The organism is Leucobacter chromiireducens subsp. chromiireducens, assembly GCF_016758255.1.
Lineage (GTDB): Bacteria > Actinomycetota > Actinomycetes > Actinomycetales > Microbacteriaceae > Leucobacter > Leucobacter chromiireducens.
In genome coordinates, this window is sequence record NZ_QYAD01000002.1 from 458476 (window position 1) to 515171 (window position 56696).

48 protein-coding genes (2 of these 48 only partly in view) are annotated in these 56696 nt (G+C 67.7%); 19 read left to right on the forward strand and 29 right to left on the reverse strand.

Annotated features, from left to right (window positions below):
- On the forward strand, window positions 1-956 hold the 3' portion of the coding sequence (glmU, locus tag D3226_RS08125; RefSeq protein WP_202382019.1) for a bifunctional UDP-N-acetylglucosamine diphosphorylase/glucosamine-1-phosphate N-acetyltransferase GlmU. The gene continues 481 nt to the left of window position 1, outside the view; only the last 956 of its 1437 coding nucleotides appear in the window; the start codon falls outside the window, past its left edge; the stop codon is at window positions 954-956.
- A 45-nt stretch (window positions 957-1001) separates the two neighbouring features.
- Window positions 1002-1979 carry a ribose-phosphate diphosphokinase gene (locus tag D3226_RS08130; RefSeq protein WP_202382020.1) on the forward strand — a complete coding sequence of 326 codons (978 nt, stop codon included), beginning with the start codon at window positions 1002-1004 and terminating at the stop codon, window positions 1977-1979.
- 91 nt (window positions 1980-2070) lie between these two features.
- On the opposite strand, the gene D3226_RS08135 is transcribed toward D3226_RS08130, so the two are convergent.
- Both D3226_RS08135 and D3226_RS08140 read right to left on the reverse strand, forming a co-directional pair.
- Window positions 2071-3609 carry an APC family permease gene (locus D3226_RS08135; protein ID WP_237462573.1) on the reverse strand — a complete coding sequence of 513 codons (1539 nt, stop codon included), beginning with the start codon at window positions 3607-3609 and terminating at the stop codon, window positions 2071-2073.
- Between the two features lie 194 nt (window positions 3610-3803).
- Entirely contained in the window at window positions 3804-4955 is a 1152-nt protein-coding gene (locus tag D3226_RS08140) for a DmpA family aminopeptidase (protein WP_202382021.1), read from the reverse strand.
- 111 nt (window positions 4956-5066) lie between these two features.
- On the opposite strand from D3226_RS08140, the gene D3226_RS08145 reads away from it, so the two are divergent.
- Together D3226_RS08145 and D3226_RS08150 are read left to right on the forward strand one after the other, a co-directional pair.
- Window positions 5067-6563, forward strand: a complete 1497-nt coding sequence (locus D3226_RS08145) for an APC family permease (protein WP_202382022.1) — start codon at window positions 5067-5069, stop codon at window positions 6561-6563.
- A 4-nt stretch (window positions 6564-6567) separates the two neighbouring features.
- The gene (locus D3226_RS08150) at window positions 6568-7206 is read left to right on the forward strand and encodes a TetR/AcrR family transcriptional regulator (protein WP_202382023.1); all 639 of its coding nucleotides are present in this window, start codon (window positions 6568-6570) and stop codon (window positions 7204-7206) included.
- 271 nt (window positions 7207-7477) lie between these two features.
- Here the strand turns inward: D3226_RS08150 and hpaD are convergent, their stop codons facing one another.
- The 6 genes from hpaD to hpaH form a co-directional block, all read right to left on the reverse strand.
- Window positions 7478-8620 carry a 3,4-dihydroxyphenylacetate 2,3-dioxygenase gene (gene hpaD / locus D3226_RS08155; protein ID WP_202382024.1) on the reverse strand — a complete coding sequence of 381 codons (1143 nt, stop codon included), beginning with the start codon at window positions 8618-8620 and terminating at the stop codon, window positions 7478-7480.
- Between the two features lie 87 nt (window positions 8621-8707).
- Window positions 8708-10204 carry a 5-carboxymethyl-2-hydroxymuconate semialdehyde dehydrogenase gene (gene hpaE, locus D3226_RS08160; RefSeq protein ID WP_202382025.1) on the reverse strand — a complete coding sequence of 499 codons (1497 nt, stop codon included), beginning with the start codon at window positions 10202-10204 and terminating at the stop codon, window positions 8708-8710.
- A 59-nt stretch (window positions 10205-10263) separates the two neighbouring features.
- Window positions 10264-10938 carry a GntR family transcriptional regulator gene (locus D3226_RS08165; protein WP_202382026.1) on the reverse strand — a complete coding sequence of 225 codons (675 nt, stop codon included), beginning with the start codon at window positions 10936-10938 and terminating at the stop codon, window positions 10264-10266.
- Between the two features lie 2 nt (window positions 10939-10940).
- Window positions 10941-12425 carry a fumarylacetoacetate hydrolase family protein gene (locus tag D3226_RS08170; protein ID WP_202382176.1) on the reverse strand — a complete coding sequence of 495 codons (1485 nt, stop codon included), beginning with the start codon at window positions 12423-12425 and terminating at the stop codon, window positions 10941-10943.
- A 168-nt stretch (window positions 12426-12593) separates the two neighbouring features.
- On the reverse strand, window positions 12594-13415 hold the full coding sequence (locus tag D3226_RS08175) for an HpcH/HpaI aldolase family protein (protein WP_202382027.1): 822 nt from the start codon (window positions 13413-13415) through the stop codon (window positions 12594-12596).
- Window positions 13400-14185, reverse strand: a complete 786-nt coding sequence (hpaH, locus tag D3226_RS08180) for a 2-oxo-hept-4-ene-1,7-dioate hydratase (protein WP_202382028.1) — start codon at window positions 14183-14185, stop codon at window positions 13400-13402. Before hpaH ends, D3226_RS08175 begins: the two co-directional genes overlap by 16 nt.
- 301 nt (window positions 14186-14486) lie before the next feature.
- Between hpaH and D3226_RS08185 the strand changes: the two genes are divergently transcribed.
- The 5 genes from D3226_RS08185 (at window position 14487) to D3226_RS08205 (ending at window position 21949) form a co-directional block, all read left to right on the forward strand.
- Entirely contained in the window at window positions 14487-16022 is a 1536-nt protein-coding gene (locus tag D3226_RS08185) for an ABC transporter substrate-binding protein (protein ID WP_202382029.1), read from the forward strand.
- A 75-nt stretch (window positions 16023-16097) separates the two neighbouring features.
- Window positions 16098-17039 (forward strand): ABC transporter permease, encoded by a 942-nt coding sequence (locus D3226_RS08190; protein ID WP_202382030.1) that lies wholly within the window; start codon window positions 16098-16100, stop codon window positions 17037-17039.
- Entirely contained in the window at window positions 17036-18883 is a 1848-nt protein-coding gene (locus D3226_RS08195; RefSeq protein ID WP_202382031.1) for a dipeptide/oligopeptide/nickel ABC transporter permease/ATP-binding protein, read from the forward strand. Before D3226_RS08190 ends, D3226_RS08195 begins: the two co-directional genes overlap by 4 nt.
- Window positions 18880-19704, forward strand: coding sequence for an ABC transporter ATP-binding protein (locus D3226_RS08200; protein ID WP_202382032.1), 825 nt, complete (start codon window positions 18880-18882; stop codon window positions 19702-19704). Before D3226_RS08195 ends, D3226_RS08200 begins: the two co-directional genes overlap by 4 nt.
- A gap of 106 nt (window positions 19705-19810) precedes the next feature.
- Window positions 19811-21949, forward strand: a complete 2139-nt coding sequence (locus tag D3226_RS08205) for a DEAD/DEAH box helicase (protein WP_202382033.1) — start codon at window positions 19811-19813, stop codon at window positions 21947-21949.
- 835 nt (window positions 21950-22784) lie between these two features.
- Here the strand turns inward: D3226_RS08205 and D3226_RS08210 are convergent.
- The 7 genes from D3226_RS08210 to D3226_RS08240 all read right to left on the reverse strand — a co-directional run bounded on the left by D3226_RS08210 (window position 22785) and on the right by D3226_RS08240 (window position 30257).
- Entirely contained in the window at window positions 22785-23171 is a 387-nt protein-coding gene (locus tag D3226_RS08210) for a nuclear transport factor 2 family protein (RefSeq protein ID WP_202382034.1), read from the reverse strand.
- A gap of 73 nt (window positions 23172-23244) precedes the next feature.
- Window positions 23245-24657 (reverse strand): aldehyde dehydrogenase family protein, encoded by a 1413-nt coding sequence (locus D3226_RS08215; protein ID WP_202382035.1) that lies wholly within the window; start codon window positions 24655-24657, stop codon window positions 23245-23247.
- Between the two features lie 159 nt (window positions 24658-24816).
- Window positions 24817-26040: a multidrug effflux MFS transporter gene (locus D3226_RS08220; RefSeq protein WP_237462575.1), complete on the reverse strand. Its 1224-nt coding sequence runs from the start codon at window positions 26038-26040 to the stop codon at window positions 24817-24819.
- Entirely contained in the window at window positions 26037-27059 is a 1023-nt protein-coding gene (locus tag D3226_RS08225) for an alpha/beta hydrolase (RefSeq protein WP_202382036.1), read from the reverse strand. Before D3226_RS08225 ends, D3226_RS08220 begins: the two co-directional genes overlap by 4 nt.
- Window positions 27056-28132, reverse strand: a complete 1077-nt coding sequence (locus D3226_RS08230) for an alpha/beta hydrolase (RefSeq protein ID WP_202382037.1) — start codon at window positions 28130-28132, stop codon at window positions 27056-27058. The genes D3226_RS08225 and D3226_RS08230 overlap by 4 nt, the downstream gene beginning before the upstream one ends.
- Before the next feature lie 2 nt (window positions 28133-28134).
- Window positions 28135-29100 (reverse strand): aldo/keto reductase, encoded by a 966-nt coding sequence (locus D3226_RS08235; protein WP_202382038.1) that lies wholly within the window; start codon window positions 29098-29100, stop codon window positions 28135-28137.
- A 38-nt stretch (window positions 29101-29138) separates the two neighbouring features.
- Window positions 29139-30257, reverse strand: coding sequence for a zinc-binding dehydrogenase (locus tag D3226_RS08240; protein ID WP_202382039.1), 1119 nt, complete (start codon window positions 30255-30257; stop codon window positions 29139-29141).
- Between the two features lie 135 nt (window positions 30258-30392).
- Between D3226_RS08240 and D3226_RS08245 the strand changes: the two genes are divergently transcribed.
- A complete protein-coding gene (locus tag D3226_RS08245; protein ID WP_202382040.1) occupies window positions 30393-31826 on the forward strand; it encodes an amidohydrolase in 1434 nt (477 codons plus the stop codon).
- 58 nt (window positions 31827-31884) lie between these two features.
- Here the strand turns inward: D3226_RS08245 and D3226_RS08250 are convergent, their stop codons facing one another.
- Entirely contained in the window at window positions 31885-32628 is a 744-nt protein-coding gene (locus tag D3226_RS08250; protein ID WP_202382041.1) for an SDR family NAD(P)-dependent oxidoreductase, read from the reverse strand.
- Window positions 32629-32761: 133 nt separating this feature from the next.
- Here D3226_RS08250 and D3226_RS08255 point away from each other — a divergent pair, with 133 nt between their 5' ends.
- Window positions 32762-33766 (forward strand): aldo/keto reductase, encoded by a 1005-nt coding sequence (locus D3226_RS08255; RefSeq protein WP_202382042.1) that lies wholly within the window; start codon window positions 32762-32764, stop codon window positions 33764-33766.
- Between the two features lie 61 nt (window positions 33767-33827).
- Here D3226_RS08255 and D3226_RS08260 read toward each other — a convergent pair whose 3' ends face one another.
- Window positions 33828-34559 carry an alpha/beta fold hydrolase gene (locus tag D3226_RS08260; protein WP_202382043.1) on the reverse strand — a complete coding sequence of 244 codons (732 nt, stop codon included), beginning with the start codon at window positions 34557-34559 and terminating at the stop codon, window positions 33828-33830.
- 193 nt (window positions 34560-34752) lie between these two features.
- On the opposite strand from D3226_RS08260, the gene D3226_RS08265 reads away from it, so the two are divergent.
- From D3226_RS08265 to D3226_RS08275, 3 genes are read left to right on the forward strand one after another with little or no spacing between them, the layout of a single operon-like run.
- Window positions 34753-35727: a methyltransferase gene (locus tag D3226_RS08265; protein ID WP_202382044.1), complete on the forward strand. Its 975-nt coding sequence runs from the start codon at window positions 34753-34755 to the stop codon at window positions 35725-35727.
- A gap of 9 nt (window positions 35728-35736) precedes the next feature.
- Complete coding sequence (locus D3226_RS08270) at window positions 35737-36777, forward strand: amidohydrolase family protein (protein ID WP_202382045.1); 1041 nt, start codon at window positions 35737-35739, stop codon at window positions 36775-36777.
- Between the two features lie 14 nt (window positions 36778-36791).
- A complete protein-coding gene (locus D3226_RS08275; RefSeq protein WP_237462577.1) occupies window positions 36792-37880 on the forward strand; it encodes a phosphotriesterase family protein in 1089 nt (362 codons plus the stop codon).
- On the opposite strand, the gene D3226_RS08280 is transcribed toward D3226_RS08275, so the two are convergent.
- Window positions 37881-38477 carry a TetR/AcrR family transcriptional regulator gene (locus tag D3226_RS08280; RefSeq protein WP_202382047.1) on the reverse strand — a complete coding sequence of 199 codons (597 nt, stop codon included), beginning with the start codon at window positions 38475-38477 and terminating at the stop codon, window positions 37881-37883.
- Window positions 38478-38678: 201 nt separating this feature from the next.
- Here D3226_RS08280 and D3226_RS08285 point away from each other — a divergent pair, with 201 nt between their 5' ends.
- Complete coding sequence (locus D3226_RS08285; protein ID WP_202382048.1) at window positions 38679-40274, forward strand: GMC family oxidoreductase; 1596 nt, start codon at window positions 38679-38681, stop codon at window positions 40272-40274.
- A gap of 90 nt (window positions 40275-40364) precedes the next feature.
- On the opposite strand, the gene D3226_RS08290 is transcribed toward D3226_RS08285, so the two are convergent.
- A complete protein-coding gene (locus tag D3226_RS08290) occupies window positions 40365-40682 on the reverse strand; it encodes an EthD family reductase (RefSeq protein ID WP_337248937.1) in 318 nt (105 codons plus the stop codon).
- Window positions 40679-42340: an amidohydrolase gene (locus D3226_RS08295; protein ID WP_202382049.1), complete on the reverse strand. Its 1662-nt coding sequence runs from the start codon at window positions 42338-42340 to the stop codon at window positions 40679-40681. The genes D3226_RS08290 and D3226_RS08295 overlap by 4 nt, the downstream gene beginning before the upstream one ends.
- Window positions 42341-42551: 211 nt before the next feature.
- Here D3226_RS08295 and D3226_RS08300 point away from each other — a divergent pair, with 211 nt between their 5' ends.
- Window positions 42552-43379 carry an SDR family NAD(P)-dependent oxidoreductase gene (locus D3226_RS08300; RefSeq protein WP_202382050.1) on the forward strand — a complete coding sequence of 276 codons (828 nt, stop codon included), beginning with the start codon at window positions 42552-42554 and terminating at the stop codon, window positions 43377-43379.
- A 136-nt stretch (window positions 43380-43515) separates the two neighbouring features.
- On the forward strand, window positions 43516-44325 hold the full coding sequence (locus D3226_RS08305) for a glucose 1-dehydrogenase (protein ID WP_202382051.1): 810 nt from the start codon (window positions 43516-43518) through the stop codon (window positions 44323-44325).
- An 80-nt stretch (window positions 44326-44405) separates the two neighbouring features.
- Here the strand turns inward: D3226_RS08305 and D3226_RS08310 are convergent, their stop codons facing one another.
- The 8 genes from D3226_RS08310 to D3226_RS08345 all read right to left on the reverse strand — a co-directional run bounded on the left by D3226_RS08310 (window position 44406) and on the right by D3226_RS08345 (window position 53592).
- Complete coding sequence (locus tag D3226_RS08310) at window positions 44406-45101, reverse strand: ABC transporter ATP-binding protein (RefSeq protein ID WP_202382052.1); 696 nt, start codon at window positions 45099-45101, stop codon at window positions 44406-44408.
- Window positions 45098-46861, reverse strand: coding sequence for a branched-chain amino acid ABC transporter ATP-binding protein/permease (locus D3226_RS08315; protein ID WP_202382053.1), 1764 nt, complete (start codon window positions 46859-46861; stop codon window positions 45098-45100). Before D3226_RS08315 ends, D3226_RS08310 begins: the two co-directional genes overlap by 4 nt.
- The gene (locus D3226_RS08320) at window positions 46848-47855 is read right to left on the reverse strand and encodes a branched-chain amino acid ABC transporter permease (RefSeq protein ID WP_337248938.1); all 1008 of its coding nucleotides are present in this window, start codon (window positions 47853-47855) and stop codon (window positions 46848-46850) included. The genes D3226_RS08315 and D3226_RS08320 overlap by 14 nt, the downstream gene beginning before the upstream one ends.
- Before the next feature lie 30 nt (window positions 47856-47885).
- A complete protein-coding gene (locus D3226_RS08325; RefSeq protein ID WP_202382054.1) occupies window positions 47886-49070 on the reverse strand; it encodes an ABC transporter substrate-binding protein in 1185 nt (394 codons plus the stop codon).
- 49 nt (window positions 49071-49119) lie between these two features.
- Window positions 49120-49947 carry a MoaF C-terminal domain-containing protein gene (locus tag D3226_RS08330; protein ID WP_202382055.1) on the reverse strand — a complete coding sequence of 276 codons (828 nt, stop codon included), beginning with the start codon at window positions 49945-49947 and terminating at the stop codon, window positions 49120-49122.
- Between the two features lie 253 nt (window positions 49948-50200).
- Window positions 50201-51163 carry an AraC-like ligand-binding domain-containing protein gene (locus D3226_RS08335; RefSeq protein WP_202382056.1) on the reverse strand — a complete coding sequence of 321 codons (963 nt, stop codon included), beginning with the start codon at window positions 51161-51163 and terminating at the stop codon, window positions 50201-50203.
- A 90-nt stretch (window positions 51164-51253) separates the two neighbouring features.
- Entirely contained in the window at window positions 51254-52534 is a 1281-nt protein-coding gene (locus D3226_RS08340; RefSeq protein ID WP_202382057.1) for an aspartate aminotransferase family protein, read from the reverse strand.
- Window positions 52531-53592: a phosphotransferase enzyme family protein gene (locus D3226_RS08345; protein WP_202382058.1), complete on the reverse strand. Its 1062-nt coding sequence runs from the start codon at window positions 53590-53592 to the stop codon at window positions 52531-52533. Before D3226_RS08345 ends, D3226_RS08340 begins: the two co-directional genes overlap by 4 nt.
- 107 nt (window positions 53593-53699) lie before the next feature.
- On the opposite strand from D3226_RS08345, the gene D3226_RS08350 reads away from it, so the two are divergent.
- Entirely contained in the window at window positions 53700-54314 is a 615-nt protein-coding gene (locus D3226_RS08350; protein WP_202382059.1) for a TetR family transcriptional regulator, read from the forward strand.
- A 24-nt stretch (window positions 54315-54338) separates the two neighbouring features.
- On the opposite strand, the gene D3226_RS08355 is transcribed toward D3226_RS08350, so the two are convergent.
- Window positions 54339-55049, reverse strand: coding sequence for a TetR/AcrR family transcriptional regulator (locus D3226_RS08355; protein ID WP_237462580.1), 711 nt, complete (start codon window positions 55047-55049; stop codon window positions 54339-54341).
- A 170-nt stretch (window positions 55050-55219) separates the two neighbouring features.
- Between D3226_RS08355 and D3226_RS08360 the strand changes: the two genes are divergently transcribed.
- Window positions 55220-56696: the 5' portion of an amidohydrolase gene (locus D3226_RS08360; protein WP_202382060.1), read on the forward strand. 179 nt of this gene lie beyond the right edge of the window; the window shows 1477 of its 1656 coding nt (coding positions 1-1477); it begins with the start codon at window positions 55220-55222; the stop codon falls past the right edge of the window.

The following is a 56696-nucleotide window of genomic DNA, read 5'->3' on the forward strand; positions in this document are numbered from 1 at the left end:
AGGAGAAGGACGCGAGCGACGCCGAGCGCCGCATCACCGAGATCAATGGCGGCATCTACGTGTTTGCCCGCCGGGCGGTCGCCGACGCACTCGCGCAGATCGACACGAACAACGCCCAGGGCGAGAAGTACCTCACCGACGCCGCCGCGCGCATCCTCGCCACGGGCGGTGCGGTCGAGGCCGTCGCCACCGACGATCCCTGGCTGATCGCCGGGGTGAACGATCGCGTGCAGCTTGCGCAGGCGGGGCGCGAGCTCAACGCCCGCATCGTGCAGGCGCACCAGCGTGCCGGCGTGACGATCCAGGATCCCGCGACCACGTGGATCGACGCCGACGTGTCGATCGGGGCCGACGCCGAGATTCTGCCCGGCACCTTCCTGCACGGCGCGACCTCGATTGCCGCCGGCGCGATCATTGGGCCGGACACGACGCTGACCGACTGCGAGGTCGGCGAGGGAGCACGCATCCGCCGGAGCGAGGCGACCCTTGCCGTGTTCGCCTCCCGCGTCGAGGTCGGTCCCTTCGCCTACATTCGCCCGGGCACCGAGCTCGGCGAATCCGGCAAGATCGGCGCGTTCGTTGAGACCAAGAACGCGAAGATCGGCGATGGCAGCAAGGTGCCGCACCTGAGCTACGTCGGCGACGCGACGATCGGCACCGGTACGAACATCGGGGCGGGAACCATTTTCGCGAACTATGACGGCGTGCAGAAGCACCAGGCCACGGTCGGCGACGGTGTTCGCGTCGGATCGAAGAATGTGCTCATCGCTCCGGTTACCATTGAAGATGGCACGTACACGGCAGCGGGTACGGTCGTGCGGAAGAACGTTCCCTCGGGTTCGCTGGCGCTGAACGTGGCGCCCCAGCGAAACATCGAGGGATGGGTGGCCGAGAATCGACCGGGCACGAGCACCGCGGAAGCGGCGCAGCGCGCGAGCGACACGTCAGCCGAGTGAGCGCGGAACAGCGGGAAAACACAGAGTGAGGAAGAACCAGCACTGATGAGCAAGATCGAGATGGCGGGGCAGAAAAAGCTCGTCCTGATTACGGGCCGGGCATACCCCGAGCTCGCCGAGCAGGTGGCTGCCGAGCTCGGCGCCGAACTCGTTCCCACCGATGCGCGTACCTTCGCGAACGGTGAGCTGTATGCGCGTTTCGACGAGAGCGTCCGTGGTTCGGACGCCTTCGTGATCCAGTCGCACACCAACCCGATCAACGAGTGGCTCATGGAGCAGCTCATCATGGTTGACGCGCTCAAGCGCGCGTCGGCAAAGCGAATCACCGTGGTTGCCCCGTTCTACCCGTACTCCCGCCAGGACAAGAAGGGCCGCGGCCGCGAGCCCATCTCTGCTCGCCTGATCGCTGATCTCTTCAAGACCGCGGGTGCGGATCGCATCATGTCGGTCGACCTGCACGCCCCCCAGATCCAGGGCTTCTTCGACGGCCCGCTCGATCACCTGTTCGCGATGCCCGTGCTGCTCGAACACTTCGAGAAGCACCTGAACCGCGACGACCTCACCGTCGTCTCGCCGGACATGGGCCGCGTGCGCGTGGCTGACGTGTGGAGTGACCGCCTCGGCGCACCGCTCGCGATCATCCACAAGCGCCGCGACCCCTCGGTTGCGAACCAGGCATCGGTGCACGGCATTGTCGGCGATGTGAAGGATCGCTGGTGCCTGATGGTTGACGACATGATCGACACCGGCGGCACAATTTCGAAGGCGGCCGAGGCGCTTAAGGAAGCCGGCGCGCGCGGTGTGACAATCGCGGCGACGCACGCGATCTTCTCCGGCAAGGCCGTTGAGTACCTGTCCCAGGACTTCATCGACCAGGTCGTCGTCACCGACACGCTCCCCGTTCCCGAGGAGAAGCAGTTCGAGAAGCTCACCGTGCTCTCGATCGCGCCCCTGCTTGCGAAGGCGATCCACGAGGTGTTTGAGGACGGCTCCGTGACGAGCATGTTCGAGGGCGCAGCCTAGGCGCCCAGACCCTCGGCCTCGCCGACAAAGCCTGAGCCCCGCCCCTTCAGCTGAAGGGGCGGGGCTCAGGCATTGAGTGCGTGTGTGGTGGCTAGAGCTCCTCACCCACCACATCGACGAGCTCGGTCCCGTACGCACCGGGCTCCGTGCCATGCCCAATCTGGCGGTAGATCTCGGGCTTCCGTGCACGGATGACGAGCGCCCAGAGGATGCCGATGATTCCGGCGGCGAAGATCATCCCGGGGAGGACGAACGTGGACGCATCCGGCTGCTCCTGCCCGAGCATCAGCTGGAAGTTCTGCAGGATCATGACGAACACCCACAGTAGCGCGATGCCCGAGATGATGGGGGCGACGAGTGTGGTCCACACGCTCAGCCCGCGCCGGTTGCGGCGGAAGAAGCCGATCACCGCCGCTGCGATCACAGCCATCAGCAGCACGAGGCCCATGGCGCCCGTGTTGGTGAGCCACGTGAACATCGTGAGCACGGGGTAGAGGAAGGCGGACTCGCCGAGCGCTGCAGCGCCGCCGAAGGCCTCACCGGCAAGCGCGAAGCCGACGACCACGACGATGGCGATCACGGTCTGCGCGACCGATCCCGCCCAGGGGGCGCCGGCTCGGCTGGTGCGCGCGAACCACGCGGGGAGCACGCCCTCGCGCCCGAGCGAGAAGAAGTAGCGCGCAACGGCGTTGTGGAAGGACTGCTGCGCGGCGAAGAGGCTCGTCAGGAAGAGCAACGTCATGACGTCCGCAAAGAGCACGCCCACCTGGTCGGTCATGAAGACAAACATGAGGTCGGGGCCAAACTCCTGCGATGCAGGTACGATCTGGGCGGGGCCGATGCCCACCGAGAATGCCCAGGCGCTGAACGCGTAGAAGACACCAATGATCGCGACGGCGGCGTAGGTAGCCCGCGGCACGGTGCGCTTCGGATCCTTCGCTTCCTCACCGTAGATGGCGGCACCCTCGAAGCCCATGAACGCGGCCACGCCGAACACGAGAATGATGCCGAGGGCAGGGCCGAACAGCGCGCCGGGGTTGAGCGTGGCGGTGGACACACCCTCGGGTGCTGCGCCGATCGCCACGATGTCGAAGATGATCACAACGAGGAACTCGAGGCCGACCAGCACGCCGAGTACCTTCGCTGAGAGGTCCACCCGGTTCACGCCGAGAATGCCAACGAGCACGATGCACAGCAGAATCCAGAGCCACCAGGGTGATGCGAAGCCGAACTTCGCCTCGAGGAACATCGACAGCTGGAATCCGAAGAGTCCGTAGATCCCGATCTGCATGGCGTTGTAGGAGACGAGCGCAATGAGTGAGGCGCCCACGCCGAGCGGGCGGCCGAGCCCCTGCGCAATGTACGCGTAGAACGCACCGGCGTTTGTGATGTTGCGCCCCATCGCGGTGTACCCGACCGCGAACACGGTGAGGATCACTGCGATGAGCAGGAAGCCGAGCGGCACCCCGAGCGACTCGGTGACGGCGAACGAGGTGGTCACGCCGCCCGCGACCACGGTGAGCGGCGCGGATGCCGCGATGATCATGAGCGTGATCGCGGGCACACCGAGCGTGCGGCGGCTCAGCCCCGGATCGTGCGCCGTTTCGGGCGTCGGTGCGGTGGTGGTCATGTGGGTTTCCTCCCCGGTCTCGCGTCTTTGCCGACCAAGCCAGCTTCGGCGCTGGCGGCACATGTGAGTGAGTCTAGGTTCGAGAAACCGTGATCAGAAGCCGAAAGCTGTGCCGTGCGCGCACGGGACATGACCGCGCGCGCACGGCTTTCCAAATGGATAGTCTGCGAGCCGGGGATCCCGCCTCGCGTCCGTCAGCTGAAGGCCGCGCGCACCTCGTCGTGGGGGAGCGCATAGCTCACGTGTCCGGCGCGACCAACGGTGTCGCGTGCCGCCACGAGGGCGTTCACCACGGCCTCCTCCGTGGCCTGCACCACCGCTTCGAAGAATGGGTCGATGCTGCCCCAGGCGACGTGCTCGAGTGTTTCCGTGCTCACGGTCTTGCCGGCCATGGCTGAGCTCAGTCCGCCGGGATTCGCTGTGGAGAACGCGAGGAAGATGTCGCCCGAGAAGTGGCTGCCCGTGGTGCCCGTGCGCGCGAGGCCGAGCGGCACGCGCCGCGCGAGGGCGCGGCACTGATCGGGGAGTAACGGGGCATCGGTTGCGACGATGACGATCACGCTCCCGGCGCCCGGGGTAGCGCTCCGCGGGGCGGTGCTGGAGTCGGCGAGGTCGGCCTCGAACCAGGGCTCGGTCTCCATCGGGTTCGGCGCCTGCGAATCCTGGCCGAGCGGCTGCCCCTGAATGCGGAGCTCTTTGCGGCCGCCAAAGTTTGCCTGGAGGAGCACGCCCACAGTCCAGCTTTCCTCGCCTGAACGCACCACGCGGGAGGCGGTGCCCGTACCGCCCTTGAAGCCGTAGCAGTTCATGCCGGTGCCGCCACCGGTGTTTCCCTCTGCGACAGGCCCGGAGGCTGCGGCGTTCAGGGCTTCGGCCGCGTGCTCGGGGCGCACGGTGTCGGCGTTGATCGAGTTGAGGTACCCATCCCAGGTCTCGCCGACCGCGGGGAGTATCCATGCGGCTGCGGTTGCGGGGTGGTGCTCCGCCATCCATGCGTCGACCCCGCGGTGCACCGCGCCAACTGCGTGTGAGTTGGTGAGCGCGATGGGGGCCTGGAGTTGGCCGGACTCCTCGATCCAGCTGCGCCCCGTGAGCTCGCCGTTGCCGTTGAGTACTGCGATACCCGCCGCGCACGGGAGCCCGGCGTGCTCGCGGCCGCGCGGCAGGATCGCGGTGACGCCCGTTCGGGCAACAACCGGGGAGTCGAAGGAGAGCGTGACCTGCCCGACGGTCACTCCTGGAACATCCGTGATTGCGTTCCAGGTTCCGGTCTCGCCGTCGAACGGTACGCCCAGTTCGCGCGCCCGTGGCGTCGTCCCATTCTTGGGCCGCTCAACATTGAACATTGTTTAATCCCCTCGTCTATGCATAAACTGCAGAACACTAGGTGTATCCCGCCGAGACTGATTCGTGTTCGAATCCTAGCTGGTTTTCACGCCGAGACAAAGGAGTCCGAAATGTCCACCACCCCCGTTCCCCACTCCCCAGTGGATGCCGCCGCCCCCGCGGCTGGGCCGCCGAGCGGCGCGCTCGCCAAGGGCCGGCTCGGCACGTGGGACATCATCTTCTTCGTGGTGTCGGCCGCCGCGCCACTCACCGTCGTCGTGAGCGGAGCCATGACCTCATTCCGCATGGGCGGCGTCGGTGCGCCGGGCGCGATCCTGTTCTGCGCGGTGGTGTTGGTCTTCTTCGCACTCGGCTTCACCGCGATGTCGAAGAGCGTCCGTAACGCCGGTGCTTTCTACGCGTACGTGTCCCGCGGGCTCGGGAAGCCGCTCGGCATCGGTGCCTCTTCGGTCACCGTTTTCGCCTACATCTCTCTCGTGATCTCCTTCTACGGTTTCATTGGCTTCTTCGCGCAGTTCACGTTTGCAGAGCTCCTCGGTATCGACCTTCCGTGGGGCGTGTGGTCGCTCATCGCGGTCGCAATCGTTGCGCTCCTCGGCTACCGTTCGATCGACGTGGGGGCGCGCGTGCTCGCGGTGCTCCTCACGCTTGAGGTTGCAATCCTCTTGGTCCTCGCGGTCGCCGCACTCGCCGATGGCGGTCCCGAGCCCTGGAGTCTCGCGGGATTCGACCCCCAGAACGTCTTCTTCGCGCCAGCAGCCGGTGCCCTCTTTGTCATGGGCTTTGGCGCCTACCTCGGTTTCGAGAGCACCGCGATCTACGCGGAGGAAGCGAAGCGCCCCGAGCGCACGATTCCACGCGCCACCATCATCGCGGTGGTGTTCCTCGGCGTGTTCTACGCCTTCACGTTCTGGATCCTCACCGTGGCGTTTGGTGCGGAAGGCGTCGTCGCACTCGCACGTACCGACGCGTTCGAGACCGTGGTGATCGAGGGCACGGGGGAACTCGCTGGTGCCTGGGCAGCGTTCGTGATGAAGATCCTCATTGTGACGAGCTTCTTCGCGTGCGTGCTGTCGTTCCACAACGCGTGCACACGGTATCTCTTTTCCCTGGGTCGGGAGGGGCTCCTCCCGAAGGTGCTTGCGCGCACAAGCCCGAAGACGCACGCGCCCGCGACCGCGAGCCTCACACTTTCGGTGTTCGCGGCAGTCGGTGTTGTGATCGCGATCCTGGTCGGAGCTGATCCGTTCCTGGGGCTCGCGCTCTGGACGTACGCAACCGGAGTGCAGGGGCTCGTCTTCGCGCAGGCGCTCGCAGCGGTGGCCGTGGTCTGGTACTTCGCACGTGACCGGCGCGGTCACAGCGTGTTCCGCGTTGTCATCGCGCCGATTCTGGGGGCGCTGGGCCTAATTGTGGGCTACGCGCTCATTGTCACGAACTTCGAGGTGGTCACCGGACTCGAGGGCCCGATCAACCAAGTGCTCTTGCTACCCACCCCGATCCTGCTCACCGCCGGAGTGATCGTTGGCCTGGTGCTGCGCGCGCGGCGCCCGAAGTACTACGCGGGGCTCACGGAAACGGTGCGTGTGCCGGATGCCCTAGGCTGAGCGCATGAACGCGACCGAGCGGCGCCGTGGAGAACGGCGCGAAGAGATCATTCGTGCCTTCTGGCGCGTCGCTCGGACGCGGCCCCGCGGCGGGGTGAACGTGCGTGCGGTCGCCGCTGAAGCGGCGATGAGCCCGGCGAATGTGCTGCATTACTTCTCGAGTCTCAACGAGCTGCAGATCACTGCGCTTGCGGGCGCCATGGAGCAGTTCGCCGAGCGGCGCCAGGATATCCTCGACCGTTCCGCGTCTGCCGCGGCCCGTGTGGCTGCCATGATCGAGGCAGGGGTTCCCGACGAAATCAGTGATGAGTTGCGTCAAGTGTACGAAAGCGTGCCTATCCTGGCGGAGCACCCCGAGTACCTGCCGGCGCACCGGGCGCTTGTCGAGCGGCAGGTCATGCTTTACCGCACGCTCGTGGAGATTGGTGCTGGCACAGGGGAGTTCACGCTCGCGTCGCCGCCCGGCATCATCGCACGCAACCTGGTTGCGCTCGAAGATGCCTACGATCTGTACCCGCTCGTGGGGGATCGGACCCCGCGCGAGGAATGCCGCGCAGCGGTGCGCTCGTATGCCGAACTGGCGCTCGGCCTCTCCGCGGGCTCACTCGTGGGCGCACTGACTGGTGCCCCGCAGCCCCGCTAGCCGCCTGCCCACCTGCCGAGCGCTCCCCACGCGCCGCGCCTGCCCGCCTGCTCACCTGCCCGCCCATCTCCACCCCACCCCGCCCGCAGGGTAGATCGCCTGCGCGGGGGCAGGCTGCTTCGCGCCGCAACCTACCTTTCGGTGAACGATCTGCCCGGGGCGGACGGAGCCGGAGTCGTGGCCGACAGTGCGGCTCGCGGGCGAGGGCTCCAACGCACGAAAGGAGGGGTGGGGCGCGTGAACGCCCCACCCCTCCTTTCAGAGTGCCGAATTAGAGAGTGTTGCCGAGCTTGAAGCCCTTCTCGCCCTCTTCGTCACGGGTGTAGGAGAAGCCGTCGGCGCCGATCGTCACGGCCATCTCCGACGCATCGGTGCGCGCAACGACGGGCTGCGGGTTCCCATCGAGGTCGAGCACGAGGGAGGCCTCCGTGTACCAGGACGGAACAACCGGGTTGCCCCACCAGTCGCGGCGCTGGTTGTCGTGCACGTCCCAGGTAACAACCGGGTTGTCGGGGTCGCCCGTGTAGTAGTCCTGCGTGTAGATCTCGACGCGGTGCCCATCCGGATCGAGGATGTAGAGGTAGAACGCGTTCGAGACACCGTGGCGGCCCGGGCCGCGCTCGATGCGATCAGACATGCGCAGCGCGCCCAGCTTGTCGCAAATCGCGAGGATGTTGTGCTTCTCGTGGGTCGAGAACGCGACGTGGTGCATGCGCGGGCCGTCGCCTCCGGTTGCCGCCGTGTCGTGGACGGTGGGCTTGCGGCGCAGCCACGCTGCGTACACGGTGCCCTCTTCGTCCTGAATGTCCTCAGTGACGCGGAAGCCGAGATCCTGGTAGTGCCGCACGGCGCGGGGCACGTCGGGGGTGACCTGGTTGAAGTGGTCGAGACGCACGAGCGCGCCCGGCGTGTACAGGTCGTAGCGCCACGCGAGGCGCTCCACGTGCTCGACGTCGTAGAAGAACTCGTAGGGGAAGCCCAGCGGATCCTCGACGCGCACCGAGTCACCGATGCCCTTGGTGAACCCCTCTGCGCGTCGCTCCACCCGGCAGCCGAGCTCGGTGTAGAACGCAACAGCCTTGTCCAGATCCTCAGGCGTGCGCACGCGGTAGGAGAACGCGGCGACTGCAGCGATGGGGCCCTGGCGCAGCACGAGGTTGTGGTGGATGAATTCCTCGAGCGAGCGCAGGTAGACGGTGTTCTCGTCTTCCTCGGTCACCGTGAGGCCGAGGACGTCAACGTAGAACGCGCGCGACGCGGCAAGGTCGGTGACCACGAGTTCCATGTACGCGCAGCGCAGGATGTCCGGCGCGGGCGACGCGGGCGTCTTGATCGCGTTGTCGGTCTTGATCGGAGCTTCCTTCGTTACGTAGAAGCCGGACGAGGTCTTTTCACGACCTTTGAGTTCAGACATTTCGTTGTCCTTAATCTTGTGAATCTTGAATTCGGTGGGTGCCCGGGCGACGGTGGCGCGAGCGGGGATGAAAGGGTGCGTGCGGCCTTACTTGCCCGCGCCGAACTTCGGCGAGTGCGCCTCGTTCAGCGTGATGTGCACGGCCTGCTGATCGGTGTAGAAATCGATCGAGCGGTAGCCGCCCTCGTGGCCGAGTCCCGAAGCCTTCACGCCGCCGAAGGGCGTGCGCAGGTCGCGGACGTTGTTCGAGTTCAGCCAGACCATGCCGGCCTCGACCGACTGCGCGAAGTTGTGCGCGCGCTTGAGGTTTGAGGTCCAGATGTACGCGGCGAGACCGTACTTCGTGTTGTTCGCCAACTCGAGCGCTTCCTCGTCGGTATCGAACGGGGTGATCGCCACGACGGGGCCGAAGATTTCCTCCTGGAAGATGCGCGCGTCGGGCTTCACATCAGCGAAGACGGTCGGCGCAACGAAGTTGCCTACGGGGAAGCCCTCGGGGCGGCCGCCACCGGCGACGAGGCGGCCCTCGCCCTTGCCGATCTCGACGTAGCTCATGACCTTTTCGTAGTGCTCGGGGTGCACGAGCGCGCCCACCTCGGTGGCGGGATCGTTCGGCAGGCCCACGACCACGTTCTTCGCCCGCTCAGCGTAGCGCTCAACAAACTCGTCGTAGATGTCGCGCTGCACGAGGATGCGGCTGCCCGCGGTGCAGCGCTCGCCGTTCAGGCTGAAGACACCGAACACGGTGGCGTCAAGCGCGGCCTCGAGGTCAGCATCCGCGAAGACCACGGCGGGGCTCTTGCCGCCGAGCTCCATCGAGAGGCCCTTCAGGAACGGCGCTGCGTTGCCGAAGATCAACGATCCGGTGCTGCTCTCACCCGTGAAGGAGATGAGGGGAACGTCGGGGTGCTTCACGAGCGCATCGCCCGCGTCCTCGCCCATACCGTTGACCAGGTTGAAGACACCGTCCGGCACACCCGCCTCGCGGAAGATCTCGCCCCACAGCGAAGCGGAGAGCGGGGTGAACTCGGCCGGCTTCAGCACCACGGTGTTGCCCGTGGCGAGCGCGGGGCCCAGCTTCCACGACTCGAGCATGAAGGGCGTGTTCCAGGGGGTGATCAGGCCAGCAACGCCGATGGGCTTGCGGTTCACGTAGTTGACCTGGCGGCCGGGCACCTTGAAGGTGTCGTCGTGCTGCGCGACGATGAGGTCCGCGAAGAAACGGAAGTTCTCGGCCGCGCGACGCGCCTGGCCCTTCGCCTGCGTGATGGGAAGCCCCGAGTCGAAGCTCTCAAGCTCGGCGAGCTGCGCGTCACGCGACTCAACGATGTCGGCGACCTTGTGCAGGATGCGCGAGCGCTCGCGGGGGAGCATCTTCGGCCACGGGCCCTCGGTGAAGGCACGACGCGCGGCCGCAACCGCGAGGTCGATGTCCGCCTTCTGGCCGGCGGAGGCCTGGATGTACGTCTCGTTCGAAACGGGATCGAGCACATCGAACTCTTCGCCGCCAATCGAGTCGACGAACTTGCCGTCGATGAAGTGGCGGATCTTGTCGGGGAGCCCTGCGGGCTTCTGCTGTGTCATGCTGTCGCCTCCGGTGGTGATTGCTGTGGTGTGTGGTGGTCTTGTGGGGGTGTGCGGCGCTATGCCGCGGGCGCTGCGTGCTTGTGCTGCTCCTCGGAGTGCGCGAGCACTGCGTCGAGCGTTGCCGTGCGGTGTGCGCGGGCGGCGAGCTCGATGTCGAGCGGAGATGCCCCCTGCTCGATGAGCTCGAGCAGGCGCTCGTGCTCGGCAACCGATTCACGCGCGCGGCCGGGCACGAAGCTGAACGAGGAATTTCGCAGCACCTTCATGCGATTCCAGCCGCGATGCACGAGATCGAGGATGTGCGGGTTGGGGCACGTTTCGAACAGGACGCTGTGGAACTCGAGGTTGAGCTCCGTGAAGCGCTGCGGATCGAATGCGCTCAGCGACTCACGCATGGTCTCGTTGATCGCGCGGGCTCGAACGACCTGATCGGGCGTAATGAACGGCGCTGCCAATCCCGTGGCTGAGCCCTCGACGAGCGCGAGCGTCTGCATGGTGTGCAGGTACTCGGTCTCCTTCACGAGGGAGACCTGCGCACCGACGTTGCGCTCGAAGGTGACGAGCTGTTCGGCCTCGAGGCGACGAATCGCCTCGCGCACGGGCACCACCGACATGTCGAGCTCGGCCGCGATGGGCGCGAGCACGAGGCGGTACCCCGGCACGTACTGCCCGCTGTCAATCCGTTCCCGGATGAGGCGGTACGCGCGCTCGGACTTCGACTCGGCGGTCATGGCTATTCCGCACCCGTCTCGGCTTCGTACCGCGCGCGCCACTCGGCGTTCATCGGGAAGAGCCCGTCCACTGCGTGCCCCTCGGCGACGCGGTCGGCGACCCAGGCATCAGCGCGCTCCTGCGCAGCCGCCTCGGCAGCGACCTCGGCGAGCAGGAAAGGCGGGATCACGAGCACGCCGTCACGGTCGCCCATGATGATGTCGCCGGGCTGCACTGCGGCTCCGCCGCACGCAATGGTGACGTCGGTCTCCCACGGCACGTGGCGCCGGCCCAGCACGCTCGGGTGGGCGCCCTGCGAAAAGACCGAAATGTCGAACTCTTGCACGGCGGCAAAGTCTCGCACGCCGCCGTCGGTGACGATGCCGGCGGCCCCGCGGACCTGCGCCCGCAGTGCGAGCACGTCGCCGACAGTGCCGGTGGAGGGGATGCCGCGTGCCTCGACGACGAGCACCTCGCCCTCGTTCACGGTGTCGAACGCGCGCTTCTGCGCGTTGAAGCCGCCTCCGTGCGCCTTGAACAGGTCGGGGCGGAAGGGGATGAAGCGAAGGGTCTTCGCCGTGCCGAGGATGGTGTCGCCCTCGTGGTTCGGGTACACGCCATCGATAAAGATGTCGACGTAGCCGCGCTTGCGCAGCGCGGCCGACACGGTTGCGACGGCGACGCCCTCAAGCTGCGCGCGAATCTCGGGGGTAAGCACCTGAGCGGGGGTGCCCTCGAGCGGGGTCGCGCGGCCTGCGGCGACCGCTGCGGCGTGCTCCTCCTCGCTGCCCCACGCCTCGACGCGCTGCAGATCGTCGGTCTTCGGGGTGTTTCCGAAGTCGCCGAAGGCGGTGGTGCCCTGCGTGACCGTGGTGACGAGTCGCCCGGTGGTGGGGGCGCCCGGCGCATTCGGGGCGTCCACCTCAACCTCGACAACATCGCCGGGTAGCACAACGGAGGATCCCGCGGGGGTGCCGGTGAGGATCACGTCGCCGGGCTCGAGCGTCATGTGCTGCGAGAGATCTGCAACGAGCTGACCGAAGGGGAACTTGAGGGTGTCGCTCGTGTCGTCCTGAACGAGTGCGCCGTTTACCCAGGTGCGCACGCGCCAGGCGTCCTGAGTAATGCCGTCGGTCGCGATCGCCGCGGGGCCGATCGGCGTGAAGCCGTCGCCGCCCTTGTTGCGCACGTTCGACCCCTTGTCTGCGGCGCGCAGATCGTACAGGCCGAAATCGTTGGCTGCCGTGACCTGCGACACGTAGTCCCAGCCGTCCTCGGGGGATACCCAGCGGGCCGTCTTGCCGATCACGAGTGCGATCTCGCCCTCGAAAGCGAGAAGCTCAGTTCCAGCCGGGCGCTCGATGGTGCCACCGGTGGGGGCGAGCGACGAGGCGGGCTTGAAGAAGTAGGAAGGGAATGCAGGCGTGCGGCCGCGCTGTGCGATCCGCGACGGGTAGTTGAGGTGCACGGCAATGATCTTGCCGGGGGTCTCGATTCCGTACGTCATGGCTACCTCGCTCATCTCGTTGTATTTCTTATCGTATACGATCCGCTGGGGTTTGTGAAGACCCGTCGGAAGTGTGTGAATTTCGGTGATTGGGATCGGGGCTGTGCCCAGACCGGCCCTTGCCCGCGGCGGGCGGGGCTGACGGAACGGGCATCAGCGTGCGGGGTGCTAGTAGCTTGCCCGGGCCGCGCCCGCGTTGCCGCCGGTAAAGCGTTCAACGAGTGCCTCGGTTTGGCGGGCCAGGATGGCCACGTCCGCGCCAACCGCGACGAAAGAGGCGCCGGCCTCGATGTATCGCTCGGCGTCCGCGGGGACAAACGCGTTGACTCCCACCGGCTTGCCCACTGCGACTCCCGCGCGGATGGCGCGCAGCACATTCTCCACGACATCCGGGTGCGCCTGCTGTCCCAGCAGCCCCATCGATGCCGCCAGATCCGACGGGCCGACAAAGATCGCGTCCACGCCGTCGACCGCAACGATTCGTTCGACGTCCGCTACGGCCACCGCCGACTCGATCTGCACGGTGAGGCTGATCGTCTCGTCCGCGCGACCGAGATACCCCTCAACCCGGTTCCAGCGGGCCGAGCGGGCGAGCGCCGAGCCCACGCCGCGCACCCCGCCGGTGGCGGTGCCGTCGGGATACCGTACCGCGCGCACAATCTGCTCGGCTTGCTCCGCGGAATCCACCATAGGGATCAGGAGGTTCTGTGCACCGAGGTCGAGGTACTGCTTAATCGTGACTGTGTCGCCGAAGGGTGGCCGCACGAGCGGCGCGACCGGGTAGGCCGACATTGCGTACAGCTGGGCGAGCACCGACTCGAGGCCGTTGGGGGAGTGCTCGGCGTCGAGCAGTACCCAATCGCAACCGCTGCCCGCAACGATTTCCGCGGTGACGGGGCTGCCTGCGCAGGCCCAGAGGCCGATGAGCGGCCGCTCGGAGGCGTCGAGTCGCGTGCGGAGGGTGGCCGGAAGCTCTACACGAATCGGCATGTCACCGACCCCAGCTCGTTGTAGTCCGCGTGCACCGTGTCGCCGCGCTCCACCCACATGGGCTTCGTGAACGAGCCCGCGAGGATGATTTCGCCGGCCTCAAGGGACTGGCCGTGCTGTGCAAGCTTGTTGGCGAGCCAGGCAACGCCCATCGCCGGGTGGCCGAGCACCGCTCCGGCAACGCCCGAATCCTCGATCGTCTCGTTGCGGTAGAGCAGTGCGGGTACCCAGCTGAGATCCACCTCGTCGACCTTCACGGGACGGCCGCCGATCACCATTGCACCCATCGCGGCGTTGTCGCTGATCGTGTCGACGATCGTGCGGCCCTCGAGCTCGAGGTGCGAGTTCAGTACCTCGAGTGCGGGGACGACATACGCGGTCGCGTCGAGCACGTCGAAGATCGTCGTGCCGGGGCCGGAGAGCGGCTTGCTGAGCACGAATGCGAGCTCAACCTCGATGCGCACATTGGAGTAGCGGTCGAACTCGAGCACGGAGCCTGACTCGAAGACCATGTCGTCGTGGATGACACCGTAGTCGGGCTCCGAGATGCCCGTTGCCACCTGCATCACCTTCGAGGTGAGGCCGATCTTGTGCCCGACAAGCTTCGCGCCCTGCGCGATGCGACGATCCGACCACACCTTCTGGATGGCGTACGAGTCTTCGATCACCATGTCGGGGTAGCGACTGGTGAGCTTCGGCAGTACCGCGCGGTCGCGATCTGCCTGCACGAGCTCCTCGGCGATGGCGTCAATCTGGGTCTGGTCGAGCACGGGGCCTCCTTTGGTCGTACTTCGAATCGTATACGATCCCGATCCGGGTGCCAATGGGTCACGCGGCTGTCGCGAAAAAACTCCCGGTGCGCCGGGTGTGTGCGCCGTCGCAAAATCGTTATTCTCGGACCGTAGACGAAAGTTTGCTTTTTTAGTCAACGTTCGTAGAATGAAAGCGACGGCACGCCGAAGTGACGTCCATCACAACGCGGGGGACACCTGTTCGCGGCGGAAATGCGATGGCAACGCAACGGAGCCTCATCCCATCAGCACAAGTCCGAAACCGAGAGAAGTAGACACGATGAAGAGAACACTCACGGGAATCGCCGCGCTCGCCGCTGCGACGCTCGCGCTCACGGCCTGCTCGGGCGGGGGCGGGGCGGCCACCGGCGGCGGCGATGATGCCGCAGCCAAGCCGCTCAGCATTGGCAACTTCCTGGACCTCACGTCCTGGGATCCGTCACTCGCCGACGTGGGCTTTGACGGCCCCTATCTGTCGGCCATCTACGACCCGCTCGTCGCGATCGACGGTTCCGGCGAACCTCAGCCCGCGCTCGCTACCGGCTGGGAGATCTCCGACGACTTCAAGACCATCACGATGGACCTCCGCAGCGACGCGAAGTTCTCGGATGGCGAGGCGTTCGACGCCGCCGCCGCAGTGAAGAGCCTCGAGTACCTCCAGCAGGGCGCACGCTCACAGGAGGCCTACCAGAAGGTGGAGAGCTTCGAGGCAGTCGACGAGGATACGATCGCGATCCACCTCACGCAGCGCGACGACACCATCCTCTACTTCATGGGCCTCGGCCGCAGCTACATGATGGCGCCGGACGCGATCGACGCCGGGACGCTCGCGGAGACTCCAGTGGGATCGGGGCCGTACACGCTCTCGGCCGACTCGGTGCCGGGTGCCGAGTACCGGTTCGACAAGGTGGCCGATCACTGGGCAGCAGCCGACTTCCCGTTCGATCCGCTCTCGGTGAGCCCACTGTCTGATGCGACGGCAATGCTCAACGGCATGGAGAGCGGCCAGTTCAACGTGATCTACGGCGACAAGACCGCCATGGATATGGCGCCCGATCGCGGGTGGAACGTGGCCACGGGGCTCTCCATGTGGGTCGGCCTGCAGTTCAGCGATCGCGCCGGCGCCACCGAGATGGGCAAGCCGCTCGGTGAGCTCAAGGTGCGCCAGGCGCTCAACGTCGCGTTCAACGGGCCCGAAATGGTGGAGACCATCGCACAGGGCGTTGGTGAGGCAACCAACCAGGTGTTCCCGGTGGGCACGCCGGGCTACGTCCCCGCGCTCACGGGCAAGACGAAGCCGAGCATCGAGACAGCGAAGCAACTGCTCGCCGAGGCGGGCTACGCCGACGGTTTCGACGTCACTATGCCGATGGCGCCGCCCTTCCAGCCCTGGCAGGCCATCGTCGAGCAGACATTTGGCGAACTCGGCATCGGTGTGACTTGGAAGGAGACCGATTTCATGCAGTACATGTCGGTCGCTCCCGAGTACCCGATGTTCGTCGGCGTGATCGCGATGGATTCGAACCCGATCGCCACGGTTGAGCGCCAGATCGCGAAGCCCCAGTGGTACAACCCGACCCCGGGCCTCGACGCATTCCCCGAGGTCAAGGCGCAGGTCGACACCGTGTTCACCGCGGCTCCGGGTGAGGAGCAGACCGCGGCGGTGGAGAAGCTCAACGAGCTGGTCACCGACAACGCGTTCTTCTCGGTGTGGGCGCAGTCCACGAACACCTACATCTCGGCCGGTGAATTCACCGTCACGCCGGTCACCGGCATGATGTTCCCCACCCTTCGACAGATCGCTCTCTCGAAGTAAGTGTTCGGGGTGGGGCCGCACGCCGGCCCCACCCCGAACGCCCCATCGACCCGTCATCCCACTCCCGGAGACCCGATGCTCACCTTCACTCTCAAACGGCTCCTGTCCGGCGTGATCCTCTTGGTCGCCGTCGCGACGGGCACCTTCTTCCTCGCGCACGCCGCGATCCCGGACCCGACGCTGGGCCTGCTTGGCAGCGCCGCCACCCCCGAAGCTCAGGCCACGCTCGCGCAGCGCATCGGCACTGACCGTCCACTGCTCGTTCAGTTCGGCGAGTGGTTCGGCGGCCTCTTCCGCGGCGACCTCGGCGTCTCCTGGAAAAACTTCCAGTCGGTCGGCTCCCAGCTCGCGCTGAAGCTTCCCGTGACGCTCTCGGTGGTCTCTGTCGCAATCCTGCTGTCCGCGCTCCTCGGCGCAGTCCTCGGCGTGGCCGCCGGGCTCCGCCCAAACACCTGGCTCGACAAGATCGTGAAGGCTGCCGCGGTCATCCTCTTCGCGCTCCCCGGCTTCTGGGTGGCGCTCGTGCTCGTCATGACCTTCGCCGTGAACCTGCGCTGGTTCCCCGCGGTCGGCTACGTCGCGCCCACGCAATCGGTGGGCGGCTGGGTGCAGTCGATCACGCTGCCGGCCATTGCGCTCGCGCTGGGCGCCATCGTCATGATCGCCGAGCAGCTGCGCAACGCGATCATCCAGGCGGACACACAGGACTACGTGCGCACCCTTCGCAGTCGGGGCCTGCCGCCCTGGCGGGTGGTGCTGCACCTGCTGCGCAACGCGGCCCCTGCGTCGCTCACCGTGCTCGCGCTCATGTTCGTCGGCCTGCTCTCCGGGGCGATCATCGTCGAGCAAATCTTCGCACTGCCCGGCATCGGGCCGCTCACGCAGGCCTCCTCGCAAAACGGCGATATTCCCATGCTGCTCGGGATCACGGTGATCACTGTCGTGTTCGTCGTCATCGTCAACTTCCTGCTCGATATCCTGCTCGGCTGGATTAACCCGAAGGCGCGTGCGAAATGACCACTCCGCTCTCAGACACGATCGATACGCGTGGGGGACGCCGCGAGGCGCTCTTCCTGCGCCTGGTGAAGCGCCCGGCCGGCGCGATCGCACTCGGTGTGCTTGCGCTCGTGGTGCTCGTCGGCGTACTCGCGCCCTGGCTCGCCCCCTATGACCCGAACCTCGTCGACCTCTCAATCACGCGCGCGCACCCGAGCGCCGCGCACTGGCTCGGCGGCGATACGACCGGCCGCGACGTTGCAAGCCGCCTGATCTGGGGCACGCAGATCACCCTGTGGGGTGCCCTCGTGGCGATCTGCACCGCGCTCGTGATCGGTGTGCCCGCGGGGCTCGCCGCCGGCTACTACGGCGGACGGATGGATCGCATCGGCACGTGGATCAGTGACGGTCTTCAGTCGATCCCCGGCATGGTGATTCTGCTGATCGTCGGCGCGAACACGGGCAACAACTTCAACCTCCTCATGATCACCGTCGGCGTGTTCATGGCGCCGGGCTACTTCCGCTTGACGCGCTCCACCGTTCTTGCGGTGCGTGGCGAGGCCTACGTCGACGCCGCGCGGGTAGCGGGGCTCTCGGACCTCCGCATCATGGGCCGCCACATCATCACGCAGGTCACCGCGCCGATCGTCATTCAGTCTGCGCTCACCGCCGGCATGGCGATGGGCATGCAGGCCGGTCTCCAATTCCTTGGCATTGGCGGCGGCACCACCCCCGGGTGGGGCGCCGCGATGAACGAGGGCTTCAAGGTGATGCGCACGGATCCGCTCCTGCTACTGTGGCCCTCGATCGCGCTGGGAATCACGATCGCGGCGCTCGCGGTGCTCGGCTCGACACTCGCCGATGTGATCAGCGTGAAGACGCCGACGCTCTCTCGTCGTGAACGCCGCCGCATCGCCGCGGAGAACGCCGCGAAGCTCCCCGCTGGGGCATCGACCACCACCACAGGCTCGATCTCGGTGGCCGCGGTCGACTCCGCGGTGCGGCTTGAGAACCTGCGCGTGAGCTACGAGACGCCCGCGGGGGAGGTCGAAGTGGTGCACGGCATCACGCTCGACGTCTCGCCCGGCGAGGTGGTGGGCATTGTCGGCGAGTCCGGCTCCGGGAAGTCGCAGACCGTGTTCTCGATGCTGGATCTCCTGCCGAAGTCCGGCTACTACACCGCGGATGCGATCTGGATCGGCGGCGAGGACGTGACCACGCTGTCGCGCCGTGACCGCGCCCAACTGCTCGGGCACGAGATCGGGTACATCCCGCAGGAACCGATGACCAATCTGGATCCGTCGTACACGATCGGGTATCAGCTGGTCGAGCCACTGCGTGCCGTCCACGGCATGAGCAAGGGCGAAGCGCGAGCGCGCGCACTCGAGGTGCTCGGCCGGGTCGGCATCGTCGATCCCGATCGAGTGATGAAGTGCTATCCCCACGAGCTCTCGGGCGGAATGGCGCAGCGCGTGCTCATCGCCGGTGCGATCGCCGGCCGCCCCTCCGTGCTGGTTGCAGACGAGCCGACCACCGCGCTCGATGTGACAGTGCAGGCTGAAGTCCTCGAACTGCTCCGCGAGCTGCAGCGCGAGGGGGACATGGCGCTCGTCATCGTCACCCATAACTTTGGTGTGGTCGCGGATATCTGTGATCGAGTGGTGGTGATGCGCGACGGCAGCATCGTCGAGATTGACGATGTCGGGCCCATCTTCGAGCACGCCGAGCAGCCATACACGCGCGAGCTGATTGCCGCCTCGCTCGACACCGCCGCGAGCCGCGCAGAACTCGACGCGGCCCACGCCACCATCAGTTCATCCGGAGCGACGGCCGACGCCGCTTCCCACGAGGGGGTTTCCCGATGACCGAGTTTGCTCCGCTCCTCTCCGCCCGCGATGTCGTCGTGGAGTACGGGAGCAAACGCAAGCCCAACCGTGTGCTGCACGAGGTGTCCTTGGACGTTGGCGCGGGGGAATGCGTCGGCCTCGTTGGCGAGTCCGGTTCGGGCAAGTCCACGCTGGGGAAGGCGATCCTGGGGCTGGTGCCCGTGGCAAGCGGCTCGATCACCTTTGCGGGGCGAGACATCACGCACGCCACACGCGCCGAGCGGCGTGAGCTCGCCGCCGACATCCAGGTCGTGTTTCAGGATCCCTACGGCTCGCTGAACCCCCAGCTCACCATCGGGGAGATTCTTGCCGAGCCGCTGACCGCGGGCGGCGTGGATCGCGCCGCGGCTCGACGCACAGTCGCCGAGATGCTCGATCGCGTGCGGCTCCCCGCTGGGGTGATCGACCGGCTGCCGCGAGAGTTCTCGGGCGGCCAACGGCAGCGCATCGCGATCGCGCGTGCGCTGGTGCGCGAGCCGAAGCTGATCATCTGCGACGAACCGGTGAGCGCGCTCGACCTCACGACCCAGGCCACGGTGCTCGAGTTGCTCATCGAACTCCAGCGCGACACTGGCGTGGCGTATCTCTTTGTGTCGCACGACCTCGGCGTGGTGCGTCGCATTTGCCATCGTGTCGCCGTGATGACGCGCGGCGAACTCGTTGAGGTGGGGGACGGAGAGCAGGTGACGCGCGCGCCGCAGCATCCGTACAGCCAGCGTCTGCTCGCCGCGTCCCCCGTGGCCGACCCGGTGCGCCAGGCCGAGCGGCGCGCGGCGTGGCTGGAACTGCGCGCCGGGTGAACCGTGCGCCAGGCCGCGCGTACGCCTCGAAGCCCCGGCGATCCGCCCCGTCTCAGGTCACTGCGGCGGGGCGGTACGCTACCACCTTTTCCCGGGGTAGACTAGTATGATGACCTCTTCTGAGAATGCCGCGCCCGAAGCTGGCGCGACGGCAACCCCCGACACCACTGAGGGCGAGCGCATCACCTTCGCCGAGCTGGGCCTCGCACCCGAGGTGCTCCGCGCCGTGACCGAGGTTGGCTACGAAACGCCGTCGGCCATTCAGGCCGCCACCATTCCGGTTCTGCTTGAGGGGCGCGACGTTGTCGGCCTCGCGCAGACCGGTACCGGCAAGACCGCAGCCTTCGCGCTTCCCGTCCTTTCCCGTATTGAGCCCGGCCAGGGTGTGCCCCAGGCCATCGTTCTGGCCCCCACCCGCGAGCTCGCGCTCCAGGTGTGCGAGGCCTTTGAGAGCTACGCCACGCACCTTCCCGAGGTGCACCTGCTGCCCGTGTACGGCGGCCAGGCCTATGGCCAGCAGCTGTCCGCACTGCGCCGCGGCGTGGACATCGTGGTCGGCACCCCCGGCCGCATCATGGACCACCTGAAGCGTGGTTCGCTCGACCTGAGCCAGATCAAGTACCTCGTGCTCGACGAGGCCGATGAGATGCTCAAGATGGGCTTCGCCGAGGACGTTGAGACGATCCTTGCCGAGACGCCCGAGGAGAAGCAGGTCGCTCTGTTCTCCGCGACGATGCCGGCGCAGATTCGCCGCATCTCCCAGCAGCACCTGCGCGACCCGCAGGAGATCAAGATCGCTGGGAAGACGCAGACGAGCTCGAACATCACGCAGCGCTACAACGTCGTCTCCTACACGCAGAAGCTCGATGCGCTCACGCGAATCCTCGAGGTCGAAGACTTCGACGGCCTCATCGTCTTTACCCGTACGCGTGGTGACTCAGAGCAGGTGGCTGAGAAGCTGCGCGCCCGTGGCTACTCCGCGGCCGCGATCAACGGTGACATCGCGCAGAACGTGCGCGAGCGCACGGTGCAGTCACTGAAGGACGGTCGACTCGACATCCTGGTGGCCACCGACGTTGCCGCCCGCGGGCTCGACGTTGAGCGCATCAGCCACGTCATCAACTACGATCTGCCGATCGACACCGAGTCGTACGTGCACCGCATTGGCCGCACCGGCCGCGCCGGCCGCACGGGCGACGCGATCAGCTTTGTGACCCCGCGCGAGCGCCGTCTCCTCAGCGCGATCGAGAAGGCCACGAAGCAGCCGCTCACGCAGATGCCGCTGCCCGGCGTCGACGAGGTGAACGCTACGCGCCTGTCGCGCTTCGACGACGCGATCACCACGGCGCTCGGCGAGACCGCGCGCATCGATCGCTTCCGCGACATCATCGCGCACTACGTGCGGAACCACGACGTGCCGGAGCCCGACGTCGCCGCCGCCCTGGCTGTTGTCGCGCAGGGTGACACTCCGCTGCTCCTCACCGAGGACGATGATCGTAAGTTCGAGCGCGACCGCAAGCAGGCCGCACGCTTCCTCGAGGAGGGTGTGAGCGGTGGCCGTGGCGACCGTCCCGCGCGCGAGGATCGGGGCCCGCGCGAGCGTCGCACTGACCTCAAGATGTACCGTATCGAGGTGGGCCACCGGCAGAAGATCAACCCCGGTCAGATTATCGGCGCGATCGCGAACGAGGGTGGCCTCACCCGCGACGACTTCGGTCGCATCCAGGTGCGCGACGACTTCTCGCTCGTCGAGCTGCCGGCCGACCTGTCCGGTGAGGCGCTCGGGAAGCTCTCGGAGACCCGCATCAGCGGCAAGCTCATCGAGCTCAAGGAAGATCGCGGCCCGCGCGGTGGCGGCGATCGCGGCGGAGACCGCGGTGGCTACGGCCGCTCGGACCGCGGCGGCGACCGTGGTGGCCGTGGCGGGTACGATCGCGGCGGTGACCGCGGCGGTCGTGGTGGCTACGACCGCGGAGACCGTGGCGGCTATGGTCGCTCGGATCGCGGCGACCGCGGTGACCGCGGTGGATACGGCGGCGACCGTGGGGGCCGCGGCGGGTACGACCGTGGCGATCGCGGCGGAGATCGTGGGGGCTACGGCCGCTCCGATCGTGGCGACCGCGGTGGTTACTCGGACCGGAACGATCGTGGCGGTGACCGCTACGGGAACGATCGCGGCTATGGCTCCGATCGCCGCGACGAGGGTGGCAACCGCGCTGATGGCAAGCGCAAGCCACGCTGGTAACATCACGCAGTAGTGCAGCGCCCGGTGGGGGATCCCGCCGGGCGCTGCGTCGTCTCCGGGGGCGCACTTTCTGTGCACGGCCGAGCGCGCTGGTGATTCGCGAGCGGGCGTCAATCTGAAGAATTTCGAAAAGATCAGATGAAGATGAGGGTAACCTAAATAAATCGGGTACAGTGGCCTGTGTGAACCCGCGTTCCCTGACGCGGCTGCACCAGACGTCCGCCGAAAGTGAGCCCCGATGAACCTCAGCCCGAAGCCGGACCGCACGCTGACTGTGTGGGACGGAGACGAACAGCTGCGTTACAGCTTCGCCGACTGCATGCGCTACCACGGCCCTGAGTTCCCCGGAGGAGTCGCGCACGCTTTTGCCGCCTTGGCCCGCGCCCTCCCAGAGCTCGCAGCGCGCACACCGGGCGGCAAGGTTGATCGGCGGAGCGTTCACGTGCGCACCCCCTTCGCCGGGCCCGGCGCCCGAGATACTTTCGAGCTCGTCACCCGAGCAGCTTCGAGCGGGCGCTACAAGGTGGTGCCAGAGCTCGCGCGCCCCGAACGTGGTGCCACCCTCGCGCGATACCTGTTTGAGGTCAGCGCGGGGGAAGCGCACGTCACCTGTGTGCTCCGCGAGGACGGGGTCATTGATCCCGAGTACCTGGAGCTCAGCGAGCGCGCCGAGAAGACCCTTGCCGAGCTTGAGCAGCTCGAGGCACTCGAGGCTGAGATGCGCGAACGGGTTCTTGCGGGCGCGCCAGCCGAGATTTACCGACTCGAGTACTCGGTGAGCGCACCCGGGCGAGCGGCCACAGCGATCGAGCCGCAACCGGAGCCCGCCGGTGGGCTAGTCGACGGTTGTGAACACCTTGCTCGCAATACGCCACTCGCCATCGCGCAGAACCAGTCCGAAGTGATTGCGGAAGTTGGCGCCGAGGAACTGGCGCTCATCGAGCACCGCGTGCGCGATACTGCCCGTCACGACAATCCCGTGGATCTCCGCACGGTACTCCGCTCCCGCGGGCGCGGCCGTCGCGATCACGTTCGCGGCGAAGTCGGCACCGCTCATCGTGACGTAGTCGGGGCCTAGGTAACCCCACATCACGGCGTCCGCGCTGAACGCATCGCGCACCGCCGCGGGGTCTGCGGCAACGCACCCGTCGACGTAGCGCTGCACTGCTGCGCGAACTGCGGCCTCCGCGGCATTCTGGGGGGACGATGATTCCTGCGACATGTTGCGCTCCTCGTGTGTCGATACAGCTGTGCGGGCGCGACCTCCTGGCCGCGCCCGCACCTGGGAAAAGAAACTAGCCGCTGATCACGTGCGGCTCGGCGACGGCCTTCAGGCCCTCGACACCGAACTCGCGGCCGTATCCCGACTGCTTCGCCCCGCCGAAGGGGATCATCGGGTGCAGCCCGCCATGCGAGTTGATCCAGGTGGTGCCGGCCTGGAGGCGCGCAGCCACCGCGAGCGCCCGCTGGCGGTCGCTGGACCAGACGGAGGAGCCCAGGCCCACCTCGAGCTCGTTCGCGAGGCGCACGGCCTCGTCAACGTCGGAGTACCGAATGATGGGCAGCGCCGGGCCGAACTGCTCCTCGAGTACCAGCTCCTGGTGCGGATCGATGTCGGCGATGAGTGTCGTGGGGTAGAAGTTCCCAACGGCCTCGCGATCGGGATCGCCGCCGAGCACCACGCGAGCGCCAGACGCCTTTGCGGATTCGACGAGCTGATCGACCACGTCGAACTGCGCCCGGTTTTGCAGCGGGCCGAGCACGTTCTGCTCGTCAAGCCCCACACCCATCGGCACCGCGGCCGCGACCTTCGCGAGCTCGTCGACAACGGCGTCGTAGATCGAGTCGTGCACGTAGAGACGCTTGAGTGCCGCACAGGTCTGCCCGGTGTTGATGAACGCACCCCAGAACAGATCCTCCGCGATAGCCTTCGGATCGGCATCGGGCAGCACGATGCCCGCGTCGTTTCCGCCCAGCTCAAGGGTGAGGCGTGTGACATTCGCCGCGGAGGCCTCGATGATCCGCTTGCCAACAGGCGTCGAACCCGTGAACATGATCTTGCCGATCTTCGGGCTGCGGGTCAGCGCATCGCCGACGGTGCGGCCGGGGCCGGGCACGATGTTGAGTACGCCCTCCGGCAGCACCTGATTCATCACGGCGACGAGCGCGACCACGGAAAGCGTGGTGGTCTCGGCCGGCTTGATCACCACAGTGTTGCCCATGCGCAGCGCGGGCACAATCTGCCAGATCGAAATCATCATGGGCCAGTTCCACGGTGAGATCGCGCCGACCACGCCGAGGGGGCGGTAGTGCATTTCGGCATACCCGGACTCGTCGTCGACGAGCACCTCAACGGGCAGCGGGGTGTCAGCCGGGGTGCGCGTCCACGCGACGCAACCGCCCACCTCGAACCGCGCGTTGGGGCCGTTGAGTGGCTTGCCCTGCTCGCGCGAGAGCAGCTCGGCGAGCGGTTCGGCCGACGCCTCGATCGCATCGGCGACGCGGTGCAGGATGGCGCTGCGCTCGGCATCGGGAAGCGCCGCCCATGCCGGCTGCGCAGCCTCGGCTCGGTCGATGGCCGCTTCGAGCGCCGCGACGTCCTGCACGGGTGCGGTGCCGATCAGCTCGCCGGTCGCGGGGTCAAAGACCTCGCGGGTCTCGCCCGAGCTCGGGGTGATGGCCGCAAGCAGGCTGTCGTAGGTTTCCATGGATCCTCCACTTCGAGTCCGGTAGGTAGTCTCAGGCTACGCGCGCCGCGCGCCCCTGTGCTTGACTCGGACGGTACTGCGGTTGTCTGTGCGTGACCACTCGGACCGCATGCTGGCCCAGATCGCGCCAGAGATTGGGATCGCGGAGCGCGCGGACACTCATCCCACATCGCGGGGAGCGAGTCGGCGCACCACGCAGACCGCAACAAGCGCGGCGCCCGTTGCACCCGCGGCGATGCTGACGACCATCGTGAGCGCGGAGGTGCCGGCGAGCGCCGACACGACCGGCGCGGCCACCGCCCCCGCGGTAAACGTCGCCATCCCGAGGAGCGCGGACGCGGTGCCAGCGCGCGAGCCGTGTCCACCGAGCGCCAGCGTGGTCCCGTTGGGGCCGCCCAGCCCGGCCGCCCCTAGGAAGAGGGCGAGGAGCACGATCACCGTGAGGGCGGGTGCCCCTGAGATCGTTGCGATCGCGAGCGCGAGCGCCGCGAGCGCCCCCGCGACCTGGCCGATCAGATACATGCGTGCGGTGCCGAAACGCTGCACGAAGACTCGGCTGAGCTGCGCGCCGCCGAGCTGCGCGAGCGCGTTGACGGCGAACACGACGCTGAACAGCTGCGGGGTGAGCCCGAACTGGCCCTGCAGCACGAAGCTCGACATCGACAGGTACGAGAAGAATGCCGCGCCCCCGAGGCAGGCGGCGACCATGAGCGCCACGAACAGGGGGTCGCGCAGCACCGCACCCGCGTGGCTCACGGTAGTGCGCAGCACGCCGCCGGAGTGCCGACCCGTCGTGAGCGTCTCCCGGAGTCCAAACTGTGCGACGAATACGAGCACCACACCCACACCGGCGAGCACGAGGAAGATCCCGCGCCAGTCCATGAAGCGGGCGAGCTGCCCGCCGATGACCGGCGCGATGATGGGCGTGAGCGACGTGACGAGCGCGAGCAGCGAGAGCATGCGTGAGAGTTCGACGCCGTGGAAGAGGTCGCGCGCCACCGCCATCGAAATGACGACGCCCGCGGAACCCGCGACCCCCTGCAGGAGCCGTGCGGCGAGCAACACCTCAATTGAGGGCGCGAACGCGCACACTGCGGACAGTACCGCGAACAGCACCACGCCGACCACGAGCGGCCGCTTCCTGCCGAAGCGGTCGGAGAGCGGGCCGGCGAGGAGCTGCCCGAGCCCCAGGCCGATCATGCACACCGACATCGTGGCCTGCGCCAGCGCATCGCTCGTGCCGAGGGAGTGGGCAAGCTGGGGGAGCTGCGGCAGGTAGAGATCCATGGAGAGCGGACCGAATGCCTCGAGCGCCCCGAGTACGAGGGTGATGCGCAGGAGGCTCATGGGGCGCCCCGCCGCGGCGGATCCTGCCCCGCTCATCGCGTGAGGATCCGGCGCCACCAGCTCGCGCGCGCAGCGTTCGCGGCGCGTGAGACTTCAGCGTCGGGGGAGAATCCGGTGAAGCCGTGGTAGGCGCCCGCCCACACGTGGAGCTCAGCCTCGCCGCCGGCCGCCCAGATGCGCGTGGCGTATGCGACGGTTTCGTCACGGAACACCTCCGCAGACCCGACCTCCAGAAACGCTGGCGGGAGCCCCGACAGGTCGGCCGCCCGCGCGGGGGCGCGGTACGCGGAGACCTCGGCGGCGCCACGATCGGTTCCGAGCGCCGCAGTCCACCCGGTGTGGTTGTTGTTTCGATCCCACGCACCGAAGCCGTCGTATTGCCGCGCGGAGACCGTGTCATTGCGGTCGTCGATCATGGGGGTGTTGACGAGCTGTCCCGCGATCCCCGGCCCGCCGCGATCGCGCGCGAGGAGCGCGACGGCTGCAGTCAACCCGCCGCCGGCTGAGGTGCCAGAAACCACGATGCGATCGGGATCGACGCCGAGCTCCGCTGCGTGCTCCGCGAGCCACACGAGCGCCGCGTAGCAGTCCTCGGCCGCGGCTGGCGCGGGATGCTCGGGGGCGAGCCGATACTCGACCGCGATCCCGATCACGCCGTATTGCTCGGCGAGCTCGATGAGTTCGCCCGTGCCGAAGAAGCGAGTGCCGAGCACATACCCGCCGCCGTGAATGCCAAGCACCGCGGGGCGCGGGCCGAGCGCGTGCGGCGCGGCCGGGCGCACAATCGTGATCTCGACATCGGGCGCCCCGAGCGGGCCGGGGATGAGGCGATCCTCGAACGTGACGTCGCGCCCGGCAACCTGCTCGGCCATCGGCTGAATGATCGTGGCGAAGTGGGCCCGGTTTGCGAGGATGGTGTCTGCGCGGAGCGGAATTCGTTCGACCAGGTCAAGGAAGAACGCGAGCCCGGCTTCGAGCTCGGGGTCGTGGGGGGCGGGAGCCGGTGGTGTCGCCCCTGCGGGGTCCGGCTCAGCTGCAGACGAGTGCTCGGTCATGATGCCTCCGCTCGGCCAAGGATGCGGCGCAGCCACGAGTCCCGGCTCGCGAGCGCCGCGCGCGTGATCTCAGCCTCCGGCGCGTACACGTCGAAGCCGTGGCAGCCGCCCGACCAGACGTGCAGCTCTGCGTCGCCGCCCGTCTCCCAGATGCGTCGCGTGTAGCTCACGTCCTCGTCGCGGAACATCTCGGCGGCCCCCACCTCGACGAACGCGGGCGGGAGCCCTGAGAGGTCATCCGCGCGGGCAGGGGCGGCGTACGCCGGTGCAGTCTCGGAAAACGCGAGCGCGTCGCCCAGCACGCACTGCCACGCGAGCAGATTGGCGTCGCGCTGCCAGGTGCCGATGCCGTCGTACTGCATGCTCGACACACTCGTGTTCATGTTGTCGAGCATGGGGCACAGGAGGAGCTGCCCAGCAATCGCGGGGCCGCCACGATCCCTCGCCATGAGCGAGACTGCCGCTGCGAAGCCGCCACCTGCGCTCCCGCCCATCACGATGAGCCGGGCAGCGTCGCCGCCGAGTTCGGCCGCGTGCGCGGAGACCCAGCTCGTCGCCGCGTAGTTGTCCTCGACCCCCGCGGGGAAGGGGTCCTCGGGGGCAAGGCGATACTCGACGTTCACCGCAATGACGCCGTGCCGCGCAACGAGGTCTGCCACGCGCTCGTGCTCCCAGGAACGGTGCCCCACGATCATTCCGCCGCCGTGGAAGTTCACGAGGAGTGGCAGCGCGGCGCGGTTGGCCCCGGCCTCGGCCCCGTTCTCGTCCTCGCGCGGCGAGAACACCGTGAGCTCGATCTCGGGGGCGCCGGTGGGCCCGGGGATGCGCAGCTCGCGCACGGCGATGCCATGGGCTTTCGCGACGGAGGCGCCGTCGGGAAACGCTGGCCCGGTGCCGCGGAGCGAAGCGAGCGATTCGCGGGTGAGGGGCGGGGCACCGCTCGTGGCGAGGGCCTCAAGCGCGGGGACGACTTCGGGGTCGAACGGTACCGGTGGGATGCTCGGGGATCCGTGGGCGAAGGGACCCGCGGTGCTCGAGCTCCGTGCCTCGCACGGTGTCTGCTGCTGGGTCATGTTCACGGCCCTTCGGGGTCGACGAGGCCGCGGTCGGCCCAGAATGGTTCCACGCTCGCCCGGATGTCCGCGGCGCCGACGCGCTCGAGCAGTTCGAGGCTGCCGAGGTTTGCCTCGAGTTGCGCAACGCTCGAGGCCCCGAACAGTGTGGTGGCGGTGGCGGGGTGAGTGAGTGTGAACGCGATGGCGAGCTGGGCGGGGGTCGCGCCGAGCTGTTCCGCGAGCGCGACGAAACCGGGAACGTCGTCGATGATGCGCTGTCGGATTCCGCCGGGATCGCGCCCCACTTCGCGCTCGGTCGACACCTTCCCTGCGAGGTAGCCGCCCTCCATCACGTCGGAGGCCTGCATCGAGAGCCCACGTGCGAATACGCGCCCGAACGGCTCGCCGTCCGGGATCGAACGTCGCGACACGCTGTATTTCAGCTGCGCGATCTCAGGGCCTGGGACGCCCTCGGCATCGGCAATGTCGAGCAGCGCGGTTACGTTCGACGCCGACCAGTTGTTCACACCCCAGGCGCGGATGAGCCCGTCGGCGGTGAGTTCTGCGAGGTTCAGCACGATGTCTCGGAGCGCGAGGTCGTCGCGGCGGAGGTCCCCGAGAATGACGAGATCGGCGTGCTCGGCACCCACGCGGAAGAGCGCCCCGTCGAGCTGGCTGCGGAAGCCGGTCTGCTCATCCCAGCCCTCGACCCAGAGCTTCTCTGAGAGGAGGTAGTCGTCGCGTGCCACTCCGGCGGCGCGGGTGATGGCCGAGAAGAGCACATCAGTGAACGCGGGCGGGCCGCCGGGGGCGGCGTAGACGCCGACATCGAACAGAGTGATGCCGTGGTCGATCGCCGTGCGAACGAGCTGCACGGCATCCTCGAAGTGCATACGGTCATAGATATGCCACGATCCGAGCGCGAAGACTGAGGTCTCGAGCGCGCTCGTGCCGATCCGGCGGTGGGGAACCAGCGGGTGCGTCATTGCGTGTCCTTTCATGAACTGGGGGCGCGAGGGGCGGGCTAGGCGCGGCGGGGGAGGCGCGGGTCGATGACCGCCTTGACCTCGCGCAACTCGTGCATGTTGGCGATGCGGTCGGATGCGTCATCGAGGCCGCACGGCTCAGAGAACAGCTCGTCCCACGGGAATCGGTCGGCGAAGATGCGGAAGAACTCGATCGAGCGGTAGTAGTCGGAGACATCACCGTTCAGCGAGCCGACGACGGTGAGCTCCTTGCCCATGATCGCCGAGAGGGGAAACGCGTCACCCGTGGGACCCGTGGACCCGACGATGGCAATCGTGCCGCGCTGCGCGGCCATCCCGACCGCCTCGGGGCCGATGCTTGGCGCTCCCGCGAAGTCGAGCACGAGGTCGGCTCCCTGGCCATTCGTGAGCTCGTGCACGCGCGCGACCGTGGCCTCCGAACCGCCCGCAATGTCGACCGTGTGGCTCGCGCCGAAGCGCTGCGCGAGCTCGAGTCGGGCAGCGGGGGCGCCGGCGGTGATGACGGTGCCGGCGCCGGAGATGCTCGCGACCGCGGTGGCAAACAGGCCGAGTGCGCCGGATCCCTGCACCACGACGCGAGATCCGGGCCGCACGCCTCCCGCGCGATCGAACGCACGGAGAACGGTCTTCGCCGCGCAGCCTGCGGCGGCGGCCCACGTGTCCTTCACCTCGGCGGGAAGCCGGAGCTTCTGGGCGCCCGGGGTGACGTAGGCGTACTCGGAGAGTCCCGCGGTGGCGTAGGGCGGCACGTCGGTGCGCTGCATGAAGCCGTAGCCGCGCTTCGCGCACGCCACGGGCTCACGGAGCACCGTGCAGCCAAAACACTCGCCGCAGACCGATTCAGACCAGCCGATGCGATCGCCTACCCCGAGTGGGGCGCCGAGTGCGTCAACGGTGCCCTCGCCGACGGCGACGATCTCGCCCACCATTTCGTGGCCGAGCATCATGGGCAGCATGCCGGGGAAGCTCATCTTGCCCGCCCAGATCTCGATGTCGGTGCCGCAGAGCGTGGTGCAGGTGATCCGCACGAGCGCGGCGCCCGGCTCGATCTCCCGGGGAAGGGGAAGGTCCTGCAGTTCGAGCGGGGCTCCATGCGTGGTCAGCACCGCAGCACGGGTGGACGTGGGAATCGTCATTGAGGTCTCCAATCCGGGATTCGGCGCGGCCTCGTTGCCTGAGGCGCCGATCGTGTAGGTTTTATTCTACACACGTTGACCATAAGCGCGAGGGCTGTCTTGACCCCGCCGGTCCGTCCCAACGAAGGGGGAACGATGTTGAATCCTGCGCTGCGCCCACCGCGCGACACTGCTGAGCTCGTGCTGCGCGGTGGGGTGGTCCATGTCATGGACGCCGACGCGCGATGCGAAACGGCGGTGGCGATTGTGGGCGACCGCATCGCCGCGGTGGGCAGTGATGCCGAGATCTCGACGTGGATCGGACCGCACACTCGCGTGGTTGAGCTTGGGGGCCGCGCAGTGCTCCCGGGAATCAATGACTCGCACCTACACGGCTCCTGGCTGGGTGCGCGGTGGCCGCACACTCTGTTTGGGGATCCGGGCGCCGCGGCCGATGCGGAGGGTGATGCGCTCGCTGCCCCGGCGGCCGGCCCACTCGTGCGCACTCGCGCGGAGCGCCGCGCCGCCATTCTCCGGGCGGGCGAACTGCTCTCGGAGCTCGGGGTGACGAGCTACACCGAGCCCGGCATCGGTCCGGGGGAGGACGCGGGGGAGACCGGCAGCTTCCACACAGAGGTGATCGACATCTATCGTGAGCTCGCGGCGGCAGGCGAGTTGCGCCAACGCGTCACGCTCCTCGCGCTCCACGGGGTGCTCGATGGGCCGAGCGAGGTGGCTACGGTGTGCGCGGGGATTGCGCGGCACGGCGAGCTTGCGGGCGAGAGCGACCCCGAGTGGTTCGCGGTTCCCGGCGTCAAGATTTTCGGCGACCTCATTCCGCTCACCCGTCAGGCCTGGACGACGCACAGCTACGACGACGGGACCCACGGAGACCTCTTGGTGGTGGGCGAGGGAATCGACGCGAAGGCTGCGGGGCTCGGCGAGATGCTCCAGGCGGCGCACCGCGCGGGCCTGCAGGTCGGCCTCCATGCCACCGGCGATCGCGCGATCGAGCTTGCGCTCGATGCGTTCGAGGCTGCGGCAGCGGAGTCGGGGGCGCCGAGCGTGCGCGAGCTCGGACATGTCATCATTCACGGTGACCTGGTCTCGGCGGAGCAGGTGGCGCGAATGTCCCGGCTCGGTGTATGGCTGAACACGCAGGCGGGCATCGCTGCGCGCACGGGGGAGTGGCTCGCTGGTGCGCTCGGCGCGGAGGTGGCGAATTTGGCCTGGCCGCTCGAGGTGGCACGTCGCGCTGGGGTGCTGGTGCTCTCCTCAGATGCTCCCGTGCTGGACTTTGATTGGCGGCGCGGAATCGCCGACGCGGAGGCGCGGGTGCTCGCGACGGGCGGCTCGGCTGATGCGGCGGCGAAGCACGAACGTCTTGCGGGGTGGCTGCGCTGCTACACCTCCATTCCCGCGGCGCAGGATCGCGCGGCGCAGTGGAAGGGCGCGCTGGAGGCGGGAATGGTCGCTGACCTTGTGGTGCTCGAGCGTGATCCCTTCGTGGTTGGCGCGGAGGGCTTGCCCGGTGTGGCAGTGGATGCCACGGTGCTCGCCGGGCGCGTGGTGTTCGAGCGCGGTGCCTAGCTTGCGTGCGGCCCGGACCGGCGAGCCGGTCTCGGGCCGCACGCATTGCTTCGGGGCCTTAGGTGAGCAGCTGCCCGCCATCGACGGGCAGGCTCACCCCGGTGATGTGGGCGGCCTTTTCGCTGGCGAGATAGCTCACCGCATCGGCGACCTGCTCAACGCGTGCAAGGTCGCCGAGCGGGATCCGGCTGGCCCATGCGGCGCGCGCGGGTGAGCCCTCGGGCATACCTTGCTCGAGCATGGGAGTGAGCACGGGGCCCGGGGCCACGGCGTTGACGCGAATGCCGTGGCCGGCAAGCTCGATCGCGGCCCAGCGGGTGAGGGAGTCGACGGCCGCCTTGCTGGACTCGTAGGCCCCCATTCCCGGCGTGGGTTGGCGGCCGCCGATTGATGAGATGTTCACAATGCTGCCACCGCCACCCAGCGCGATGCGGTGGCGGGCGAAGGCCTGGGTCATCGCAAACGTGCCGAGCACATTGACCTCCAGGATGGAGCGGTACGCCTCGGGCGCGAGGTCGGTGACGGCGCCGTGGACGGACAGGATGCCGGCGTTGTTCACGAGCGTGTCGACACCTCCGCGCTCGGCGAGCGAAGCGAAGCCTGCCTCGATTGCGGTCGGGTCGGTGATGTCGAGCGAGATGGCGCGCGCAGTGCCGCCGAGCTCTGCGGCCGCCACCTGGGCCGCATCAATGTCGCGATCGGCAAGGATGGCGTGATCGCCGTGAGCGGTGACCGCTCGGGCGATTGCCTGGCCGATTCCGCCGGCGCCGCCGGTAATGAGAACGGTGCGTGCTGTAGTCATGTGCAGACTCCTGTGTCTTGTGGTCAGCCCAGGCCAGGGCTGGAGGGAACGCGCCTTATATTATACGATTGTAGAAAATAAACGAGCGAACCGCGAGGTGTACCCGCGGTGGCGCGGCTGCGAGGAGGCAGATATGACATTCACTGGCACGGTTCCGCGGCGAGCGCTGGGCCCGAACGGCCCCGAGGTGCCGGTCTTTGCGCTCGGATCCTGGAACATCTGGGATCGCATGGCTGCCCCAGCTCGTCGTGCGCTCGTGACGAGGGCGGTGGAGGTTGGGGCCGCGTTCTTCGACGTGGCGTACTACAACATGGGACCTCATGCCGAGGCTTCGCGCACGGATCTCCTCTTCGGCGAGACCCTGCGTGAGCTGGCGCTCGACCGTTCGGCGTATCAGCTCTGCGGAAAACTGTGGCTCTGGGAGTATCCCGTGACGGGGTTTGCGGAGCAGATGGATGTTTCGCTGGAGCGGATTGGGGCGGGGCGCGGGGGTCCCGAGTCGTTCGACACCGTGGTGGTGGGGGACTTTTTCGGTGATATCGATATCGCGCAGGTGGTTCGCGACGTGCACGCTGAGATCCTCCGCGGCAGCTTTGCGAGTTGGGGGGTTAACAACTGGCCAGCAGGTGCGCTGCAGCTCGCCCTCGACACGGCCGCTGCAGAGGGGCTCACGCCGCCGAGCTTCGCGCAGCTCAAGTATGGCCTCGTGCGCCGCAGTATGGCGGAGGGAGGGTGCTACGGCGGCTGGTTTGCGGATGGCACGCTCGCGCTGCAGGCCTCTGACGCCTTCGAGGGGGGAATCCTGGTTGGCAAGTTGGCGCCCGCACGAAAGATCGGTGCGGATGTCGGCGAGATTCGAGACCGAATTGTGGCGATCTACCCTGAGGTGGAGCGCATCTCGACGGCGCTTGGGGCGACCCCCGCGCAGCTGGGTCTCGCGTTCTGTCTTGCGAACCCGGCAACCGCGAACGTGCTGTTTGGTGCCTCGCGTGTCTCTCAGCTGGAGGATAATCTCGGGGCGATTGCGCTCTTGGAGCGCGAAGGGGCCGCGCGGCTCCGTGAGCTCACGGCCGAGCTCTGGCTGGATCGCGAGGTACGCGCCGATGGTGTGTGGGCGCCGGCCGGCGCTGGCGACTAGTCTCTGGGTGACGCCGTGTGGCCCCGTGGTGAGTGCCGCGGGGCCACACGCGATCGCACGCTTAGCTCGCGAGGAACTCGACCGCGGCCGAGCGGAACTCGGGGCTGTCAAGCGCGCCTCGATGGTCGCCGGGTACGGTGGTGAAAGATCCCGCCGCGAGCTCCGCGAGAAGTGCGTCACTCCCCGCGGTCATCGGGTCGTCTCCGCCCGTGACGAGCAGGGTGGGGATCCGCGGCGCCGCTGCCGCGGGAGTGAACGGTTCTGTCGCGAGGCCGGGAATGAGGCGAGCGAGCGAAGCGGTGTCGCGGCCCGGGGCCGAGATCATTCCGGCCATCATTCCCACCAGCGGGTTCGCGGGAGTCTCGCCGCCGAGCGCTGCAGCGAGCTCTGCGGCATCCACCGCGGCGAAGGGTTCGCTGGGGCTGACCCCACCGAGTACGAGCCGGCGAATCTGTGGGGTGCGGGCCGGTAGGTCCCACGCAAGCCTCCCGCCGAGCGAATAGCCGAGAACGTCGATCGTGCCGGCACCCGCCGCTGCGGAGAGCGCGGTGCTCAGTGCGTCGAGCACCGCCCCTGTGGTCGCCGCAGAGGGGGCCGAGATGGCGGGGCTCTCACCGTGACCGGGGAGGTCGATCGCTACGACTGAGCGGCCGGCCGCGTGTAGTGCGGCGACCCAGCCGGTCGCGAGAAAGTCGTCCTCTGATGAGGAGGCAAAGCCGTGGAGCAGGGCCACGGGTGGCACGGCTGCGGGGGCAGCGTGGTCGAGCGGAAAGTGGTGTACGGCAAGCGTCATTGCGGAACCTTTCGTGGGCGAAGCCTGGGGACGGAGTGCGGAGGTACCGCGTCATCGCGTTTTTCTATGCTAGTAGAAAATAAACCCGACGTGCACTGGACTTTGTGTGTCTACGTTCGTAGACTTTCGGCAGCAAGACTCGGACACCGCCGTCCCGTGCACGCGGGCGGCCACGACAGTGAAGGACCCCGTCATGACCGCTACTCCCACCCGCATCGTCGATATCGCGATCGGCTTCATGGGCGCGAAGCAGCTCGCTGCCGCGACCCGTATCGGCCTGTTTCGCGCACTCGCGGACGGACCCCAGGATCTCGCGGGGCTCGCTTCCGCTACGCAGCACTCGGAGCGCCAGGTGCGCACGCTCGCTCACGCGATGAACGGCCTTGGGCTCCTCGATCGTGCCGCCGGGCGCTACAGCCTTGCTGAAGACGCGAAACAGTATCTCGCCGGCGGCGGTGAGATCGATCTGTCTCCCTTCGTCGCGTTTCTGAACGACATCAGCTACCCGCAGTGGCTCGGCTACGATCGCACCGTCGACACCGACGCTGCGGGCACGCTGGAGCTCGACGAGGCGGGCTGGGGCGACTTCATGGCGGGCGTAATGACGTACAACGCCCTGCACGCTGAGCAGTTCGGCGCCGCGTTTGACTTCACGAGTTTCCGAAACGCGCTCGACTTCGGCGGGCTTGCCGCAGGCTTCTCGTTCGCCGCCATGGCGCAGAACCCGGAACTCACCACCCGCTTCGTGTACGCGCCGGGCTTCACCGAGTCGATCGCGGCTGAGGCCGAGCGTGCGGGCTACACGTCGCGCGTGACGGTTGAAGAGGGGGAGACGGAGAGCACCGAGCCCGGCGGGGAGCATGATCTCGTGCTGCTCACCCACGTGCTTCACCGCTTCGATGCGACGCAGAATCAGGCCATCCTTGCCGCCGCGCGAGGCGCTGCAGTCGCCGGTGCGAAGCTGATGCTCCTGGACTTCTTCCTCGACGAAGACGCGACGCAGCGCAGCATCGATGCGCTACACGCGGGAGAGTACTTCAACATCGATGGCACGGTTGTGTACCCCATCGCCGAGGTTGAGGGCTGGCTTGCCGAGACCGGCTGGGCCGTCGAGCGACTCGTGTCGCTCCCCGGGAGCCCGCGCGTGCTCGTCGCGACCGCGGTCTAGGGGCGCGCCATGGGGAGTGATCCCGCCGCGGAGGCGCAGCGCGCGCGACTCATTCGCACGCTCGAGGGTCCGATCGACGCCGCATCGATCGGACCCGCGCTCGCGGCCGAGGTGCTCCTTCACGTCCCGGCGCCCCGCCACGGCAACACCGGCACGCCCGCAAGCGATGCCGCATTCGACCGCGCGCCCGTCACCATGCACCGCCTCGGCGCACTGCAGCTCGGCGCGATGAACCGCGACGACGAGACGCTGGGTGAGGCGGAAGCGGGGGAGGCGCTCCGGCGCTGGGTGCGCGCGCTGGCTGATCCCAACGGGGCAGTGATACCGGGAACGCCCCTGGTGGTTGCGCTGGCACCAGAGGTAGGCCGCGAAGCTCGGGTGCCCGGCGCGCTCGGCCGGTTGGGTGGTGAGAGCGGCGTTGCGATCGTCCGCGGCGCCTCGCCCACGGATCCCGATCTCTCGGACGCGGGCCTCGTGGGGGCGGTGTCGGCCGAGAGCCCGGCGCTGCTCGAACAAGCGGCGGCACGGGCCGCCGCCGCGGACCTGCCGCTCGCGCTCGCACCAGTGGGCGGGCTGCCGGAACTCAGGCGCGTCCTGGCGCGGGTCGCCGGCGCCGGGCTTTTCGGCTCGCGTGTGCTGATTACGGGCGTCGCCGGACTCATTGCAGCGGTGCATGCGCCCGGTGTGCCCGGTGTGGGCGCCGATCCCGATCTGCTTGACCAGCTCATCGAGTTGCTTGGCGAGCATGGTGCCGGGGCGGTATTCGACGACCTTGGCCGTGTGCCCAGCGTGGCGACGGTGGTCTCGGATCACGACGTCGCGTGCGCCATACTTCGCGCTGCTGAGCAGGGGGTGGGGCACCTCCTCATGGTGAGCGCCGGGGTACGCGCCAAACATCGCCTGAGCCAGTTCGGCGGGGGCGGGCTTGAATTCGTGCACACCCAGTTTCTGCCCTACCTCGGCGTGTTGGGCGCCTCGCCCGAACTGCTCCATGGGGTTGGCGGCGCACACCTCGCGCGCTTCTTGCGTGTTGACCGAGAGGACCACTGATGTTTCCGCGGCGCATGGCGACCCCACTTGAAGACTTCGCGATCCCGGATCGACGGGGTCTCGTGCAGACGGTGCTTGGGGAGGTGCAGCCAGATGCTCTGGGGCCCACGCTCATGCACGAGCACGTGTTCCTCGACATCCGGCGGCCCGCGCACTCGCAGAACCCTCGCCCGGGTGAGTGGGCGGAAGCCGCGCAGCAGCCGCTGACGCTCGACAATCTGGCAGCCGTGCGGCGCGGGCAAGTGAACTCCGACAACGACGTGCTCGGCGACTTCGAGATGATGCGCGAGGAGGTCTCGGTGTTTGCAACGCAGGGCGGTGGCACGCTCGTTGAGGTCACCCCCGCCGGTGTGGGGCGCGACCCGCGTGCGCTCGCTCGGCTCAGCCGCGCGACGGGCCTGCACGTGGTGATGGGGTCTGGGTGGTACCAGCAAGATCTCCACCCGCGAGGCTTCGCCGAGCGCTCGGACGATGAGCTCGTTGCGGAGCTCGTTGCTGACATCGTGGGTGGCGCGAGTGGCTCGGGCGTCCGAGCCGGGGTGATTGGCGAGGCGGGCGCCGAGGGTGCCCCCGTGCCGCCCGCGGAGATGCGTAGCGTCCGTGCGGCGGGGCGCGCCGCTGCGCTCACCGGCGCGCCCATCACGCTGCACATGGGCGGGTTTGGTGAGGAGAAACTCCGGGTGCTCGACGCGCTCGAGGACGCGGGCGCGGATCCGAGTGGGGTGGTCTTCGGCCACGCGGGCACGATCGCCGATGACATGTCGCTCGCGCGCCGGCTCCTCGCGCGTGGGGTGACAGTCGAGGCGGACTTCTTGGGCACGACGGGGAGCCCCTGGGGCACGCTCTTCCCGTTCACCGACCGCGGGGTCGCCCGCGGGTTCGCGGAGCTCGTTGCCGATGGTTGGGGCGCGCAGCTCGTGCTCGGGGGCGACGTGTGTCAGAGTGTGCAGTTGCGGCGGTACGGGGGCCACGGCTACGGCTACATTGTCGACCACTTCCTCCCGACCCTCGCGGAGTTCGGGGTGTCTGAACGCGCGCTCCAGCACATCATGGTTGACAATCCGGCCCGGGTGCTCGCGTTCCGCGCGCCGCGAGGCGCGTAGCTACGGCGTGCGCCGCAGCCGCGCGATGAACTCGGTCACCTGCGCGTTAAGGGACTCCGCGCTCAGGCGATCGGGGCTCACCACGCGAATGACGGTCGCCCCAATGTTCATCATGACGATCTCATCGGCGAGCTGCGCGTCGGAGAGCGGGGAGTGGATGTCGCCATCGGCGCGTCCCTCGGCAAGGTAGCGCAGGCACCCCTCGCGCCAGCTGTCGAGGTGGGCGTCGTAGCCGCCAGCGAGCTCCGTGCTGAACGCGCAGCGCTCCCAGAACGAGAGCAGCACGCGCGCGGCGGTCGCATCCTCTTGTTCGACGGGCAGTGTGTACCGCATGAACATCTCGAGCGCCGCGATTCCGCGTGCGTCGCCCACGTGGGCGACGAGTCGTTCGCCAAGGCTCGTGAGGGAGCGCTCGTAGGCGCCCTGGATGATTTGGTCTTTGCCGGTGAAATAGTGCTTGAGTGCACCGTTCGCGAATCCCGCGCGGCCAGCGATCTCGCGCATCGTTGCGGCCTCGATGCCGCCCTCCACGATCAACTGCCAGGTCACGTCGACAATCTCTGCGCGGCGCTGATCGTGATCGATGATTTTGGGCATGCCCTGTCCTCTCGCCGGCGTTGGTTATCCTCCATTGTAGACGGAAAAATCCCAGATCACCTGAGTGCGGCGGCTTGTCGCAAACCGCAGAGGTCTTGACTGAGCGGGCACGCCTCTCCGCCCGCCCTCGTGCACGGCGCAACCGCGTGCCAGCCTCAGAAAGGAAACGCGTGCGATGGTGCCGCGTCGGAGAGGATTCCTATGTCGGCTCAGTCACCCGCTTCCCCTGTTCCCCGGAGCGTCATCGTTGTGGGGGCCGGCTCCGCCGGTTCCGTGGTGGCCCGCCGCCTCGCCGACGCGGGGGTCTCGGTCACCGTGCTTGAGGCTGGCGGCGAGGACACGAACCCTGCGATCCATGACCTGAGCCGCATGGGGGAGCTGTGGCACAGCGCGGACGACTGGGACTACTACACGACCCCGCAGCCCGGCGCAGCTGGGCGCCGGATGCACCTGCCGCGCGGAAAAGTGCTCGGGGGCTCGCACGCGCTCAACGCGATGATCTGGGTGCGCTGCGCCCCGCAAGACTTCGACCACTGGGCGGAACTCGGCAACGAGGGCTGGGCCTGGCGAGATGTGCTGCCCGTGTACCGCGAGATCGAGAACTTCTCGGGCGGCGCGTCTGAGCTTCGCGGGGCCGGCGGGCTGCTCGACGTCACGGATGACTATGCGCTCGCTCCGATCCAGCAGTCGATCATCGAAGCGGGAGTGCAAGAGGGCCTTGAGCACAACCCGGACTACAACGGTACCTCGCTCGAGGGGATCTCGCAGCAACAGATCACCGTGCGCGATGGGGAGCGCCTAGACACCTACATGGCGTACCTGAAACCAGTGCGGGATCGCGTGACCGTTGAGGTCGGCGTGCGCGTGGATGAGCTGATCTTTGCGCCGCGGGAGTCGGGCGACGCTGGCGATGCTGCCGGCGAAGGGCCCCGCGTCGTGGGGGTCCGCGTCACGCAGAACGGCGCGGTGCGAGAGCTGTTCGCGGACGAGGTGATCCTTGCCGCCGGCGCGATCGACTCGCCGCGGGTGCTGCTTCGCTCAGGGATTGGCCCGGCTGCAGAACTGCGAGAGATTGGGATCGAACCGCGCGCCGATCTGCCCGGCGTCGGGAAGAACCTGCACGACCACCTGCTTTCGCCGGTCATCTTCGAGACGGACACGCCAGTGGGCCCACCGCAGTCGGGGGTCTCCGTGACGCAGACGCACCTGTTCTGGCAGAGCCGGCCCGAGCTCGATCGTCCCGACACGCAGCCCATCAACTTCTCCGTGCCCATGTACGGTGAGACGCTCGAGCCCCGCAGTGGCGACGGCTTCTCGCTCATGGCGGGGCTCGTCACACCGCAGGCGCGCGGATCGGTCACGCTCTCGGGTGCGGGCAGCGACGACCCCCTCAACATTGATCTCGATGCGCTCGGGCACGAGGATGACGTGGCCTCGCTCGTCGCGTCGGTGCGGCAGTGTCGCTCGATCGGGCGGCAGCCCGCGCTCGCCGATTCTGCGGCCGACGGCGGCTGGGGCGCGACCGAGGTATACCCGGGACCCGAGGTGGGCGACGGCGACGATCTCGTCGAGTACGTGCGGCGGACCGTCGCGACTTACCACCATCAGGTGGGCACTTGCAAAATGGGGGTCGACGAGTTTGCCGTCGTTTCGCCGCGGCTCGCGGTGCACGGCGTCGCAGGCCTCCGGGTGATTGACGCGTCGATCATGCCGCGCGTCACCACGGGCAACACGAACGCCCCTGCCGTCTTGATCGGTGAGCTGGGTGCCCGCTTCATCCTTGCGGGGGAGCGCTAGCCGGACCCTGCGCCCAGCCCAGCGCTGCGCGCGCCGCGGAAGACGCGGTGAGCGAAGAGCTGGGCTGATCGACCCCGCTATAAGAACGCTTTACTCAGGCGTGAGCGACTCAACCGCGTAGCTCAAGACGGTGGCCCCGCCGGTCGCATAGTTCGGCACGTCCGCCTCGACGGCCTGGCCCGCGGGGGACTGGAGCGCGGCAGCGAGGTCTGTCGCCGAGTCGAACACCGCCTCAAACACCGCGAAGAACGGTCCGGCGCCCGGCTCCGTGATCCCAATCGAGAAGGTGATCTGTTGAACCCCGGGCAGCTGCGCGCAGAGCGGGAGATGGGTCTCGCGGTAGTAGGCCTCGAAAGCGGCGCGATCGGTTGGCTCCGGGTAGAGCACGACGAGCTTGTGCACGATCACACCTCCGTCTCGGGAGCCGCCGCGTAGACGCGCCTGCCGGCGAACCACGTTTCGCTCACCGTGGTCTGCACGAGCTCAGCCGCCGGATGCGCGAACGGATCTCGATTGAGCAGCACGAAGTCTGCCGACTTTCCGACCTCAAGGGACCCGGTCTCGTCCGCGAGCCCCATCGCTTCGGCGCCGCGGATTGTGAACGCGGAGATTGCTTCGTCAAGCGTGATCGCCTGCTCAGGCCACAGCGTCCCCGGGTAGGCGCCGCTCGGATCCTCTCGGGTGACGAGGCCGTGGATGCCCTCCCATGCGTTGGGGGACGGGGACACCGGCCAGTCCGAGCCGCCCGCCACGATGGCGCCCGCGTCGAGGAGCGCTCGGTTGGGCTGCATCTGATCGGCGCGCTCGCGGGGCAAGACCTCGCGGATCGCTTCAACGATCGGGCCGGGCACCCAGATGAAGGGCGAGATATCTGCTGCGACGCCGAGCGTCGCAAAGCGGGGGATATCGTCCGGATGTACGAACTGCCCGTGGGCCACCTGGTAGCGCGCTTCGGTGTAGCCAGCCGCACGCACCGCCTCAACCGCGTTCAGGACCGCGTGTACGGAGGCGTCGCCGGTGCAGTGAATCTTCGCGGAGAGGCCCACATCGGCGACTCGGCGTAGCCAGAGTTCAAGCTCCTCGGGCTGCAAGAGCGTCTCGCCATGGAAGTGCGCGCCGTGCGCGTCATCGGGCAAGTACGGCTCGAGAAACGCGCCCGTGCGGGTGGGCGGCACGCCGTCGAGGAAGATCTTCACGAAGTCGGGGCGATGATGCTCGGTGCGGAAACGCTCGCCGTCGAACACGAGCTCTTCGCCGATCGCCGAGTACCCGAAGATCTCATCGTTGATGAGCAGGGAGGTGACCACCCAGGCGTCGAGATCCCCGGCCGTGTCGAGAGCGTGCAGCGCCTCGAGAATGTGCGTGGAGACGCCCGCATCCTGGAACGCGGTGACACCGAATGAATTGAGGATCTCGACGCCCCGTTGGGCGGCCGCGCGCTCCTGCTCGGGGGTGAGGCCACCCGCGGCTTCCTGGGCGCGCGCAACGGGGAGCCCCGCTGCTTCAAGTAGCACACCCGTTGCGCGGCCCCCGGCGAGTGCGTCGGTGAGTACGCCGGGCTGGCCAGCCGCGATTCCGGCGAGTGCCATCGCGCGCGAGCTCACCCAGCGATTGTGGTGCGAGTCGTCGGCAAGCATGACGGGTCGGCCGCCGGCAGCCTCGTCGAGCCGGTCAAGCGCAGCGGCGGAGTTCACATCGCCCAGCCGGTCGCTCGCCCAGGGGCCGCCGACCACCCACGCATCGGCAGGGAGGCCCTTGGCGTACGCGCGCACTGCGTCGATGATCCCGTCGAAAGTTGCGCCGATCGGCACACGCAGCTCGAACAGCTCTTCCTTCCCCGCGAGGAAGTGATGATTGTGCACGTCGACGAGGCCAGGCATCACGAACGCTCCACCGAGGTCCCGCACCTCCGTCTCCGGCCCGGCAAGCGCCGAAACTTCCGCGTGCGAGCCCACGGCAACGATGCGTCCATCCGAGACTGCGAGCGCTTCCGCCCACGGTGCGTCCGGGGAAACCGTGTAGATGCGTCCTCCGGTGAGCAGAAGTTCAGGGGCGGGGTGGGTCATCGGTGACTCCGTTCGATCGTGAAGGAGCGGCCCAGCGCCGGACAACTCCATCCCCAGTATCGCGGGGGGAAGATCCACAAGCGTTGACTGTGTGTGCTGGGGTGTTGACCAGGCGGGCCGAGTTCTGCCCGGACAGGGAGTTCGCCCTCAGGATGGAAGCATCCCAAAGCAGGGGATCAGTGAACGTCAATGAAGACGAAGGGAGCGCGGCATGGCGACTCAGGAATCGGTGCAGGAACGCGTTGTCGTGGTGACGGGCGGCGGAACCGGGATCGGTGCAGCAATAGCGGCGCGGTACGCAGCGGACGGTGCGCGAGTTGCGATCGTCGGGCGGCGCAGGGAGCCGCTTGACGCGGTGGCCGCGGAGACCGGCGCATTCCCCGTTGTGGCGGATGCGGCCGACGGTGCATCGGCTGCGGCGGCGGTCGCCGAGATTCTCGCGCGTTGGGGTCGCATCGACGTGCTCGTGGCCAACGCCGGTGGCCACGGCTTTGCGCCGGTGGCTGAGACGAGTGATGAGAACTGGGCGGCCGCGATGTCAGCAAACCTCACCACCGCGTTCGTGATGGCCCGCGAGACGCTGCCGGCCCTGCTCGCGAGCGCGGAACGCAGTGGCAGCGCTGAGATTGTGATCGTGTCCTCCCTCGCCGGCCTCTTCGCTGGGCCCTCCGTCGCGGGATACACCGTTGGAAAGCACGCGCTCATCGGACTCACGAAGACGCTCGCGCGGGACTACAGTCGGCGCGGCGTGCGGGTGAACGCGGTGTGCCCGGGCTGGGTACGCACGCCCATGGCCGACGCGGAGATGGACGAGTTTGCCTCGCACGCACCGGAGATCGTTGATCGTGCCGCGGGCTACGCGGCGGTGACGCGTGATGTGCCGCTTGGCCGCCCCGCCGAGGCTGCAGAGATTGCCTCCATCGTGCGATTCCTTGGCTCGAGCGAGTCGTCGTACATGACGGGTTCGGTGCTGGTCGCGGATGGTGGAGCGCACATCGTCGACCTGCCGACAGTGGCGTTCGAGCACGCCGGGATGTGACGCGCGCCGGCAGGTGAGGTCCAGTGAGATGTGTAGCAGAGTGTGCTGAGAAAGTGCATCCTGATCAGGGATTCAAGCGCTGATAAAGTGGACCTGAGGTCCAGGCGACCGACGGCTGGGCCGGAAGGGATATGCCATGACTCAGCAGAACAGTGCCCCTCTTCACGACAACGTTGCCATCATCACGGGTGGTGCCGGCGGGCAGGGTGCGGCGGAGGCCGAGCTCTTTCTTGCGCGCGGCGCGTCCGTCGTCATCACAGACTTCGCCGTGGAAGCCGGCGAGGCACTCGCGGCGCGCCTCGGCGAGCGCGCAAGCTTTGTGCCGCATGACGTGACGAAGCCCGAGGATTGGGCGCGCGTCATCGACCACACGCTCGAGCGCCACGGGCGCATCGACACCCTCGTCAACAACGCCGGCATTCTTCGGATGCTGCCGCTCTCTGAGGAGACGGTCGACGCGCTCGATCGTATCCTTGCGGTGAACGTCCGCGGTGTCTTCCTCGGAATGCAGGCGGTCACGCCAAGCATGCGCGAGCAGGGATCCGGCTCCATCATCAACATCTCCTCGCTCGCGGGCATCCAAGGCCAAGCGAACGCGACAGCCTACTCGGCGAGCAAGTTCGCCGTGCGCGGTCTGACCCGCTCCGCCGCGCTCGAGCTCGGGCCGCACGGCATTCGCGTGAACTCGGTGCACCCGGGTACGATCCTCACCCCCATGATCGGTGACCTCGGCGCAGCCGCCGACCACTTCCCATTTGCTGCGCTGGGCCGCGCCGGAAAGCCTGAGGAGGTCGCAACCCTCGTCGCGTTCTTGGCGTCGGCGGACGCGAGCTACCTTACGGGCGGCGAGTACCTCGTCGACGGCGGTTCGGCCGCGGGTGATCCGGTGCAACTGAACGAGGCGCTCGCGCTCGGTGTGCGCACGCCGGATGCCGACGTGGCGTAGCCGTTCGCGCCGCGTGACCTCGCGTACACGTTGGAGGCCCGCACCCGATGGGGTGCGGGCCTCCGCTCGTTCTCCCGGAGCTACCCGCCGAGGTACGCGGTGCGGAGCAACTCGGGATCTGCCGCAAGCGCATCTGCCGCCCCCTGCGGGTGGCTCACGCGCCCGCTTGCGAGCACCATCGCCTCGTCGGCGATGCCGAGCGCGAGGTGCGTGAACTGTTCGACGAGCAGCACGCCCACGCCAGAGTGCGCGATGCTCTGAATGACGGGAAGCAGTCGCATAAACACCACCGGTGCGAGGCCGAGCGACATCTCGTCGATGAGCAGGAAACGCGGTTTCGAAGCGAACGCGCGCGCGAGGACCACCATCTGCTGTTCACCGCCGGAGAGCAGCACCGCCGCAGAGTCGATGCGTTTCTCGAGTTCGGTGAACGAAGCGAGCACCTCGGTGAGCACCGCCTCGCTCTTGGCCGTGAGCATGATGTTCTCGCGCACCGTGAGCGACGGAAAGATCGCTCGCCCCTGCTCGATGTGCGCAATTCCGGCGCGTGCCCGCTGGACGCGTGTGCGTCGCGCAACCGAATCGCCGTCGACGCTAATCTCGCCCGCGGTGTGCGGGATCACTCCCGACACCGACTCGAGCAGGCTCGTCTTGCCCGCGCCGTTCGGTCCCACGAGTGCGAGCACTTCGCCGGCGCGCAGCGTGAGATCGACATCAGAAACGACCGGGCCTGCGCCGCGTGCGACCGTGACTCCGGTGAGCTGGAGTTCGCTCATGAGTTGACCTCCGCATCTCCCATGTACGCCGCGATGACGGCGGGGGTATCGAGTACTTCGGCGGTGGGGCCCTGAGCGAGCACCTTGCCAAAATCGAGGACGGTGAGCTCGCCGCACACCGTGCGCACGAGATCGAGATCGTGCTCGATCAACACAATCGCGGTATCGAAGCGTGATGGAATCCGTGTGAGTCGGTGACCAAATTGCACATGCTCCTCGTGCGAGAGCCCGGCGGCCGGCTCGTCGAGGATGAGCAGGCGAGGGCCTGCGAGTACTGCAGCGGCAACTTCGATGAGGCGGCGCGTTCCCACATCCACGACGGTCAGCGGGGTTTCCGGCGGCGGACAGCCCAGGAACGCGAGCGCATCGGCGAGCTCATCGTGATCGAGACGACGGCGCGCCACAAAGCGCACGTAGGCCTCGACGGTGAGCTGCGGCGGTACCCGATCTTGCTGGAACGTGCGCCGCAGGCCGCGCCGTGCGCGCTGCACGGGGGAGAGCGTGCTGATGTCCGCGCCGTCCAGCAGCGTGCGGCCGGTGTGCTGCGGAAGGAACCCGCTCACCGCGTCGACGAAGGTGGACTTGCCCGCACCGTTGGGGCCGATGAGGCCCATGATGCTGCGCGGTCGCACCGCAAGCGTCACGTGGTCGAGTGCCGTGAGCGCGCCGAACTGAACGGTGAGCTCGGAGACCTCAAGGACGGGGGGAGCGTCGGCCGGGACAGGGTCGGCGGCCTCGGGCACAGCGAACACGTCGAGCACGCTCGTTGCCACCTCCGGGGGTGCTGCTGCCGCGGCTGCGGCAGCGCGCCGAGTTGCCCGCCTGCGGAGCACGCTGCGGATGCCCTCGCCGAGGTTCGACCCGCTCGTGAGCGCTTGAATGCCCAGCAGACCGAAGACGACGAACCCCCAGTCTTGTGGCACCCCCCACTTCTTGAGGAGCTCGGGAACGACGACCCAGAGGATGCCACCGAAGATCGCCATGTCAATGAGATACGCGCCGCTCATCACCGCGAGGATGTAGAGCGCGAGCGACTGCAGCGGCGCGAAGCTCGAGGCGAAGGGGAGCTGCACTTGCCCGGCGAGGAGCCCGCCCGAGATTCCGCCGAGCGCCGCGCTCACCGCGAACGCCGAGAGCTTTGCGGCAGACACACTTTGCCCCACCGCGGCGGTGCCGCGCTCGGAGAATGCGACCGCCTTCCACCCGCTCCCCATGCGGCTGCCCTGCAGCCACGAGACGATCAGGGCGCACAGGATCATCACGATCGCCGCGAAGAAGAAGTACTCGCGGTCGCTGGAGAAGGCGCCCGGGCGCGTCACGGCAATGCCGTCAACCGAGCCGGGGAACTGAATCTGTACAAGCATCACATCGAAAGCTGCAGCGAAGCCAAGGGTGACCACTGCGAGGTTCACCCCGCGCAGACGGAGCGCGGGGAGCCCGATGAGCACACCCGCGAGGCCGCCGGCGAGGCCGCCGAGGAGGAGCCAGACGATGAAGCCGCCCGGCGCCTCGTTCGTGCTGAGCCAGGCCACCACCCACGCACCGATCGCGGCAAACGTGAGCTGAGACAGCGCAATGATCCCGGCTGAGCCGGTGACCACGCCGAGTCCGAGCACGGCGATGATCGCGGTCAGCGCGCTGATGCCGAGGAAGACGTAATAGCCAGACAAGCCGACGCTGAGCGCCCAGGCGAGGGCGACCCCCGCGACGGCGATAGCGATGGGCAGGACTGTGCGAAGACGGCGATTAGCGAGCAGCATCCCACACCTCCTTCCGCTGCGACCAGAGCAGCAACACGACAATGAAGAGGAACGGGATGAAGTTGCGGACGAAGGAGACCGCTGGGATCTGCGCGACGACTCCCGAGATCACCCCGAGCAGTAGTCCGCCAACCACCGCGAGGTCGAGACGTCGGAAGCCGCCGAGCAGCGCCGCAGCAGAAGCCGGGATGATGAGCATCGACAGGCTGATCGCATCGTTTGACTGCGAGGGGGCGATCACCATCACAGTGATCGCCGAGATTGCGCCGGTGACCGCCCAGACGCCTATCGACAGCGGCTTGGCCGCGATCCCGATCAGCTCAGCGGTCGTGGGGCGCTCGGAGAGCGCGCGCAGCTGCGTGCCCACGGTCGTGCGCCGGAGCAAGATCGCGCAGCCCGCAGCGACGACCACCGCGAGGAGCACCATGACGACGGTGACCCAGCTCACCACCACGCCCGCAATAGTGAATGCGGGCCCCTGGAGAATCGGCGCGAACGGCTGCGGCTTGTTGCCGAACAGGATGAACGACAGCGAGATGAGCATGAGGAGTGGGGCGACAGTCATCGCGGATCGGAGCGTCACGGATGCCTCCGAGAGCCACGTCGCGGCGATCCAGCCAATCGCGCCGTTGAGCGCGGCGCCGATGACGACGCCCAGGATCGTGGCCGCCCACACGGGAAGCCCGAGCGAGCTCGCGCACCACACGGCCGCGAACGCCGCGAACATGCCCGTGGCGGCCTGCGCGAAGTTCACGACTCGGACGAGGCGGCTCATGAGCGTGAGTGTGACCGCGAGGACCGCGTAGAGACCGCCGGAGGCAAGGCCCGCGAGGGCGCCCTGCAGAAGCGCGCCACCGTTCATGCGGAGGCTCCGCGGCGCTGCGAGAAAGGGGACAAAAAGCGCATGAGACTCCTCTGCGTGGAAGACGATGGGTGTGGCGCCCGGCGCGGCAACTGCCGCGCCGGGCGCTGCGGGGAGTGAGTTCGCGGGCACCTCACCCGAGGAGAACTCGCTCGCGGGGAGTTAGCTGGCGGGGAGCAGCCAGTCTTCCGCGGCCTTCTCCCAGGCCTTCGTGCCCGACTTCAGGACGACCGGCCAGCCGCCGGGGGTGTAGTCCTGCGCGGCGATCTTGTCGAACTGGTACGGGAACGCCACCATCGGGCTCTCGATCGGGGCCATGTCATGGAGGGCCTTCGAAACGGACTCGCGCGTGTAGTCGCCGTCCATGCCCGTGAGCACCTCAACGAAGTTCATCGCTGCGAGGTAGCCCCCCTGGCTGAACGAAGTGAGCGCGATGTCGTTCTCCTCCATCAGCGACTTCCAGTCGGCGTTGATCTCGTTGTCATCGGTGAACGGGTAGAACTCGGCGGGAACGTGGACGCCCGCGCCCGTCCAATCGAGCGCGGAGGCGAAGTTCTCGCTGTACACGGCGGTGAGCAGCAGGAAGGAGACGTCGTCCCACCCCTGCGACTGAGCAGCCTTGACCTGGCCGATGCCGTCGGGCTCAATCGAGTTCACCGCAATGGCCTTGCAGCCCGCGTTTTTCGCCTTCACGATGTAGGGCGTGTAGTCCGAGCCACCGTAGGGCAGGCTGTCGTCGACAAGCAGCGGCTTCTTGCCCGTGATCTCGGTCCACTTCTCAACGCCGGCCAGGTACGCGGGCTTCGTGGATCCCGCAATCTCGAGCAGCACGCAGATGTCGTCGAGCCCGAGGTTCTCGGAACCATTGAGCAGGGTGAGGGTCATGTCGTTGAACGGGCCCAGATTCACCGGGGCGATGTTCGGGGAGTTGAAGCAGCCCGTGTCCACGCCAATGCCGGGCATCGAGAGCACGCTCTCCTGCGTGTAGTAATCCTGGTTGATCTCGCACTCGATGAGCGAGGCGCCGCCCACGAGAGCGACGACCTCGTCGCTGCCGACAAGCTCGCGCGCTGCGGCCGTCGCCGACGCGGGGTCCCCCTTGTCGTCGACGGTCTTGTACTCGATCTGGTGGCCGTTCACACCGCCGTCGGCGTTGACGCGATCAAACACGGCCTGCGCAGCAGCGCTCGCTTCGGGGAAGGTGGCTGCGCCGCTCAGGGTATTGACGGAGCCAATCTTGATGGGGGCGCCGTCGCCGCCACCGGTTCCGCCGCTGCCGGCGCAGCCGCTGAGGGCCAGGGCGGCGACCGCGGTGAGTGCCGCGGCGCCGAGAATGCGTGATTTCATGAGGGGTCCTTTCGAAAGGGAACGAAATGTTTGGGAGGGGCGTGCCGAGCTACACCGGCTGAACGTCGGGGTAGTCGACCGAGCCGATCGGATAGATGTAGCCGCCCGCACGAGAGTGCTCGGCTTCTCCTGCGCCGTTGATGCCCAGGAACGCGCCCGTGGTGCGGAGCGCATAGCCGAGATCGTGCAGCCACACACTCGCCACTGCGATGCGGAATTCGCGGAAGCAGAACAGGTAGAGCCCGTCCTCGAACTTCCACACCGTCGACATGTCCATGTCACAGTGGCCGCGCTGCACGCCCTGCACGCACTGCCAGGCGTACCGCTCGCTCGAGATGTAGACGTGCTCGTAGAGGTGGAAGGGGCTGTAGCGGTAGAGGTTGCGCTTGCCGATCAGATCGCGTGACGGGCCGGGAATCTCACCGCTGGGCACGCCGCCGCCCGTCACGGCCGACCAGAACGTCTGCGAGACGCGCGGCTCATCCCCATCGACGCCCACGCTGTCCGCCGGTCCGATCTCAGAGCGTGTGACGAGCGCGCGGTGCGAGGTGTCGGAGTACACGATCGTGAGGGCCTCGTGCTCACGGGAGCTGAGCGGGAGGTGCACGAACACGACGTCGTCGCGCACACGCACCGCCTCGTACGGGTCGTGATGTTCGGAAGCGGTCGCAAGCGCTCCGGTGCCGCTCCACGCCACCTCGTCCGCGCCGAATTCGAAGGCAAGCTCGCTGCCGTCCTCCAAGGTGAGCGTGAGCGCCACACCCGCGAGCGAGGTGTCGGGCAGACGGAACGTGTCAATCCCCGCGGCGAACTCGTCGTAGCTGCGCCACTCGCTCGGATCGGCCGCGGTGAGGTCGTCGCTGCGTGTCTGGGTCATCGGGTCCACTCCTTTGTGTCGCACGAAACTGCAGACAGCGGTGGCCCAGCCCATCCTCGAGCCTGCCGGGCAACGCTGCCCGTCCTTCGCTCAGAACTGTACGCAGCGTATAGATTTCCCGCACCACATCGAGGGCGGCCTTGCCGTCAGAATCAATGCCCGTGCTCTGCGAGTCAACTCGCATCACGGAATGATTGCGGCCACGCCAGAAAGCGCCCGGCGCTCCGAAGGTGGTGCGGGAGCGTGCGCCGGCCTAGCTGAGGCGCAGCTCGCTCGGGGAGACGCCGTACGCGGACTTGAACACGCGGCTGAAGTGCGCGGCGTCCGCGAAGCCCCACCGGCTCGCGATCGCGGCAACGGTGCGGTCTGCGAGCACGGGGTCGAGCAGGTCGGTGCGGCAGCGCTCCAGTCGGCGCTCGCGGATCCACGTCGAAACAGTTGTTTCGGCCTGCCGGAACAACGCGTGCAGGTGCCGCGTCGAAATATAGTGCGCCGCAGCAATCGTGCCGGGGGAGAGCTCCGGCGAAGCAAGGTGAAGCTCGATGTATGTTGTGATTTTCTGGAGCAGCATCTGGTGGGGATCACGCTGGGCAGGATCCGCATCGAGAATGCTCGAGAACAGCGTGCCCATCAGATCGAGGCTGGTGTGCGCAAGCTTGGTGCGCACCCGGTCGTCGAGCGGGGTGAGCTGCGCGGGGAACTGCGCGAGGAAGGCGGAGACCACCGAGGCGAGGCCCTGGTGCGCCTGACTCAGCGACACCGCGGTGAGCTGTTCTGTGAAGGGGATGGGCAGTTCCAGCCGATCCTTCGGGAACATCATGATGAGGTTGCGGAAATCCTCACCAAAGAGGAGTGAGTAGGGGCGCGAGGTGTCGTACACCGAGAGGTCGCCCGCCCGCATAATGACCTCGCGGCCATCCTGCACGAGGATGCTGGAGCCCGCGAGCAGCAAACTCACCTTGTAGTAGCCACTGCCACCATCCGCGATGTTCTCGGGGGTGCGCTCAACGAGGTGCGGGCGCGCGGCGATCTCCGTGAACACGACGTCGTCGGCCTGCGCTGAAGCGGAGCGAGCTGCGAAGGGTTCGTCGCGCTCGGTGGTGATCTTGAGTGGCACAAAGGCCGAGCTGACGAGCGTGCGGAAGTCTGCAAGCCCGTCAACGTGTGTGGGGCGCTGTCCCGGATCGGACGCGCGCTGCGGCTGGGCCGTCTGCATGCCTCATCACCTCACTGCGTCGCTGCGGTGGCGTGTGTGTAGGGCCCACATCTGGAGCCGCGCTGCCACCCTGTGCCCAGAGACTACACCCTAGAGCGTCGAACTTGCCTCGTCGAGTGCCTCGCCCAGTGCGCCGAGGAGTGCGGGAAGTTCGGCGTGGCCGAACGCGAGCGGCGGGCGAACCTTCAGCACGCTCTCGTGGCGCCCGATGCGCGAAATGAGCACGCCCCGGCGCTTCACGCCCTCGACCACCTGCTTCGCGAGCTCGGGCGCGGGGTGGCCGTCGAGCGCAAACTCGAGCCCGAGGAACATGCCGACGCCCTTCGCCGCGCTCACGAAGTCGTGGCGCGTCGCGAGCGAGTCGAACGCACTCCGGGCCTCCGTGCCGAGGCGCTCGGCGCGGGCCATCAGCTGTTCCGCAGCCATCTCGTCGAGCACAGCCTGGCCCACGGCGGCCGACACCGGGTTTCCCGCGAACGTGTTGAAGAACTCGTTCCGCGAACCGAACTCGTCGAGCACGCGCTCGCTGGTCACGACGGCGGACATGGGGTGGCCGTTGCCCATCGGCTTTCCCAGGGTCACCAGATCGGGATCCATGCCAGCCCATGCGTGCCCCCACATGTGGCTGCCCGTGCGGCCGAAACCGCTCTGCACTTCGTCCGCGATCACGAGTCCGCCGGCGTGGCGCACGCGGTCAACGAGGCCCGCGACGTAGCCCTCCGGCACACGCGCCATGCCCTCGGTCGAGAAGAGTGGGTCGAACAGGCTCGCGGCAAGGCCGAAGCCCGCCTCCTGGAGTTCGGCGATCGCGTCGTCGACGTCCTGCAGCGCGGCGGCGAGTACGAGTTCCGCGGGGCGCGGGTCGGAGTCGAGGTCGGGTACGCGGATCGCGCGCACGTGCGGGGCGAGTGGTTCGCGGGTGCGGAGGCCGGTGGTCAGCTGAGCGAGGGTAATCGTTGTGCCGTGATAGCTATAGTCGGAGACCAGCATGCCGGTCGCACCAGTGAGCTGGCGCGCAATGCGGATGGCGAGCTCGTTCGCCTCCGATCCCGAGTTGCCGTAGAGCACCCGGTCGAGGCCCGGGGCGAAGGTGGCGAGGAGCTGTTCCGAGTAGTCGAGCACGCGCTCATTGAGGTAGCGCGTGTGGATGTTGAGGCACGCCGCTTGCTCGGTGAGCGCCTGCACCACGCGGGGGTTCGCGTGGCCAACATGCGGCACGTTGTTGTATCCGTCGAGAAAGCGCGCGCCTGATGCCTCAGTGAGCCAGACTCCCTGGCCGGACACGAAGTGGAGGGGCTCGTCGTAAAAGAGCGGTGAGTACGGGCCGATGGTGCGGGCGCGGCGGGCGATGAGTGCGTCGTTCGTGGTCATGGCTTCTCCGTGGCGGGTGGTGCGTCGTGTTTCAGGGGCGAGGTGGTGCGGGGAGCGGTGTCCGCGAGAAGCTCCCGTGCGAGGCGGACCACGTGGGGGAGTACCTCGGTCGCATGCCACTCGGCGGTTGGTTCCCCGCGCCGATCGGCTGCCCAGCCGAGGTAGGTGAGTCCGCGGGCCAGGAGCATCGCGGGGAAGGCCGCGTGATCGGCCTTGTCGAGTGGGCGCACGGACTCGTAGCCTGCGAAGAGCTCCGCGCGGTACTCGGTCGCCCGCGGGTGTGGGGTGAAGAAATAGATCGCTGTGGCGAGGTCGAAGAGGTGCCACCCTGCCGCGAAGTCGTCGAAGTCGATGAGCACGAGCCCTGCCGGTGTGCGCAGCACGTTTTCTGGTGTGAGGTCGGCGTGGATCGGACCAAAGCGGTGCTGTGGCGTGCCGTAGGCGGTGAGTACCTCGCGAATACGGACGATCGCGCGGCGCACCGTGTCGAGATCGTCGCCGTCGAGCTCAGCGAGTCGAAGCGGGTCGCCCCACGCGGGGTCGTCGCCGACCAGGCCCTCGATGTCCCAGTCGTCGCGCGGCACCGCCATCGTGTAGCCCGAGCGGACGCTCGCGGCGTGGACTTCGGCGGTCAGGCGACCGAGCTCCCGAAAGTCCTCCGGGGAGAGTTCCGCGGTTCCCGCGACGGCGGTGCGCTCGTCGCCAAAGTTGCCCGAGTTCTGGATGCGCAGCTGGAGATCCACCTGGTGCGGGCCCGCGGGGTGATCGTCGCCGACCACGCAGAACCCCAGACCGTCGCGGGCTGGGATGAAGTGCGGCACGGCGACGCCCTCAGTGGACAGCGCGCGCACGAAGTCGAGCTCGCACGCGAGCTCCGCGTCCGAGTGGTACCCGCGGCGGTGCACCCGCAAGACGTACTCGCGACCTCCCGAGCTGAGCGCGAAAACAACGTTTTCCCGCTGTTTCAGCAGGGTGAGTGGGATGTCTGTGGGCAGCTCGTACAGGGGCAAGGCGGCGCGGGCCAGTTCGATCGCGACGGCGCGCTCGTGGTCGCTCATGGGGCTCCTTTGTGCAGGGGAGTCGGCGGCATCGCCAAATCTATACTCAGAGTATAGAAAATGGATTCCAGGTACACAAGGCTCGAGTTCGGCTCTAGACTGAGCGTGTGACCGAAGAGACTGCTGCCCCGGGAACGACGCTCCGCGAACGGCGGCAAGCGCGCACCCGCCAGGAACTGGTCGATGCAGTGCTCGTGGTCATCGCAAGTGATGGGCTCGAAGCCGCCACGATTGACCGCGTCTCCGCGCAATCTGGCATCTCTCGGGGAACGGTCTACGCACACTTCCCGGGCGGGCGCGATGAGCTGCTTCGTGCAGCGTACGCGCGGCTCGGCACCGACCTCGTTGCGCGCACGCGTGCCGCGGTCTCGGGTGCGGCCGACTGGCGCGGGCGCCTTTCGGCCCACGCGCACGAAATGATCGCGCTCGCCGCAGACCCGAAGCTGGGACACTTCTTCAATGTGTCTGGCCCGACGCTGATTGTGTCGGGGGCGGAGCGCGGAATCGGCTCGGGTGCGAGTGTCGCGATGATCGAGGGAGACCTCGAGGCCGCGCGCGCAGGTGGTGAGGTGGCTCCCGATGTGGATCCGGCTGCGACCGCGGTGCTGCTCGTGGGTGCCCTCCGTGAGGGGGCCATTCGCGTTGCCGGCGGGAGTCGCCCTGACGTCGTGACTGCGGCGTTCGCTCGCCTGGTGGCCGGGCTTGGACCCGCCGCGTCCTGATCGAGGACTGGCCTGTGCGGGATCCTAGCGCCCCGCGGCCCGCCCCGCGGTCTGCTCGGCGGAGTCGAGCAGCGTTGTGACGCCGAGCATAAACGTCTTGCGGTCCTCGAGATCAGCGAGGGGGCCGGTGAACCGCGCGATCTGTGGATACGTGCGCGGGTCGGCGAGGATGGGGCCATCAAACCAGGGCGAGGTCTCCGGGGACGGGTCGAGCTCACCGCTCTCGATGCGCGCGCGGGCGATTCCAGAGGCGGTCGACAGGATGTACGACGACAGTAGTGCGTAGTGCTGCACGACGTCGGCGGGTGGGAGCCCAGCGCGGTCGAGTGAATCGAGAAGCAGCTCTATGGCCCCGAGCTCGCCCGGTCCGTGTGTGGTCAGCACCATTGCCTCGGCGGCGATGGACGGGTGCGCAGCGTATTCGCGCAGTGTTCCCTCGGCGAGCTCTATCACGCGACCACGCCAGTCCTCGGCCGGGGCCTCGATTGTCGCGAGGGCGCGAACGTGCAGCTCGTCGAGGAGCACCTCCATCAGGTGGCCTTTGCTGCGGAAATGGCGGTAAATCGCGGAGGGGTCCACTCCGAGGCTCAGCCCCAGAGCCTTTGCCGAAAACTCGTTCGATCGGGTTTCGGCGGCAACAGCGAGGCCGGCGGCGACGATCATGTCGACGTCGAGGCGCACCTTTCGTGCGCCGGACCGGCCTCGCGTTGGTGCGGTGGCGGGCGTCGTGGTCATTCGATTCCTTCCCTCGGCCCAGCGTAGAGCATCTCGTGCGGGAGGCGGGGCATTGTGGGCGGCGGGCTAGAAAAACACGGTGACACCACCTTTGTCAAAGGCTTTGACAAAGGTGGCCGTTCTCCCGTACGCTCCATCTCATTCCGATTCAAAGTCGAACAAGGAGTGAGATGCCGAGCGAAGTATTGTTCATCGGAGGGGCCGTCTTCACCGGGAGCGGGGAACCGCAGCGCGGTGTCGCCGTCGCGGTGACCGGCGGTCGCATCACCGCGGTGGTGCCCGAAGCTGATGCTGAGGCGCTGGCCGGACCGGATACCCGCAGGGTCGACCTGGCGGGGGCCCTCCTCTCGCCCGGGTTTCAAGACGCGCACATCCACCCGATCAGCGGCGGTGTCGAATCGCTGCAGTGCGATCTGACCGCGTCGGAGAACGCGGCGGATGCCGTGCGCTTGATCGCGGAGTATGCGGCGGCCGCACCGGCGGAGCCCTGGATTCTGGGCGGTGGCTGGTCCATGGACCACTTCCCTGGAGGTGCGCCAACGCGCGGGCTCATCGACGCGGTGACGCTCGATCGCCCGGTGCTGCTGATGAGCCGTGACCACCACAGCACGTGGGCAAACACCGCGGCGATCCGCGCGGCGGGGCTCGACGCCGAGACGCCGGACCCCGAGGACGGACGCATCGAGCGCGAAGCCGACGGCTTCCCCGCCGGCACCTTTCACGAGGGCGCTGGAGCACTGTTCGATCACGTGAAGCCGGCGCTCTCGGAAGAGCTCATCTACCGTGGTCTGTTGCGGGCACAGGATGACCTGATCGCCCAGGGCATCACCGGCTGGCAGGACGCCTGGGTCGGTGCAGACGGGCCGGGCGCCGGCACACTCGAAGCATACGAGCGCGCAATTGACGAGGGCACCCTCAAAGTCCACGTGGTCGGCTCCCAGTGGTGGGAGCGTGATCGGGGGATCGAGCAGATCGCCGAAAAGATTGCTCGTCGTGACACGCGCGAGGCGAGCGGAACGGCAGATCGCTTCTCGCTCGGCACCGTCAAAATGATGGTCGACGGGGTCGCCGAAAACTTCACCGCCGCAATGATTGAGCCGTACCTCGACGAACAGGGACACAGCACCTGCAACCACGGGATCTCCTTTATCGCTCCCGAAATTCTCGAGGCGGCGGTGACCCAGCTCGACGCCGCGGGCATGCAGGTGCACTTCCATGCGCTCGGGGATCGCGCCGTGCGCGACGCACTCGACGCGGTGGCTGCGGCTCGTGCCGCAAATGGCGTGAGCGATGCGCGCCACCACCTCGCCCACCTCCAGGTGGTCACCGAGGAGGACGCGAAGCGCTTCGCCGAGGTCGACGCAACGGCCAACATGCAGATGCTCTGGGCTACGCATGAGGAGCAACTGGACACGCTCACACTCCCGTTCCTGCAAGACGGAGCCGTGAACCGGCAGTACCCGTTCGGTGACCTGGAGCGCGGCGGCGCCCGCCTCGCTGCCGGCAGCGACTGGCCCGTCTCGACGGCGGACCCGCTCGCCGCGATCCACATCGGTGTCACACGGGTCGGTCCCGAGATTGATGCGGAGCCGCTCGGCGGAGCCACGCAGCAGCTCGCGCTCAGCACTGCGCTCGCGGCATACACCT

Bases quoted from the DNA above. Each gene is read 5' to 3' on its own strand.
- D3226_RS08130 (WP_202382020.1), top strand. From the start codon at position 1,002: ATGAGCAAGATCGAGATGGCGGGGCAGAAAAAGCTCGTCCTGATTACG.
- D3226_RS08135 (WP_237462573.1), bottom strand. From the start codon at position 3,609: ATGACCACCACCGCACCGACGCCCGAAACGGCGCACGATCCGGGGCTG.
- D3226_RS08140 (WP_202382021.1), bottom strand. From the start codon at position 4,955: ATGTTCAATGTTGAGCGGCCCAAGAATGGGACGACGCCACGGGCGCGC.
- D3226_RS08145 (WP_202382022.1), top strand. From the start codon at position 5,067: ATGTCCACCACCCCCGTTCCCCACTCCCCAGTGGATGCCGCCGCCCCC.
- D3226_RS08150 (WP_202382023.1), top strand. From the start codon at position 6,568: ATGAACGCGACCGAGCGGCGCCGTGGAGAACGGCGCGAAGAGATCATT.
- hpaD (WP_202382024.1), bottom strand. From the start codon at position 8,620: ATGTCTGAACTCAAAGGTCGTGAAAAGACCTCGTCCGGCTTCTACGTA.
- hpaE (WP_202382025.1), bottom strand. From the start codon at position 10,204: ATGACACAGCAGAAGCCCGCAGGGCTCCCCGACAAGATCCGCCACTTC.
- D3226_RS08165 (WP_202382026.1), bottom strand. From the start codon at position 10,938: ATGACCGCCGAGTCGAAGTCCGAGCGCGCGTACCGCCTCATCCGGGAA.
- D3226_RS08170 (WP_202382176.1), bottom strand. From the start codon at position 12,425: ATGACGTACGGAATCGAGACCCCCGGCAAGATCATTGCCGTGCACCTC.
- D3226_RS08175 (WP_202382027.1), bottom strand. From the start codon at position 13,415: ATGCCGATTCGTGTAGAGCTTCCGGCCACCCTCCGCACGCGACTCGAC.
- D3226_RS08185 (WP_202382029.1), top strand. From the start codon at position 14,487: ATGAAGAGAACACTCACGGGAATCGCCGCGCTCGCCGCTGCGACGCTC.
- D3226_RS08190 (WP_202382030.1), top strand. From the start codon at position 16,098: ATGCTCACCTTCACTCTCAAACGGCTCCTGTCCGGCGTGATCCTCTTG.
- D3226_RS08195 (WP_202382031.1), top strand. From the start codon at position 17,036: ATGACCACTCCGCTCTCAGACACGATCGATACGCGTGGGGGACGCCGC.
- D3226_RS08200 (WP_202382032.1), top strand. From the start codon at position 18,880: ATGACCGAGTTTGCTCCGCTCCTCTCCGCCCGCGATGTCGTCGTGGAG.
- D3226_RS08205 (WP_202382033.1), top strand. From the start codon at position 19,811: ATGATGACCTCTTCTGAGAATGCCGCGCCCGAAGCTGGCGCGACGGCA.
- D3226_RS08210 (WP_202382034.1), bottom strand. From the start codon at position 23,171: ATGTCGCAGGAATCATCGTCCCCCCAGAATGCCGCGGAGGCCGCAGTT.
- D3226_RS08215 (WP_202382035.1), bottom strand. From the start codon at position 24,657: ATGGAAACCTACGACAGCCTGCTTGCGGCCATCACCCCGAGCTCGGGC.
- D3226_RS08220 (WP_237462575.1), bottom strand. From the start codon at position 26,040: ATGAGCGGGGCAGGATCCGCCGCGGCGGGGCGCCCCATGAGCCTCCTG.
- D3226_RS08225 (WP_202382036.1), bottom strand. From the start codon at position 27,059: ATGACCGAGCACTCGTCTGCAGCTGAGCCGGACCCCGCAGGGGCGACA.
- D3226_RS08230 (WP_202382037.1), bottom strand. From the start codon at position 28,132: ATGACCCAGCAGCAGACACCGTGCGAGGCACGGAGCTCGAGCACCGCG.
- D3226_RS08235 (WP_202382038.1), bottom strand. From the start codon at position 29,100: ATGACGCACCCGCTGGTTCCCCACCGCCGGATCGGCACGAGCGCGCTC.
- D3226_RS08240 (WP_202382039.1), bottom strand. From the start codon at position 30,257: ATGACGATTCCCACGTCCACCCGTGCTGCGGTGCTGACCACGCATGGA.
- D3226_RS08245 (WP_202382040.1), top strand. From the start codon at position 30,393: ATGTTGAATCCTGCGCTGCGCCCACCGCGCGACACTGCTGAGCTCGTG.
- D3226_RS08250 (WP_202382041.1), bottom strand. From the start codon at position 32,628: ATGACTACAGCACGCACCGTTCTCATTACCGGCGGCGCCGGCGGAATC.
- D3226_RS08255 (WP_202382042.1), top strand. From the start codon at position 32,762: ATGACATTCACTGGCACGGTTCCGCGGCGAGCGCTGGGCCCGAACGGC.
- D3226_RS08260 (WP_202382043.1), bottom strand. From the start codon at position 34,559: ATGACGCTTGCCGTACACCACTTTCCGCTCGACCACGCTGCCCCCGCA.
- D3226_RS08265 (WP_202382044.1), top strand. From the start codon at position 34,753: ATGACCGCTACTCCCACCCGCATCGTCGATATCGCGATCGGCTTCATG.
- D3226_RS08270 (WP_202382045.1), top strand. From the start codon at position 35,737: ATGGGGAGTGATCCCGCCGCGGAGGCGCAGCGCGCGCGACTCATTCGC.
- D3226_RS08275 (WP_237462577.1), top strand. From the start codon at position 36,792: ATGGCGACCCCACTTGAAGACTTCGCGATCCCGGATCGACGGGGTCTC.
- D3226_RS08280 (WP_202382047.1), bottom strand. From the start codon at position 38,477: ATGCCCAAAATCATCGATCACGATCAGCGCCGCGCAGAGATTGTCGAC.
- D3226_RS08285 (WP_202382048.1), top strand. From the start codon at position 38,679: ATGTCGGCTCAGTCACCCGCTTCCCCTGTTCCCCGGAGCGTCATCGTT.
- D3226_RS08295 (WP_202382049.1), bottom strand. From the start codon at position 42,340: ATGACCCACCCCGCCCCTGAACTTCTGCTCACCGGAGGACGCATCTAC.
- D3226_RS08300 (WP_202382050.1), top strand. From the start codon at position 42,552: ATGGCGACTCAGGAATCGGTGCAGGAACGCGTTGTCGTGGTGACGGGC.
- D3226_RS08305 (WP_202382051.1), top strand. From the start codon at position 43,516: ATGACTCAGCAGAACAGTGCCCCTCTTCACGACAACGTTGCCATCATC.
- D3226_RS08310 (WP_202382052.1), bottom strand. From the start codon at position 45,101: ATGAGCGAACTCCAGCTCACCGGAGTCACGGTCGCACGCGGCGCAGGC.
- D3226_RS08315 (WP_202382053.1), bottom strand. From the start codon at position 46,861: ATGCTGCTCGCTAATCGCCGTCTTCGCACAGTCCTGCCCATCGCTATC.
- D3226_RS08325 (WP_202382054.1), bottom strand. From the start codon at position 49,070: ATGAAATCACGCATTCTCGGCGCCGCGGCACTCACCGCGGTCGCCGCC.
- D3226_RS08330 (WP_202382055.1), bottom strand. From the start codon at position 49,947: ATGACCCAGACACGCAGCGACGACCTCACCGCGGCCGATCCGAGCGAG.
- D3226_RS08335 (WP_202382056.1), bottom strand. From the start codon at position 51,163: ATGCAGACGGCCCAGCCGCAGCGCGCGTCCGATCCGGGACAGCGCCCC.
- D3226_RS08340 (WP_202382057.1), bottom strand. From the start codon at position 52,534: ATGACCACGAACGACGCACTCATCGCCCGCCGCGCCCGCACCATCGGC.
- D3226_RS08345 (WP_202382058.1), bottom strand. From the start codon at position 53,592: ATGAGCGACCACGAGCGCGCCGTCGCGATCGAACTGGCCCGCGCCGCC.
- D3226_RS08355 (WP_237462580.1), bottom strand. From the start codon at position 55,049: ATGACCACGACGCCCGCCACCGCACCAACGCGAGGCCGGTCCGGCGCA.